The organism is Isoptericola sp. NPDC019693 (genome assembly GCF_044389085.1).
Classification (GTDB): Bacteria; Actinomycetota; Actinomycetes; order Actinomycetales; family Cellulomonadaceae; genus Isoptericola.
The window spans coordinates 680,602-738,272 of record NZ_JBIRXP010000002.1 but is presented as its reverse complement, the minus strand read 5'-3'; the positions used below and the strand labels follow the sequence as shown (position 1 = coordinate 738,272).

The 57,671-nt window shown below is 75.5% G+C and carries 42 protein-coding genes (2 of these 42 only partly in view); 20 read left to right on the top strand and 22 right to left on the bottom strand.

Going from position 1 to position 57,671, the window contains the following annotated elements; all coding sequences use genetic code 11:
- A protein-coding gene (locus ACH436_RS08720; RefSeq protein ID WP_430559797.1) for a glycosyltransferase crosses the window boundary here: on the bottom strand, nucleotides 1-117 show its 5' end (the start). It extends 1,365 nt beyond the left edge of the window; the window shows 117 of its 1,482 coding nt (coding positions 1-117); the start codon lies at nucleotides 115-117; its stop codon lies beyond the left edge, outside the window.
- Between the two features lie 203 nt (nucleotides 118-320).
- On the opposite strand from ACH436_RS08720, the gene ACH436_RS08715 reads away from it, so the two are divergent.
- From ACH436_RS08715 to ACH436_RS08695, 5 genes are all read left to right on the top strand, one after another.
- The gene (locus tag ACH436_RS08715) at nucleotides 321-2,795 is read left to right on the top strand and encodes a hypothetical protein (RefSeq protein WP_430559796.1); all 2,475 of its coding nucleotides are present in this window, start codon (nucleotides 321-323) and stop codon (nucleotides 2,793-2,795) included.
- A gap of 43 nt (nucleotides 2,796-2,838) precedes the next feature.
- Complete coding sequence (locus ACH436_RS08710; RefSeq protein WP_430559795.1) at nucleotides 2,839-3,957, top strand: acyltransferase family protein; 1,119 nt, start codon at nucleotides 2,839-2,841, stop codon at nucleotides 3,955-3,957.
- A 105-nt stretch (nucleotides 3,958-4,062) separates the two neighbouring features.
- Nucleotides 4,063-5,079, top strand: a complete 1,017-nt coding sequence (locus ACH436_RS08705; RefSeq protein WP_430559794.1) for a hypothetical protein — start codon at nucleotides 4,063-4,065, stop codon at nucleotides 5,077-5,079.
- A gap of 130 nt (nucleotides 5,080-5,209) precedes the next feature.
- Nucleotides 5,210-7,321 carry an acyltransferase family protein gene (locus ACH436_RS08700; protein WP_430559793.1) on the top strand — a complete coding sequence of 704 codons (2,112 nt, stop codon included), beginning with the start codon at nucleotides 5,210-5,212 and terminating at the stop codon, nucleotides 7,319-7,321.
- Nucleotides 7,322-7,503: 182 nt separating this feature from the next.
- Complete coding sequence (locus ACH436_RS08695) at nucleotides 7,504-8,574, top strand: hypothetical protein (RefSeq protein ID WP_430559792.1); 1,071 nt, start codon at nucleotides 7,504-7,506, stop codon at nucleotides 8,572-8,574.
- A 68-nt stretch (nucleotides 8,575-8,642) separates the two neighbouring features.
- Here the strand turns inward: ACH436_RS08695 and glf are convergent, their stop codons facing one another.
- From glf to ACH436_RS08670, 5 genes are all read right to left on the bottom strand, one after another.
- Nucleotides 8,643-9,779, bottom strand: a complete 1,137-nt coding sequence (gene glf, locus ACH436_RS08690) for a UDP-galactopyranose mutase (RefSeq protein WP_430559791.1) — start codon at nucleotides 9,777-9,779, stop codon at nucleotides 8,643-8,645.
- 13 nt (nucleotides 9,780-9,792) lie between these two features.
- Nucleotides 9,793-11,658, bottom strand: coding sequence for a glycosyltransferase (locus tag ACH436_RS08685; RefSeq protein WP_430559790.1), 1,866 nt, complete (start codon nucleotides 11,656-11,658; stop codon nucleotides 9,793-9,795).
- Between the two features lie 10 nt (nucleotides 11,659-11,668).
- A complete protein-coding gene (locus ACH436_RS08680; protein WP_430559789.1) occupies nucleotides 11,669-13,543 on the bottom strand; it encodes a glycosyltransferase in 1,875 nt (624 codons plus the stop codon).
- Between the two features lie 10 nt (nucleotides 13,544-13,553).
- Nucleotides 13,554-14,768: a hypothetical protein gene (locus ACH436_RS08675; protein ID WP_430559788.1), complete on the bottom strand. Its 1,215-nt coding sequence runs from the start codon at nucleotides 14,766-14,768 to the stop codon at nucleotides 13,554-13,556.
- Between the two features lie 120 nt (nucleotides 14,769-14,888).
- Nucleotides 14,889-16,865 carry a peptidoglycan recognition protein gene (locus tag ACH436_RS08670; RefSeq protein WP_430559787.1) on the bottom strand — a complete coding sequence of 659 codons (1,977 nt, stop codon included), beginning with the start codon at nucleotides 16,863-16,865 and terminating at the stop codon, nucleotides 14,889-14,891.
- Between the two features lie 215 nt (nucleotides 16,866-17,080).
- On the opposite strand from ACH436_RS08670, the gene ACH436_RS08665 reads away from it, so the two are divergent.
- The gene (locus tag ACH436_RS08665) at nucleotides 17,081-18,436 is read left to right on the top strand and encodes a SpoIID/LytB domain-containing protein (RefSeq protein WP_430559786.1); all 1,356 of its coding nucleotides are present in this window, start codon (nucleotides 17,081-17,083) and stop codon (nucleotides 18,434-18,436) included.
- A gap of 19 nt (nucleotides 18,437-18,455) precedes the next feature.
- On the opposite strand, the gene ACH436_RS08660 is transcribed toward ACH436_RS08665, so the two are convergent.
- Together ACH436_RS08660 and ACH436_RS08655 are read right to left on the bottom strand one after the other, a co-directional pair.
- Entirely contained in the window at nucleotides 18,456-18,659 is a 204-nt protein-coding gene (locus tag ACH436_RS08660) for a Trm112 family protein (RefSeq protein WP_430559785.1), read from the bottom strand.
- Nucleotides 18,656-20,101, bottom strand: coding sequence for a phosphomannomutase/phosphoglucomutase (locus tag ACH436_RS08655; protein WP_430559784.1), 1,446 nt, complete (start codon nucleotides 20,099-20,101; stop codon nucleotides 18,656-18,658). Before ACH436_RS08655 ends, ACH436_RS08660 begins: the two co-directional genes overlap by 4 nt.
- 104 nt (nucleotides 20,102-20,205) lie before the next feature.
- On the opposite strand from ACH436_RS08655, the gene manA reads away from it, so the two are divergent.
- Nucleotides 20,206-21,414, top strand: a complete 1,209-nt coding sequence (gene manA, locus ACH436_RS08650) for a mannose-6-phosphate isomerase, class I (protein WP_430559783.1) — start codon at nucleotides 20,206-20,208, stop codon at nucleotides 21,412-21,414.
- 25 nt (nucleotides 21,415-21,439) lie between these two features.
- On the opposite strand, the gene ACH436_RS08645 is transcribed toward manA, so the two are convergent.
- Entirely contained in the window at nucleotides 21,440-21,796 is a 357-nt protein-coding gene (locus ACH436_RS08645; RefSeq protein ID WP_430559782.1) for a DUF3499 domain-containing protein, read from the bottom strand.
- A 141-nt stretch (nucleotides 21,797-21,937) separates the two neighbouring features.
- On the opposite strand from ACH436_RS08645, the gene ACH436_RS08640 reads away from it, so the two are divergent.
- Complete coding sequence (locus tag ACH436_RS08640) at nucleotides 21,938-22,420, top strand: metallopeptidase family protein (protein WP_430559781.1); 483 nt, start codon at nucleotides 21,938-21,940, stop codon at nucleotides 22,418-22,420.
- A gap of 23 nt (nucleotides 22,421-22,443) precedes the next feature.
- On the opposite strand, the gene ACH436_RS08635 is transcribed toward ACH436_RS08640, so the two are convergent.
- The 3 genes from ACH436_RS08635 to ACH436_RS08625 form a co-directional block, all read right to left on the bottom strand.
- Nucleotides 22,444-24,207, bottom strand: coding sequence for a DUF5719 family protein (locus ACH436_RS08635; RefSeq protein WP_430559780.1), 1,764 nt, complete (start codon nucleotides 24,205-24,207; stop codon nucleotides 22,444-22,446).
- Entirely contained in the window at nucleotides 24,204-27,593 is a 3,390-nt protein-coding gene (locus ACH436_RS08630) for a glycosyltransferase (protein WP_430559779.1), read from the bottom strand. Before ACH436_RS08630 ends, ACH436_RS08635 begins: the two co-directional genes overlap by 4 nt.
- 87 nt (nucleotides 27,594-27,680) lie before the next feature.
- Nucleotides 27,681-28,019, bottom strand: a complete 339-nt coding sequence (locus ACH436_RS08625) for a WhiB family transcriptional regulator (RefSeq protein WP_430559888.1) — start codon at nucleotides 28,017-28,019, stop codon at nucleotides 27,681-27,683.
- A 161-nt stretch (nucleotides 28,020-28,180) separates the two neighbouring features.
- Here ACH436_RS08625 and ACH436_RS08620 point away from each other — a divergent pair, with 161 nt between their 5' ends.
- Nucleotides 28,181-28,945 carry a TIGR03089 family protein gene (locus tag ACH436_RS08620; protein ID WP_430559778.1) on the top strand — a complete coding sequence of 255 codons (765 nt, stop codon included), beginning with the start codon at nucleotides 28,181-28,183 and terminating at the stop codon, nucleotides 28,943-28,945.
- Nucleotides 28,946-28,961: 16 nt separating this feature from the next.
- Here ACH436_RS08620 and ACH436_RS08615 read toward each other — a convergent pair whose 3' ends face one another.
- The 5 genes from ACH436_RS08615 to ACH436_RS08595 all read right to left on the bottom strand — a co-directional run bounded on the left by ACH436_RS08615 (nucleotide 28,962) and on the right by ACH436_RS08595 (nucleotide 34,786).
- Nucleotides 28,962-29,717, bottom strand: coding sequence for a class I SAM-dependent methyltransferase (locus tag ACH436_RS08615; RefSeq protein ID WP_430559777.1), 756 nt, complete (start codon nucleotides 29,715-29,717; stop codon nucleotides 28,962-28,964).
- Between the two features lie 140 nt (nucleotides 29,718-29,857).
- The gene (locus ACH436_RS08610) at nucleotides 29,858-30,874 is read right to left on the bottom strand and encodes a lysylphosphatidylglycerol synthase domain-containing protein (RefSeq protein WP_430559776.1); all 1,017 of its coding nucleotides are present in this window, start codon (nucleotides 30,872-30,874) and stop codon (nucleotides 29,858-29,860) included.
- Complete coding sequence (locus tag ACH436_RS08605) at nucleotides 30,871-32,019, bottom strand: glycosyltransferase (RefSeq protein WP_430559775.1); 1,149 nt, start codon at nucleotides 32,017-32,019, stop codon at nucleotides 30,871-30,873. Before ACH436_RS08605 ends, ACH436_RS08610 begins: the two co-directional genes overlap by 4 nt.
- Nucleotides 32,016-33,098, bottom strand: a complete 1,083-nt coding sequence (locus tag ACH436_RS08600; protein ID WP_430559774.1) for a glycosyltransferase family 2 protein — start codon at nucleotides 33,096-33,098, stop codon at nucleotides 32,016-32,018. The genes ACH436_RS08605 and ACH436_RS08600 overlap by 4 nt, the downstream gene beginning before the upstream one ends.
- On the bottom strand, nucleotides 33,095-34,786 hold the full coding sequence (locus ACH436_RS08595; RefSeq protein ID WP_430559773.1) for a DUF2142 domain-containing protein: 1,692 nt from the start codon (nucleotides 34,784-34,786) through the stop codon (nucleotides 33,095-33,097). The genes ACH436_RS08600 and ACH436_RS08595 overlap by 4 nt, the downstream gene beginning before the upstream one ends.
- A gap of 181 nt (nucleotides 34,787-34,967) precedes the next feature.
- Between ACH436_RS08595 and ACH436_RS08590 the strand changes: the two genes are divergently transcribed.
- Together ACH436_RS08590 and ACH436_RS08585 are read left to right on the top strand one after the other, a co-directional pair.
- Nucleotides 34,968-36,347, top strand: a complete 1,380-nt coding sequence (locus tag ACH436_RS08590; protein ID WP_430559772.1) for an LCP family protein — start codon at nucleotides 34,968-34,970, stop codon at nucleotides 36,345-36,347.
- A gap of 13 nt (nucleotides 36,348-36,360) precedes the next feature.
- The gene (locus tag ACH436_RS08585; RefSeq protein ID WP_430559771.1) at nucleotides 36,361-37,752 is read left to right on the top strand and encodes an LCP family protein; all 1,392 of its coding nucleotides are present in this window, start codon (nucleotides 36,361-36,363) and stop codon (nucleotides 37,750-37,752) included.
- A gap of 172 nt (nucleotides 37,753-37,924) precedes the next feature.
- Here ACH436_RS08585 and purE read toward each other — a convergent pair whose 3' ends face one another.
- Genes purE through ACH436_RS08565 form a run of 4 tightly spaced genes read right to left on the bottom strand, consistent with a single transcriptional unit; the run spans nucleotide 37,925 to nucleotide 41,823 of the window.
- Complete coding sequence (purE, locus tag ACH436_RS08580) at nucleotides 37,925-38,449, bottom strand: 5-(carboxyamino)imidazole ribonucleotide mutase (protein WP_430559770.1); 525 nt, start codon at nucleotides 38,447-38,449, stop codon at nucleotides 37,925-37,927.
- The gene (locus tag ACH436_RS08575) at nucleotides 38,446-39,720 is read right to left on the bottom strand and encodes a 5-(carboxyamino)imidazole ribonucleotide synthase (RefSeq protein WP_430559769.1); all 1,275 of its coding nucleotides are present in this window, start codon (nucleotides 39,718-39,720) and stop codon (nucleotides 38,446-38,448) included. The genes purE and ACH436_RS08575 overlap by 4 nt, the downstream gene beginning before the upstream one ends.
- Nucleotides 39,721-39,771: 51 nt before the next feature.
- On the bottom strand, nucleotides 39,772-41,115 hold the full coding sequence (locus tag ACH436_RS08570; protein ID WP_430559768.1) for an ATP-binding protein: 1,344 nt from the start codon (nucleotides 41,113-41,115) through the stop codon (nucleotides 39,772-39,774).
- A gap of 24 nt (nucleotides 41,116-41,139) precedes the next feature.
- Nucleotides 41,140-41,823: a response regulator transcription factor gene (locus ACH436_RS08565; RefSeq protein WP_346456979.1), complete on the bottom strand. Its 684-nt coding sequence runs from the start codon at nucleotides 41,821-41,823 to the stop codon at nucleotides 41,140-41,142.
- Nucleotides 41,824-42,010: 187 nt separating this feature from the next.
- On the opposite strand from ACH436_RS08565, the gene ACH436_RS08560 reads away from it, so the two are divergent.
- The 6 genes from ACH436_RS08560 (at nucleotide 42,011) to ACH436_RS08535 (ending at nucleotide 53,612) form a co-directional block, all read left to right on the top strand.
- Nucleotides 42,011-43,420: a sensor histidine kinase gene (locus ACH436_RS08560; RefSeq protein ID WP_430559767.1), complete on the top strand. Its 1,410-nt coding sequence runs from the start codon at nucleotides 42,011-42,013 to the stop codon at nucleotides 43,418-43,420.
- Nucleotides 43,417-44,130 carry a response regulator gene (locus ACH436_RS08555; RefSeq protein ID WP_430559766.1) on the top strand — a complete coding sequence of 238 codons (714 nt, stop codon included), beginning with the start codon at nucleotides 43,417-43,419 and terminating at the stop codon, nucleotides 44,128-44,130. Before ACH436_RS08560 ends, ACH436_RS08555 begins: the two co-directional genes overlap by 4 nt.
- A gap of 589 nt (nucleotides 44,131-44,719) precedes the next feature.
- Complete coding sequence (locus ACH436_RS08550) at nucleotides 44,720-45,511, top strand: ABC transporter ATP-binding protein (protein ID WP_430559765.1); 792 nt, start codon at nucleotides 44,720-44,722, stop codon at nucleotides 45,509-45,511.
- On the top strand, nucleotides 45,508-48,141 hold the full coding sequence (locus tag ACH436_RS08545; RefSeq protein ID WP_430559764.1) for an ABC transporter permease: 2,634 nt from the start codon (nucleotides 45,508-45,510) through the stop codon (nucleotides 48,139-48,141). The genes ACH436_RS08550 and ACH436_RS08545 overlap by 4 nt, the downstream gene beginning before the upstream one ends.
- Before the next feature lie 58 nt (nucleotides 48,142-48,199).
- A complete protein-coding gene (locus ACH436_RS08540; protein ID WP_430559763.1) occupies nucleotides 48,200-53,236 on the top strand; it encodes an FtsK/SpoIIIE domain-containing protein in 5,037 nt (1,678 codons plus the stop codon).
- A 127-nt stretch (nucleotides 53,237-53,363) separates the two neighbouring features.
- Nucleotides 53,364-53,612, top strand: coding sequence for a WhiB family transcriptional regulator (locus ACH436_RS08535; RefSeq protein WP_166849954.1), 249 nt, complete (start codon nucleotides 53,364-53,366; stop codon nucleotides 53,610-53,612).
- Between the two features lie 105 nt (nucleotides 53,613-53,717).
- On the opposite strand, the gene ACH436_RS08530 is transcribed toward ACH436_RS08535, so the two are convergent.
- Nucleotides 53,718-55,196 (bottom strand): sensor histidine kinase, encoded by a 1,479-nt coding sequence (locus tag ACH436_RS08530; protein WP_430559887.1) that lies wholly within the window; start codon nucleotides 55,194-55,196, stop codon nucleotides 53,718-53,720.
- Between the two features lie 63 nt (nucleotides 55,197-55,259).
- Between ACH436_RS08530 and ACH436_RS08525 the strand changes: the two genes are divergently transcribed.
- From ACH436_RS08525 to ACH436_RS08515, 3 genes are all read left to right on the top strand, one after another.
- A complete protein-coding gene (locus ACH436_RS08525) occupies nucleotides 55,260-55,781 on the top strand; it encodes a DUF2505 domain-containing protein (protein ID WP_430559762.1) in 522 nt (173 codons plus the stop codon).
- Nucleotides 55,782-55,963: 182 nt separating this feature from the next.
- On the top strand, nucleotides 55,964-57,319 hold the full coding sequence (locus tag ACH436_RS08520) for an ABC transporter substrate-binding protein (protein WP_430559761.1): 1,356 nt from the start codon (nucleotides 55,964-55,966) through the stop codon (nucleotides 57,317-57,319).
- Nucleotides 57,320-57,429: 110 nt separating this feature from the next.
- Nucleotides 57,430-57,671, top strand: the 5' portion of a protein-coding gene (locus ACH436_RS08515) for a carbohydrate ABC transporter permease (protein ID WP_430559760.1). The gene runs 898 nt beyond the window's last position; 242 of the gene's 1,140 nt are visible here — the first part of the coding sequence; the start codon lies at nucleotides 57,430-57,432; the stop codon falls past the right edge of the window.

The window sequence follows — 57,671 nt, the reverse complement described above, 5'->3', positions numbered from 1 at the left end:
GGCTCGCGAGCGCCGCAGCAGCGCCGAGGTCATGCCCCCGTAGTCCGCGGGGATGGTCCAGGTCGCGGCGGCGTGGCTCCCGGCAGGAAACCGGGTCGTCCCGAGGCTGTGAGGCACCGGCCCATCGTAGGGTCTGGGGCGCGTCCCCGGCCCGCTTCCCCAGGTCCGCCGAGGACGTGTCGCGCCCGCGCGCGCCGGGCCGCTCGGCGTCGCCGTTCCCGGTCCTGCCCGACCCCGTGGGAGGGGCGAGCCGGACGACCGTAATCCGACTCCCTCGATGTAGTATCAGCCGGCCTGTCGACCCCGAATCGGGAGATCTGATGCCCCGTCGTCCCCTGCACCCCGCCACCTGGCTGCGCGGAGCCCGCCGCCTCGTGCGCTCCGCGCTCGGCCCCCGCGCCGGCGCGTCGCGGCAGGACGCCCTCGCGCTGAGCCACCCGACCACGCACGCGGCGCTCGCGCTGCTCGCGGACCGGGACGTCAAGGGCGCGCAGTCGCTCGTCGACGAGGCGCTGGCCGCCCCCGCGCCCACCGCCGACGCGCTGCTGGCGGCCGGGGTCGTCGCGCACCGCCGGCACCTGCACGAGCGGGCCCTGCACCTCTTCGACCGGGCCGGCGAGGCGCTCGCCACCACGCCCGTGCCGTTCGTCGAGTCGCTCTTCCGTGTCGACCCGCAGCGCGGGCTGGCCCTCGTCCGCTCCTGGCTGGACGACGACGCGTCCGCACCCGCGCCGCGCACCTGGCACACCGCGCTGCGCTACGTGTTCGCGCACGGGGACGACGCGCTGCGCCACGCCGTCCACGACCGGTTCGTCGCGGCGCACGAGAAGGATCCGGCGCGGTGGCCCGGCGGCGCCGCCGAGGTCGCGTGGCTCGAGCGGTGGCGCGGTGCCGCGCGGCACACCACCGCCCCCGCTCCCGGCGGCCGCGTGCCGTTCGCCGTCATGGACTACGTCCAGCCGGGCAGGGGCAAGTCGTCGCAGAACATCGGTGACCACGTGCAGACGCTGTCGTCGCTCGGGCACCTCGTGCGGCGCCGGAACCTGCGCTTCCACGGGAGCCCCGACCTCGTCGGGTTCGCCCAGGACATGCAGGAGCGGGTGCGCCCCGAGCTGCGGCTCGACGGCGAGCCGACCGACGTCGAGCTCTACCGCGTGGACCGTGACGGGTCGTCGTTCCAGGCCTTCCCGGAGGGCACCTGGCTGCTGGAGTTCGGCTGGCACTCCCACGACCTCGCCGGGACCGGCGTGTGGGACTTCCCGATGCACGAGAACCTGCGGCCGATCTTCGTGTCGTTCCACTGCAACAAGCGCGGCCTGCTCACGCCCGAGGTGCTGGACTACCTGCGCGCCCACGGCCCGGTCGGCTGCCGCGACTGGACCACGGTGGACCTGCTGCTCTCGCTCGACGTGCCGGCGTTCTTCTCCGGCTGCCTCACGACCACCGTCAGCACCGTCTTCCCCGAGCTCGAGGAGCGCCCCGCGCCGGCCACGGTGTACGTCGACGCCGTGCGCGAGCCCGTCCCGGACGGGCACGAGAACGTCAAGCAGAGCTACCGCGAGGTCAAGGACCGCACGTTCGTCGAGAACCTGCGCGAGGCGGTCCGCCTGCTCGAGTGGTACCGCACCTCCTTCACGCACGTCGTGACGAAGCGGCTGCACTGCTACCTCCCGACGACGTCGCTGGGCCTGGACGTCGACTTCCAGCCGGCGAGCTTCGCCGACGTGCGGTTCGCCGGGCTGCACCCGCTGGACCACGACGGCTTCGAGGCCATCCGCACCGGCATGATCGCGCGGCTCGAGCCCGTCCTCACCGCCGTCTTCGAGGGCCGCTCCGCCGACGAGGTGTACGCCCTGTGGCGCGAGACCGTCGCCCCCGAGGTCGAGGCCGCCCGCGAGCGGCACGTGGCCGCGACGCCGCTGCCGAGCCTGCCCGCCGACCCGGCGACGCTCGCCGCCCCCGCGGCCGTCACGGCGCCCGCGCGCGGCGCCGCGGACGCCGTCGACGTCGTCCTCCTCCCGAGGCGGACCGAGCTGCCGTACCTGGGCGAGGCGGTGCGCGCGCTCGACGCGTCCAGCACCACCCCGCTGCGCGTGTGGCTCGTCGGTCCCGGCGTGGCCCGGGTGAGCCTGCCCGAGCTCTCGGCGCGCACGACCGTGCACCGCGTCCCGACCACGGCCCTCAAGCTCGGGTCCCTCGGGCTGACCGCCGGCCAGCGCGCGCACCTCGTGCTGCTGCCGCACCTGCTGCCGGGCGTCGACCGCGCGGTGGTGCTGCCCGTGGACGCCGTCGTCCTGGGCGACGTCGCGGAGCTCGCCGCCGTCGACCTGGGCTCCACGGCGGTGGCGGCGCGGCACACGTCGCACGCCGACCCGAGCGGCTTCGGCCTCCTGTACCGCGCGGCCCGCCGGCTGGACGACGCTTCCGCGACGGCCTACGACTTCTACCGCCGCATCCACGCCCGCCACGTGTTCGACTTCAACGCGTTCGACACGGACGTCATGGTGCTCGACCTGGCGCGCCTGCGGGCCGACGGGTACGCGGCCGAGTCGCTGGTCGCCATGCGGGAGTTCCGCATCGACGCCCGCGAGGCCCTGCACCTGCACGTCGGCCCGCACCGCACCGAGCTCGACGCCGCCTGGGACCACGTGCCGACCCGCGACGTCCCGGACGCCCCGGCCCGGCTCGTGCACTGGGCGGACGCCGTCAAGCCGTGGGACGACGCCTACGTCGCCCGGCAGGACCTGTGGGACGCGCGCGCGGCCGAGCCCGCCGAGGTCCAGCCCGTCGGCTGAGCCGACCCGGACCCGACCACCGCGTTGGGTATCGTCGCCGCCCATGACCTCCCAGCCGAGCGCCGTCGCACCGCCCGCCGCGAGCGTCAGCCGCGACCGCCTCGCGCCCCGGTCCCGGCTGCGCGGGCTCGACGGTCTCCGGTTCGTCGCGGCGGCGGTGGTGCTCGGCTACCACTACACGGGCATCGGCATCCCGCAGTGGGGCGCACCGCCGCACGACGTGTTCCCGGTCCTCAACCACGTGACCCGGTACGGGTTCCTCGGCGTCCAGCTCTTCTTCGTGATCAGCGGCTTCGTCATCCTCATGACGGCCTACGGGCGGCCGATCACCGGCTTCGCGGCGTCCCGCGTGGCTCGCCTCTACCCCGCCTACTGGGCGGCCGTGGCCCTCACGGTGGTGCTCCAGCTCGGGTGGGACGGCGGCCGCGACCCGTCGCTGCTGGACTCGGCGGTCAACCTCACCATGCTCCAGGAGGCGTGGGACGTGCCGAACGTCCAGGGCGCGTTCTGGACGCTCTGGTTCGAGATGAAGTTCTACCTGCTGATCGGCGTCTTCATCCTCGTGGGGATCACCCGGCGGCGGGTGATCGCGTTCGCCGTGCTGTGGCCGCTGGTCGCCGAGCTGGCCCGCGCCACGGACGGCGGCCTCCTGTCGTCGCTGCTCATCCCGTCGTACGCGCCGTACTTCGCGGTCGGGATGCTCCTGTTCCTCGTCTACAAGGACGGCGGCGACGCGGCGGTGTGGCTCGGCATCGGCCTCACCACGATCCTCGCGGTCCGGCAGGCGTACCACTACGCCGGCACCGCGGCCGAGCACGTCGGCGCCCCCGTCTCCCCCCTCGTCTGCGGGCTCGCCGTCGCGGCGATGGTCGGCCTGGTGTGGGCGCTCAGCGCGGGGCCGCTGCGGCACCTCGACTGGCGCGTGCTCTCGACGCTCGGCGCCCTCACGTACCCGCTGTACCTCGTGCACGGGCAGTTCGGGTTCGCGGTGATCGACGTCCTGCACGACGACGTCTCCCGCTGGCTGGTCCTGGCGCTCGCGACGGGGCTCTCCGTGGCCATCGCCCTGATGGTGCACCACCTGGTGGAGAACCGCGTGCACGACCGCCTGCGCGACGGCGTGCGGCACGGGCTCGAGAAGTCCCTCGACACCCGCCGCTGATCCCACCCGGCCGGGCGGGCCCGCCGACGGCGCGGGCACCCAACGTTCATCCGCTGGCCACACCGATGTCCCTCCCCCGTCGCCCGCCGCGGTGACAGTGGAGGGGTGACCGCGCTCGTCGAGTCCCCGCTCCAGCTGCTGTCCGCCGTCGAGGCGCACGCCGCCGGGCACGCCGGCGCCCGCTCCCGGGTGCTGGCGCGCGCCGACGTCCCCGCCCTCGCCTCCGCCGTCGACGACGTGCGCGCCCTCGGCCTGCCCGGGGGCCTGAGCGTGGACCTGGCGCCCGTGCCGCGCCGTCTGCCGCACGACGTCGTGGTGGTCGGCGACCCGTTCTCCGGCGCCTTCCAGTCCGCCCTGGTGCGGTCGCTGCGGCCGCCGACGCGGATCGTCGTGGTGGACGACGGGCTCGCCACCCTCGACCTCGCCCACCGCCTGACCTCGGGCAGCTCGCTCGTGCGGATCGGTGCCCCGCCCGGCTCCCTGCGCTACGGGCTCGGCGCGCTGGCGGCGCTCCGGATGCGGCGCGTGGCCGAGGCCGGCGGGCTGAGCCTGTGCACCGCGCTCCCGCTCGACCCCGACCTGCGCTCCTGGCTGCGCCTGCTGGGCATCGGCGTGCTCGAGCACGGCTTCGAGTGGCTGCGGGGCAGGGCCCCGGCCTCCGCGCCGGCGGAGCCGACGGTGGTGGTCGGGTCGCCGCTCGCGGCGGACGGCCTGGTGCAACCGGACCGGTACGTGGCCTGGGTGCGGGGCGTCGCCGCCGACGGACCCCTGCGGTACGTGCCGCACCGCCGCCACGACCCGCGGGTCTCGGCGCTCCTCGAGCAGGTGCCGGGGGTCGAGGTGGACACGCCCGGCGCGCCGGTGGAGATGCGGCTGCGCGGGCTGCGTCCCGGCCAGCGCGTGGTGACGCTGCCCTCCGCCGCCGCCCTCACGCTCCCCCGGGTGCTCCTGCCGCGAGGCGTGGCCGTCGTCCCGCACGCCGTGCCCGGCTCCTGGTGGACCGACCGCGCGACGCCGGAGCTGCGCCACCGCCTCACCGCGGCGCACGAGCTCGCGACCCGCGTCACGGCCTCCCCCGTCGCCGGTCCGCCCCTGCACGAGGCGCAGGCCGCCGTCTCCTGACGGGCCGGACCGGGCGAGCGCGTCACACCGTGACCTGTCGTCACGCTCGCGGGTCGGTTTGCCCCGGGCATCGGGTTCGTGGTTAGCCTGGCCGGCTCCCTGCCCTCGATCTCCACGGTGACCCCTGCGCATGACGACGCTCGTCCGCGACCGCCCGTCCGGCACACCTGCCGCACCGGGCAGCGACACCCGCCGCCCGCCGCGGGCCTTCCGCCCCGAGATCCAGGCGCTGCGGGCGCTGGCCGTGGCCCTGGTCGTCCTCTACCACTTCTGGCCGGGCCGCCTGCCGGGCGGCTACGTGGGCGTCGACGTCTTCTTCGTCATCTCCGGCTTCCTCATCACGGGCCACCTGCTGCGCGAGGCGGAGGCGACCGGCCGGGTACGGCTGGCGCGGTTCTGGGCACGACGCGCGCGCCGCCTGCTGCCCGCCGCCTACCTCGTCCTCGCCGTGACCGTCGTCGCCACTCTGCTGTTCGCGCCGCAGTCCCTCTGGCAGCAGTGGTTCCGCGAGACGCTCGGCGCCACCCTCTACGTCGAGAACTGGGTGCTCGCCGCCCACGCCGTCGACTACCTGGCGGCCGACGGCGACCCCTCTCCGGTCCAGCACTACTGGTCGCTGTCGACGGAGGAGCAGTTCTACCTCGTCTGGCCGCTGCTCGTCGTGCTCGGCACCCTCGTCGCCTCCCGGCGGGGCGGGAGCACGCGTCGCACGACGGCGCTCCTCCTCGGCGCCGCCACCGTCGCCTCGTTCGCGTACTCGCTGTGGCTGACGTCGACGAACCCCGCCCCGGCCTACTTCGCCACCACGACCCGCGCCTGGCAGTTCGGCGCCGGCGCGCTGCTGGCCCTGTGGCTCACCCGTCCGGACCGGCGGCCCGTCGGGGACGGCGTCCGCACCGCGGTGAGCTGGACGGGCCTCGCGCTGCTCGCCGCGTGCGCCCTCACGTACGCGGACTCGACGCCCTTCCCCGGCACGGCGGCGCTCCTCCCGGTGATCGGCACGGTCGCCGTCATCGCCGCCGGCGCGCCGGGCGGACGGCTCGCCCCGACGCCGCTGTTCGCGTGGCGCCCCGTGCAGCAGACCGGCGAGATCTCGTACGCGCTGTACCTGTGGCACTGGCCCGCGATCGTCCTCGCCCCGTTCGTGCTGGGGCACGATGCCGGCCTGCTCGAGCGGGTGGCGCTGCTGGCCGCCGTCGTGCTGCTCGCGGCGACCACCAAGCGGTGGGTGGAGGACCCGGCACGCTTCACGGAGCGCTGGGGCCTGCACCGCACCCGCCGCACCCTCGCCGTCACCGCGGCCGCGACGGCCGCGCTCGCCCTCGTCGCCGGCGGCGGTGTCGCCACGGCCCAGCACCGCGCGCAGGAGCAGGAGGCCGTCGCCGCCCGGATCGTCGCCGACCCGCCGTCCTGCTTCGGCGCCGCGGAGATGGACCCCGGGAAGCCGTGCGACAACCGCGCCCTCGACGACGTCGTCGTCCCCGCCCCCGTCGCCGTCTCCGACGACATCGCGGGCCCCCGGGACTGCTTCGTCGACGTCGACGAGACCGCGCTGGCGGACTGCTCGTTCGGCCCGGTCGACGACCCCGACGTGCCGCACGTCGTGCTCGTCGGCGACTCGCACGCCCGCGCGCTGCTGCCCGCGTTCCGTGAGCTCGCCGCCGAGGGGCGCGTCAGCGTCACCGCCCAGCTCAAGAACTCGTGCGCCTGGACCACCGGCCCCGTCGACGCCGACGGCGAGCGCGCCCGCACCTGCGAGGACTGGCGCGACCGGCTCGGGTCGTGGCTGGAGCAGCACGCCGGGTCGACGGACGCCGTCGTCACCACGGGATACCTCGACTTCCTCTCGGGCGACCCGGACCGGCAGGCGTCCGACCTCGCCGCCGCGTGGCGCCCCGTCGCCGAGCGGGGCGTCCCCATCGTCGCGCTCTCGGACAACCCGCAGCACGACCAGGAGCCGTCGCAGTGCCTCGACGGCGGCCTGGCCGCCGACGCCACCCGCTGCGACCTGCCCGAGGACCAGGCGTTCCCCGACCCGCAGGTGTACGAGAAGGCCGTCGACGAGGTGCCCGGAGCCTCGTTCGTCGACCTCACGCCGCTCTACTGCCGGGACGGCACCTGCCCCGCCGTCATCGGCGGCGTCAACGTGTACCGCGACACGCACCATCTCACCGCCACGTACACGCGCACCATGACGCCCTACCTCGAGCGCGAGCTCCGCGACGTCGGCCTCCCCGTCTGACCTCGCCGCCCTCCCCCGCTGCCGAACAGGCGGTTGACACCGTTATGGGCGCCATCCGACGCCCATAACGGTGTCAACCGCCTGTTCGGCAGCAGGGCGCGGAGGCTGCCCACAGTGATCGCTCGTCCACAGATCGCGCCCGGCCGCCCCGACGCCTCGCCCCAGCGTGCTGCGGTGGCGGGATGCGCACCCTTTCCGGGATCCCCGCCCTGCTCCAGGACGTCGCCGACGCCCAGGAAGGGCTGCTGGCCTCGTCCCAGTGCGAACGGCACGGCGTCGGCGCGTCCCGCCGTTCGCGGCTCGTCGCCGCCGGCCGATGGCACCCCGTGACGCGCGGCGTGTTCGACGTCGTGCCCGTCCTGCCGCGCGCGCGTACCGCGGCCGACGCGCCCCGACGTGCCGTGCCGCCACTCGCCTCCGCCCGTGTGCCGCTCCTGGCGCCCTGGCCACCGAAGTCATCGGGCGACGTGCTGCACGGCCACCTGCGCCGCCGGACGGCGTGGCTCGGGCTGCTCGCGTACGGGCCCGACGCCATCGCTGTCGGGACGTCCGCGCTCGCGATGCACGGGGTCGAGGGGCTGCCGATCGCGACCTCCCCGCAAGCCGCGCTGCCGTCGGCCTCCCGGCGCGCCCCGCGTCCCGGGGTGCCACTGCGGCAGTTCGACGACGGCCTCTCGACCGTGGAGTTCGGTGACCGCCGCACCGGGTCACGCCGGATCGTGACGGCGGAGTGGGCCCTCGCCCAGGCGGTCCCCGAGCTGCCGCTGGCGCACGCGCTCGCGGTCCTCGACTCGGCGCTGCGGCTCGAGGCCGTCGACCGTCGCGGTCTCGAGCGTTCCCACGACCACGACCACGCCCGCGGGCGCCGCGGCGTCGCGGCCCGCCACGACCTCTGGGACCTGGCCGACCCGCGCGCCGCGTCACCGATCGAGTCGATGGCGCGCTGGCAGTGCCTCGAGGAAGGCGTGCCCCCGGACACTCTCCAGCTTCCCTTGCGCGGCCGTTCGGGCCGCCTCCTCGCCGTCGGAGACCTGGCCTGGCGGATTCCCGGCGGATGGCTCGTCGTCGAGATGGACGGGCGTGCTTGGCACGACGACCTCCCCGGCGGTGACCGCAGGGATCGCGACCGCGACAACACGCTCACCGTGCTCGGCGTCCACCTGCTGCGGTTCGACGCCGGGCACGTCGCTCGCGGGGAGGTCGGCACCGCGGTGCGGCGGGCCCTCGGCGCGGCCCGCCGAACAGGCGGTTGACACCGTTATGGGTGTCCGGTGGCACCCATAACGGTGTCAACCGCCTGTTCGGCGCCGGGGCCGCGGCGTCAGGGAGCGAGCCTGTTGTCCACCATGGACAGCGCGGAGCCGATGGCCATGTGCATGTCGAGGTACTGGTACGTGCCCAGCCGGCCGCCGAAGTGCACGTCGGGCTCGTCGGCCATGAGCTCGCGGTAGCGCTTGAGCCGTTCACGGTCGTCGGGGGTGTTGACCGGGTAGTACGGCTCGTCGCCGCGCTCGGCGAAGCGCGAGTACTCCCGCACGATGACGGTCTTGTCGCTCGTGTACTCCCGCTCGGGGTGGAAGTGCCGGAACTCGAGGATGCGGGTGTACGGCACCTCGGTGTCGGCGTAGTTCATCACCGGCGTGCCCTGGAAGTCGCCCACCGGCAGCACCTCGCGCTCGAAGTCGAGGGTGCGCCACGACAGCGAGCCCTCGGCGTCGTCGAAGTACCGGTCCACCGGCCCCGTGTACACCACCGGCACCTGCCCGACCACGGCCTTCTTGCTCACCGGCTGCGCGTCGTCGAAGAAGTCCGTCGACAGGCGCACCTCGATGTTCGGGTGGTCCGCCATCCGCTCCAGCCACGCCGTGTACCCGCCGACCGGCAGGCCCTCGTGCGTGTCGTTGAAGTACCGGTTGTCGTACGTGTACCGCACCGGCAGGCGCGAGATGATCGACGCCGGCAGCTCGCGCGGGTCCGTCTGCCACTGCTTGGCCGTGTACCCCTGGATGAACGCCTCGTACAGCGGCCGGCCGATCAGCGACACGCCCTGCTCGTCGAGGTTCTCCGGTCGCTTGCCGTCCAGCTCCGCCGCCTGCTCGCGCACCAGCGCCCGCGCCGCGTCCGGCCCGTGCGCCGACCGGAAGAACTGGTTGATCGTGCCCAGGTTGATCGGCATCGGGAACACCTCGCCCCGGTGCGTGGTGTACACGCGGTGCACGTAGGACGTGAACGCCGTGAACCGGTTGACGTACTCCCACACGCGCTCGTTCGACGTGTGGAACAGGTGCGCCCCGTACCGGTGCACCTCGATCCCCGTGTCCGGGTCGGTCTCGCTGTACGCGTTGCCGCCGAGGTGGTCACGACGGTCGATCATGAGCACCTTGCGGCCCTGGGCGGCCATCCGCTCGGCGACGGTCAGGCCGAAGAGCCCGGTACCGACGACGACGAGGTCGGTCATGCGTTCCTCCTGGTCAGCGGGTCGGTCGGTCGGGCTGGTAGCCGCCGCGCAGGCGGGTGTACGCGCGGTACCCGGCCTTGCGCACCGGCTCGGGCACCACGCGGTAGCCGGCGCGCACCACGACGTTGCGGACCAGCTGCGGCCCGGTGACGAAGCCCTCGGCGTGCAGGGTGCGCTGCAGCGCGAGCTCGGAGGCCAGCAGGCGGCGCCCGCCGCGCCGCGCGTACGCCCCGGCGCCGACCCGGTACAGCACGAGCGGCTCGACGACGTTCTGCGCGTCCGCGCCCCCGGCGATCATGCGGGCGAAGAGCAGGTAGTCCTCCATGAGGTCCAGGTGCTCGTACCCGCCCGCGGCCGCGACGGCGGAGCGCCGGTACACGACCGACGGGTGGTTGAACGGGTCGCGGAACCGCGCGGTGGTCGCGATGTCGTCGCCGGTGGGCGGGACGCGCACCATGCCGGGCGCGTGCTCGTCGTCGTCGAACTCCTGGATCGCCGAACCGACGATGTCGCACCCGGCGGCCACGAGCGGCACCTGCACGGCGAAGCGCTCGGGGCGGGAGATGTCGTCGGCGTCGGCGCGCGCCACGATCTCGTGCTTGCACGCCTCGAGGCCGGCCTCCAGCGCGCTGGCGAGACCCACGTTCTTCTCCAGCGGCACCAGCGTGACGGGCACGGGGGTGAGCTCGTGCAGGCGGGCGAGCACCGCGGCGGCGTCGTCACCCACGGGCCCGTCGCGCACGACGACGACCTCGTCCGGCCGCAGCGTCTGGTCGCGCGTGACGGACAGGAAGCTGCGCTCCAGGTGCGCGGCGTCGTCGCCCGCGTACACGGGCAGCAGCACGGAGAACCGGCGGTCGTCGAGCGCTCCGCGGGCGACGGCCGGCACGTCGGTCGCGGCCGTGCCCTCGGCCGCGACCGCGGCGACGCCGTCCTGCCCCCGCTCGACGCGCGCGACGCTCAGACCGGCGGGCCCGACGCCGGCCAGCACCTCGGTGTCGGCACGCGGCCGCCGCACGACGCCGTGCCACAGCCCTCGGCCGCCGGCCTTGAGCAGGGTGCCGCGGTCGGACGAGCGCGCGATCGTGCGGGCCCAGCGCCGCAGCGTCGAGCCGCCGTAGAGCAGCCGCTCGGAGGGCGCGAGCGCCGCGGAGCGCGTGAACGTCCACACCTTGTTGCGGACCTCGTAGTAGAAGCGCGGGCCCGGGTCGTGGTCGGTGCCGACCAGGCGGGCCGTGCGGTGCTCGACGACGCTGCCGGGCACGTACAGCCCGGTGCCGCGGCGCAGCAGGCGGGTCGAGAACTCGAAGTCGTCGTTCCAGATGAAGAAGTCGCTGACGGGCAGACCGTGCTCGCGCACCGCCCGCGCGTCGACCAGCATCGACACGAACGACATGGACCGCACCGGCATCGCGCCCGCGGCGCGCGCCCGCGCCAGCTCGGCGGGCGATGCCCCCGGGCGGCTGCGCGGCGTGTTCATGGGGTGGTCGCTGCCGTCGGTCCACACCACGCGGCTCGCCATCGCGGTGACGTCGCCGGCGTAGGCCTCCCGGGCGCCGAGCAGCGCCTCGAGGGCGGTCTCGGTGGGCACGGTGTCGTCGTCCATGAGCCACACGAGGTCGGCGTCGAGGTCGGCGACGGCGGTCGCGAGGCCGACGGCGAACCCGCCCGCACCGCCGGTGTTGCGCTGGAGCGCTACGACCTCGGGGGTGCTCGGGTGGGACCGCGCGACCTGCAGGGCGTCGTCGGTCGACGCGTTGTCGACCACGACCGTACGGTCGACCGGCCGGCTCTGGGCGGCCAGCGCGTCGAGGGCTGCCCCGAGCAACGCGGCCCTGTTGTACGACACGACGACCGCGACGACGGTGGGAGTGGACATCCCGCACATCCTAGTGGTGCTCCGTGGGGGGACGGTGCCCGCCCGGCGCTCCTGGCACGCCACCCGCGCCGCGGGAGAAGGTCGCGCGCCACGTCGCCGGCGCGACCAGGCCCGGCGCCGCGGCTCCCCAGCTCCGGGACACCGCACCCCAGCGGGCCGCCAGGCGCAGGTGGGCCACGACCGTGGCTCCGGCGAGACGCCAGAACCGGCGCGGGTCGCGCCGCAGCCAGGTGCCCGTGGCGCCGTCTCCCGCCAGCACGAGCACGGAGTCGTGCTCGGGGACCTCCCACCAGGTGGCCTGGTCGCGGGTGAGCGCACCGCGCGGCCGGCCGACGGGGGCGGGTCGGAGGTTGCGCACCAGGCCGCGCAGGGCGAACCGGACCAGCGCGCCCGCGGACGTCGGCTTCGGGCGGGCCGGAGCCGCCCAGCGCCGCCCGGCCGCGTCGTCGAACGTCCCGTCCCCGGGCCGGTACGTCGCCGTCTCGGGGTGGCCCGCGCCGACCGCGCGGGAGGCGGGCACGACGTCGGCCAGGCCCGCGTGCAGGTCACCCGGGCCGGCGATGAGGTCGCGCAGCGCCCGGACGTGCAGGTCGACGGGGTAGTACCGCATCCCCAGCAGCAGCTTGAGGTCGGTGGCGAGCAGGCTCGCCAGGAGCAGGCCGCCCCGCGGGCGCCGGGCGTGCAGGAGCGCCGCGATGATGCGGTTGCGCACGTGCACGTACGCCTGCCACTCGACCGTGTCGTCCTTCTCGGTCCAGGCCACGTGCCACAGCGCCGCCCCCGGGAAGGACACGGTGGCGTGGCCGGCGTCACGCGCGCGCAGCCCGAACTCGGCGTCGTCCCACTTGAGGAACAGGGGCAGCGACAGCCCCACGTCGCGCAGCACGGCCGTGGGGATGAGGCACATCCACCACCCGTTGAAGTCGCTCTCGCCGCGGGCGTGCAGCCAGGGGGTGTCGCGCAGCGGCGCGGCGGCCAGGTCGTGCCACTGCTGGTCGAACCGCGGCGGCCCCCACATGAAGTCGCGCTCGTGCACCACCTCGCTGAACGAGTTGAGCACCGTGGGGCGCAGGAGGTCGAGCATGTGCCCGCCCACGACGACGGGCTCGCGCGCCGCACGGTGGAGGCGGACCGCCCGCAGCAGCGCCTCCGGCTCCACCTCGACGTCGTCGTCGAGGATCAGCACGGCGTCGGCCCCGTCCCGGTCCAGCGTCTCGAGCATGCCGCGCGAGAACCCCCCGGAGCCGCCGAGGTTGGGCTGCTCGATCACCGTGAGCTGGCTCCCGAGGGCCGCGGCGACCTCTGGGTAGTCGGGGTGGTCGACCAGGCGCTGCCTGCCCTGGTCCACCACGAACACCGTGCCGACCACGTCGCGGAGCGCCTCCGACGCGGCGATCCGGCGCAGCGTCGCGACGCAGTACTCCGGCTTGTCCATCGTCGTGATCGAGAGGCACACGTCGCCCGTCCGCCGCGGTGCCGCGTCCACGAGCCAGCGCGCGTCGGTGAGGACGACGTCGGCGTCGCCGGCGTCCACCTCGAACCACAGCCAGCCGCCGTCGTCGGAGCCCGCGACGTCCACGTCGAGCACCACCGTGCCGCCGTCGACCGGCGCCGACGCCACGACGGACGCCTCGCCCTGCGCGTCGGAGCGGACGAGTCGGAGCGTGCCGTCACCGCCGGCCGCGACCTCCAGCCGTACGGTCCGCACGCCGGCCCACCGCACCCAGTAGGAGGCCGGGAACGCGGAGAAGTAGGTGGCGAACCCCTGGCTCGTGCCGACGGGCACACGGACGGCGCCGTCGCGGACGACGGCGGGCCCGTCCTCCACGGCCAGGTCGCGGCGGTCGGGCGGGAGCGTCAGGATCAGCTGCTGCGCGAGATGCACGCGGGCGAGCCTAGCCGCGCCGCAGACGGCGCTTGACCCGCGAGCCGAGCGCACGGACGAGCTCGCGGCCGCTGGCGTCGGACAGCGCGGGCCCGGCCCGGCGCCTGTCCTTGGCGGTCGCCTCGAGCTGGGCGATCTCCTCCCGGGCGGTCGCCAGGCGGTCCTCCTCGCGGCGGCCCTGCCGGATCACGCCGAGGATCGCCTCGACCGCGGCGTCGATCGGCACCACGTCGCTGCGCAGGGGCGGGTCCTCCGCCGAGCGGACCGGGGCGCGCAGCGGCGCCAGGTCGCCGACCACCCGCACCCCCGACGCCACGATCTGCTCCACGTGGCTCGAGGCGCGGGCCTCCGCGATCTCGGCCGCCCACGTGGGCAGCACGAGCCTGGTGTCGTGGTCACCGGTGCGGCGCCACCGGAGCACGGCGGTGGACGCCGAGTCGCGGAGCCACTTGCAGTACTCGAGCCAGGTGAGCTGCTTGCGGAGCTTGAGGTTGAGGCGCCGCAGGAGCTCGGCCTCCTCGAGCGACATCCCCCGGTTCGAGGCCTTGCCGTCGAGCTTCGCGGTCCGCAGCAGCCCCGGCTCGAGCGCGAGCATCGACTCGAAGGCGTCGAACAGCAGCTCCGGGGTCGACTTGTCCACCACGACCACCGTGACGTGCTCCGGGCCGAAGGCCTCGGCCCAGCGGGTCACGACGCGCCCCTGGTCGATCCGGTCCCGGAACGACCGCAGCTCGTGGTCGGGGTCGTCGGAGAGCACGCCCCGCAGCCAGGGCTCGAACTCGAGCCGCTCGCCCTCCTTCGTCATCTGCTGCCAGAGGGAGGGCAGGATCGAGCCGTAGTTGCGCAGCGTCACGACGGCGTGCGCACGCTCCCCCAGCTCCTGGCGCCACCGTGCGGCCGTCGCGTCGTCGGCGTTGGCGGCGAACTCGTGCCCGATCCACACCCGGTGGTCCGTGTCGGCGTCGATCTCGGCCCGCAGGCGTCGCCACGCGCCCTCGACCGGCGTGGTGTCCCAGCCCCACGAGTGGCCCATGAAGTCGTTCACCGCGCTGCGGTGGTTGACCTTGGTCCCCGGGTACCGCACCCCCTGCGCGAGGAGCTGCGGGCGCAGCGCCGCGGCCGCGTTCTGCAGGCTCGTCGTGCCGGTCTTCATCAGCCCGATGTGCAGGAGCAGCGCCCGCTCGGGCAGCTGCAGGGACTCGGTCGGGGCGGTGCTGGTGGACATCCCATCTCCTCCGGGACCCGGCGTCGGGTCCCTCGACGCCGGGGCTCGTGGCCAGCAGGCTACCTGTCCCTGCCGGGAGCCCGCTGGGAGCGCTTCACGACCCCGACGCCAGGTCGTCCGTCACCAGCGGGCGAGGGAGATCTGCGCGATGCGCACCTTCCGGCCGTCGTTCACCTTCCGCAGGGTCACCGTGCCGTCGTTGTGCCCGGAGAGGGTGACGCTCATGACCCGGTCCCAGGAGGACGCCCGGTTGAAGTCGAGGGTGCCGCGCACCTTGCCGCCCACGAGGACCTGCACCTTGCCGTCCCCCGGCGACGTGGCCCCGCGGACCACGACCCGGTGCACCTGGTTGGCGCTCTTGAGGCTGATCGTCTTCCCACCGGTGGCCGTCTGGTAGGCGTTGTCGCCGTACAGCTTCGTGTGGTGGATCTTCTTCCACCCGCTGGAGACGGACCACGACTTGGGCATGATCGTGGTGCTGGTGCGCACCAGAGTCGTCATGGGCCCGCGGTGGTACTTCGAGCTGATCGCGCGCACGGCGATCTCGCGCGACTTGCCCCGGTCGAGGTTCACCGTGACGGACGTCGCCGTGGTCGACGACCTGAGCACCCGCCAGTAGTTCGTGCTGGGCATGTCGGAGTTCCAGTGCGCCTCGCGGTAGAGCACCTGGTAGTAGCGCGCGCCCGGCACCTTCTTCCACCGGTACGTGGCCTTGGTGGACCACTGCACCGGCGACTGCGCGGCCGTCGGCGCGTACCGCGCGGGGGCGTTCACGGCCCACCGGATCGCGCCGTACTTCTTGATGGCCGCGGCCTTGCGCGACGCCGCACCGCTGCGCAACGTCCCCATCTTCGCGGCGAGGTAGCGGCCCGGGCAGGCGGTCTCGTTGGTCGTGCGGTGCATCAGCACCGTCGGCACCCGCACCTTCGTCCCGGGCTTGGCCCGCGTCCCGGAGCCGGTCGAGCCGCCCGTGACCAGCGTGGTCGTGCCCTTCGGGTCGATCTTGTACTGGTACGCCTTCCAGGCGATCACCTTCGCCATCCCGGTGAGGAGGGCGCTGGTGGGCTTCGCGGTGTCGAAGTTGCCCATCGCGGACACCCCGATCGTGCCCGTGTTGTACCCGCCGGCCTGGGCGCCGATCGGGTTGTCGACGCGAGCGTCCTTGCGCCCCTGGAAGATGTTCCCGTACTTGTCGACGAGGAACTGGTAGCCGATGTCGGGCCAGCCGCGCGACTTCGTGTGATAGGCGTAGATGCCCCGCACCAGGGCCGCCGACTGGCTCTCCTTGTAGCCGTTGGTCCCGGCCGTGTGGTGCACGTAGATGGCCTTGAGGGACTTCGAGGTCTCGGGCCAGCTCCCCGCGAGCGACTCGTCCGCGCCCCACCCGGAGCGCGTGACGACCGACGGGCGGATCTCGAAGCCCGTGCCCGCGCTGGCGGAGGACGCCGGCGCGGCGTCGTCACCCACGAACGCGTCCGCCCGCGACGTGCCCGGGTCGACGACGTCCACCTGGAGCCCGCTCGGCGGGGTCCCGTCCGCGGTGCGCACGCGCGCCTGCACGCCGTCGGCGCCGGTCGAGACGATCGGTTCCGTCCCGGCGCGGCCGCCGTCGACGGTGACGCCGTCCAGCCCGAGGGACTGCCAGTCGGTCCACCGGCCGTCCTCGCGCAGCCGCACCGCCACCTCGGTGACCTCGCTGCCCGTCGCCTCGTCCCACGTGACCCCGGCGACGAGGAAGTCCTGCGTCGTGGTGCGCTCGCTCAGCGCCGCCAGATCGCCCTCGTCCGGGGCCTCCTGAGCCAGCGGGGTGGCGGCGCCGTCGGGCGCGACCTTCTTCGCCACCTCGGAGGTCGGCAGCTCCGCCTCCGCACCGTCGTGCTCGTGCCCCACGGCGTCGGCGAGAGCCCCCTTCTCGTGCCGGGCGTCGGCGTCGACGCCCCGCACCGGCACGTGCTCCACGTCCGGGGAGACGGCGTGCGCCTCCGGGACCGGGAGGGAGACCGTGGGCAGCACGACCCCCGCGAGGGCCAGCGCCACGACGGTCGACGTCGTGACGGCGGTCCGGGCCGCCCTTCGAGCCGTGCGTGTCGTCGTCATGCTCGTCTCCGCTCGTCCAGCACTGGTCGATCGCCGATCGGTCCGACGGTCAGAGGGGTCTCGGTCGACCCGCACGGCGCTTCGTCGCGCCGGGCACCTGACCCGCACGACGATAAGGACGGATCCGTGTGTCAGCACCTCGAAGCGCGGCCCGGCCCCTCCGCGTCTCCAGATGCTGGTGCGCTCCGGCTGGGGCACAGTGCATACGGGGGTGCATGACCATGACGCACGAAGACACGACCTCGCGGGCCCGGGTCCGCCGACCGCGCCGGCTGCGGGCCGCCGTGGCCTCGGTCCTCGCCGGCATGATGCTGGCGGCGAGCGGCACGGTGGTGGCCGCGACGTCCGCGCAGGCCGCGGTGCCGTCGTCGTTCACGCTGACGGGCTCGGGATTCGGGCACGGCGTGGGGATGCCGCAGTACGGCGCCTACGCGATGGCGCGGCAGGGCTCGGCCAGCTGGAGCATCCTGCAGCACTACTACGCCGGCGGGAAGGTCGCCTGGAAGGACACGACCGGGAACAACATCCTCGTCCAGGTCTACGGCAAGGACCCGCTCGGGCGGTCGGGCTACGGCGACACGAGGACGACGACCACGGTCACGGTGAGCGGAGGCGACTGGCGCCTGCGCGACGAGGACGGGAAGACCCTGACCTCCGGGTCCGGCACGGAGACGTTCGCCGTCACCGTCACGGCCGGCGGGCGGTCCCGGATCACGGTGAACGGCACCAAGTACTACGACCAGGTGCTGCGGCTGCACTGGTCGGGCACCCGCTACTACAAGCCCACCGGCAAGCGCGCGGTCGCGACGGTCTCCGGGGCGCACGGCTCGTACAAGCACGGCCGCCTCACCGCGACGGCACGCGGCGGCGTCCCGAACATCACGAACGACGTGCTGCTCAACACCGAGTACCTGTACGGCATCGCGGAGATGCCGTCGTCGTGGGGCCTCAACGGCGGCCTGTCCGCCCTGGCCGCCCAGGCGATCACCGCGCGCTCGTACGTGATGACCAAGCCGCTCCTCGCCGCGTGCCGGTGCAACGTCGTCGACGACGTGCGCGACCAGTACTACTCCGGCTGGAAGAAGGAGAGCGAGGGCACGGACGCCAAGTACGGCAAGGTCTGGAAGAAGGGCGTCGACGCCACCACCTCCAGCCGCACCCGGGCCAGGGTGCTGACGTACGGCGGCAAGGCCGTCGCCGCGCACTACTTCTCGTCCAGCGGCGGACGCACCGCGAACTCCGAGGACGTCTGGTCGTCGAAGATCGCCTACGAGCGCTCGGTGTCCGACCCGTACAGCAAGGCCGCGCCGGGCAACTCGTACGCGTCCTGGACGCGCAAGCTCACGCAGTCGCAGGCGCGCTCGCTGTTCGGGCTGGGCGACGTCAAGACGATCAGCGTCTCGGCGAAGTGGTCGAGCGGTCAGGCCCGCACCCTCACGGCGACGTCGTCGACGGGGAAGAAGGCGACGGTCACGGGCAAGGCCGACTGGATCCGGTCGACGGTGGGCAAGCGCACGACGGCGGGGTCGATGCCCGCCGCGTGGATCACCAAGATCACTCCGGTGACCTAGGCGACCTGGCGGGGCTGCCTCACAGGGGGCGGGCGTCGCTCTCCAGCAGCACGGGCACGCCGTCGCGCACGGGGTAGGCGAGCGGACGCTCCGGGTCGGTGGAGCGCAGCTCGGGCTCGCCGTCCGGCCCGACGGCGTCGACGAGCTCCGCGCCCGTCACGGGGCAGCGCAGGATCGAGCGCACCCACGGGTCGATCGGGCTCTCGGCCTGGTGGTCGGTCATGCGTCCTCCTCCTGCCGCACGAGCGACAGGACGTCGTCGCGCACCTTGACCATGATGTCCTCGTCGGCGGCCTCGACGTTGAGCCGCAGCAGCGGCTCCGTGTTGGAGGCGCGCAGGTTGAACCACCACTGCGGGTGGCCGTCCCAGTGCGCCACCGTGAGGCCGTCCAGCTCGTCGACGGCCGCCTGCGGGTAGGCGGACGCGTAGGCCTCGCGCACCCGCGCCGTCGCCGCCGCGGCGTCCGCCACGGTCGAGTTGATCTCCCCCGACGCCACGTACGGCGAGTACATCTCCGCCAGCGCCGACAGCGGGTGCGGCTGCTCACCGAGCGCGGCCAGCACGTGCAGCGCGGCGAGCATCCCGGTGTCGGCGAAGAAGAAGTCGCGGAAGTAGTAGTGGGCGCTGTGCTCCCCGCCGAAGACGGCGTCGTGCTGAGCCATCTGCGCCTTGATGAACGAGTGCCCCACGCGGGTGCGCACGGTCGTCGCGCCCGCGGCCTGCAGCAGGTCGGGCACGGCGCGGGACGTGATGAGGTTGTGGATCACCGTGGGCGTGCGGCCCGCCTCGAGCTCCTTGGCGACCTCGCGCAGCCCGACGAGCGCCGTGACCGCCGACGGCGAGACCGGGTCGCCGTGCTCGTCGACCACGAAGCAGCGGTCGGCGTCGCCGTCGAACGCGAGGCCGAGGTCGGCGTCGTGCTCGACGACGGCGGCCCGCAGGTCCTCGAGGTTCTTCGGGTCCAGCGGGTTGGCCTCGTGGTTCGGGAAGCTGCCGTCCAGCTCGAAGTACAGGGGCACGACGTCGAGCGGCAGGGCCGGCAGCCCGGCGGCCGTGCCCAGCACCGCCGGCACCGTGTGCCCGGCCATGCCGTTGCCGGCGTCCACCACGACCTTGAGCGGCCTGATCCCCGACACGTCGACGAGGCCGCGCAGGAAAGCCGCGTAGTCGGCGAGGGTGTCGACGTCGGAGACCGTGCCGGGCGTCGCCTCCGCCTCGTCCACGGAGGGGGCGGCCGACGGGTCGTCGAGCATGCGCTGCGCGAGCTCGCGGACGTCGGCCAGGCCGGTGTCCTGCCCCACGGGCCGCGCGCCGGCGCGGCACAGCTTGATGCCGTTGTAGACGGCCGGGTTGTGCGAGGCGGTGAACATCGCGCCCGGCGCGTCCAGCGCACCGGACGCGTGGTACAGCCCGTCCGTGGAGCACAGGCCGATCCGCACGACGTCGACGCCGGCCGCGGTGACACCGTCGGTGAACGCGTCGACCAGCTCCGGGCCGGACTCGCGCATGTCGTGACCGACGACCACCCGCGTCGCGCCCTCCGGCGCCGCCACGACCCGGGCGAACGCGGCGCCGATCGCGCGGGCCACGGCCGGCGAGAGCTGGTCGGGCACGGTGCCGCGCACGTCGTACGCCTTGATGATGTGGGCCAGGTCGATCGTCACGTCCCACAGCGTACGTGCCTCCCCCGGTCGTGAGCGGGTGGTTCTGCGGGCGGACTTGCGGCCGGGGCGGCGCCGCGCGGGCGCGCGTGTGCAAGGGTGGTGCCGTGCCCGAGCTCTACCCGCTGGAGAACACCGTCCAGCACGCCGACTGGGGCTCCCGCACGCGGATCCAGGCCCTGCTGGGCACCGAGCCGGACGGCACGCCCGCCGCCGAGCTGTGGCTGGGCGCCCACCCCAGCGCCCCGTCACGGGTGGACCGCGACGGGTCCCTGCTGGAGCTCGTGCGCTCGGCGCCCGACGCGATGCTGGGCCGCCGGGTCGCCGACGAGTACGGGCCCCGGCTCCCCTACCTCCTCAAGGTCCTCGCCGCGGACCGCGCCCTGTCGCTCCAGGTGCACCCCAAGCCGCACGCGGCGCGCGCCGGGTTCAACCGCGAGAACCGGCGGGGGCTGCCGCCGGGCGACCCCGGACGCTCGTTCCACGACGACCAGCACAAGCCCGAGATGGTCGTCGCGCTCACCGAGTTCGAGGGGCTCGCGGGCTTCCGGGCGCCGCGCGCGGTCCTCGACCTCCTGGACGGGCTCGACGGCGGGCTCGTGGCGGCCGTGCGCGACGTCCTGCGCACCGACCGGTCCCCCGCCGGCGTCAAGGCCGCGTTCTCCCGCATCGTCGCGGCACGCCGCGACCCGGGCGCCGCGGCCGACGTCGCGACCACCGTCGGGTCGGTCGCCGCGCGGCTGGCCGGGGGCTCGCCGTCGTCGCGCGCCGACGCGACCGTGCTGCAGCTGGCGGAGCAGCACCCCGGGGACGCGGCGGCCCTCGCGTCGCTCCTGCTGAACCGCGTCACGCTCGACCCCGGTCAGGGCCTCTTCCTCCCGGCGGGCGAGGTGCACGCGTACCTCACCGGGCTCGGGGTCGAGATCATGGCGTCGTCGGACAACGTGCTGCGGGCGGGCCTCACCACGAAGCTCGTCGACGAGGCCGCCCTCGTCGAGTGCGCGTCGTTCGTGCCGCGCCCGCCGCAGCCGCCCCGCACGCGGGTCGCGGGCGGGCGGGGCCAGGTGACGACCTACCGCGCCCCGGTGCGCGAGTTCGCGCTCACGGCGGCCGACGTCGACCCGGCCGAGGACGTCGAGCTCCCCGCCGAGGGGCCTCGCATCGTGCTGTGCCTGTCCGGAGACCTCAAGCTCACCGCCGAGGCCTGCCCCGCTCCCGCGACGCTGCACCGCGGCGCGTCGGTCTTCGTCCCGCACGCCGCCGGGGAGCTGCGGCTGTCCGGGTCGGGGCACGCGGTGTGCGCGTGGGTCCCCTGACCGGACGGCGGAGGACCGGGACGCGTCAGTCGGCCTCGCGCAGCACGCGCAGGTGCCCGCGACGGGCGGTCTCGGTGACCGACGACGGCTCGCCCGCCGGCTCCTGACGCACCCGCCCGGCCTCGCGGACGGCCTCCGCCAGCGCGGACAGGTCGTCGGCCGACGGCGCCGGCTCCTCGAACGCGGGGGTGAGGCGCACGACCTCCCACCCGCGGGGTGCGGTCAACCCTTCCGCGTGCTGGGCGCACAGGTCGTAGCTGTGCGGCTCGGCGTGCTGCGCGAGCGGACCCAGCACGGCCGTGGAGTCCGCGTACACGTACGTGAGCGTCGCGACGGCGGCATGCGTGCATGCCGTGCGCGAGCACTGCCTCACCGATCTCACGCGGGGAGAATACGCCGCCCGCGCCGACCCGTGCGCGGGGCTCGCCGGGCCGCGGCCGTCGTGACCGCCCCGTGACCGCACCACGATCGCGCCGGGGTACCCGCCTCCGCGCCACGCCCGGCCCCGGCATAGGCTCGACGGGTGCACCACGCCGCGAGCCCCGAGCACCGTCCCGAGCACCGTCCCGGGGCCGGACCCGACCCCGCCGCCGTCCCGCCGGTCCGCCGCCGCGACCGCCGCGGCCGCGGGGTGCGCGGGCCGCTCCTGCCGCCGGGGACGCCGGCCTACCGCACCCGGGCGGAGCAGTTCGACGACCTGGTGCTCGACGTCGTCGAGCTGCTGCAGCGCCGCTGGGGCCCGCAGCTCGCCGGCACGGAGTTCGCCGTGGAGGACGTCCCGCCGTCCGATCCTGCGCCGTGGGAGTCCGACGGCGTCCCCCTCGGGCGCTGCTTCCCCGCCGAGTCCGGGCGGCCCGCACGCGTCGTGGTGTACCGCCGCCCGGTGGACTTCCGCGCCGCCGACGACACCGACCGCGCCGACCTGGTGCGCGACGTCGTGGTCGAGCAGGTCGCGCACCTCCTGGCCCGCACCCCCGAGGAGATCGACCCCGGCTACGACTCCTGACCCCGGAGCTGTCAGGCCCGGGGTCAGCCGGCGTCGACGGTGCGCACCTCGACGGCGCCGGGGGTGGTGACCGTCGCGGTGGGGGCGACCGCGGCCAGCAGCGTCCCGGGGGCCGCGGTGCCGTCGTCGGCGCGCAGCACGGCCGACCACGTGACGGCCAGGCCGCCGCCGTCGGCGCGGTCGACGCTCACCCCGGCGGGCACGGTGCCCTCCGACACCAGGTCGCCGAGCGCGACGGCCGCGGTCTCCCCCGCGGTGAGCTCGACGTCGTCGCTGCCGATCTCGGCACCCGACGCGTCGTACGCCCGCACGGTCACGGCCGTCGAGCCCTCGGGATCGGTGTCGGGGTCGCGGTCCTCGGGCACGGCGGCGAGGGTGAGCCCCGTGCGCACCCCGCCCGGGACGCCCACCTGACCCGCCGGCCCCGCCCCGCCCGGGGCGCCGACCGGCTGGGCCGCCGACCACGCCACGTCGTACGGGGTGCCGCCGACCACGGAGTCCTCCGGCTGCTGGCCGGGCTGGTCGCTGCGCGCCGCGCCCACGACCGGCACGTCCGCGTCGACGACCAGCGTGTACGCGCCCTCCGGCAGCCCGCCGAGCGGCACGTCGGTCACCACGCCGGGCTCGAGCTCGACCTCGTCGGCCCCCCGCAGCACCACCGGCCCGGACGGGCCGTACACGGTGACCCGCGCCGTCCCGCCCTGCTCGCCGGGCGCCAGGAGCCGCAGCCGCGGGGCGTGCGGGTCGTCGACCGCCTCGCCCCGGCTCAGCACGCCACCCACCGCGAGCGACCCGCGCGGCGACGCACCCGCGGTCAGCAGGTCCACCCCGGCCGGCAGCAGGCCATCGATGGCCTGGGTCTGCAGGCTCGCGTTGACCCGCGCCCCCGCCGCGCGCACGTTGACCGCGAGGCGGTCCTGCTCCGGGGCCACGGACTCCAGGCGCGTCGTGACCTGCTCGTGGGGCGCGACGGTGAACGTCCCCTGGCCGCCGAGCGCCACCGGACCCCCCGGTCCGTACACGTCGAGGGCGACCGTCGCGGGCTGCTCCGACGGGTTCTGCACCGTGAGCGTGGCGGTCGAGCCCACCTCCGTGCTGCCGCCCACCAGCCACTGCGACGTCGACGGCGCGGTGCAGGCGCCGACACCCAGCCCGCGCAGGTCGCCCTGCGTCGTGACCGAGGCCATCGCGCCGGCCGCGCGGAACGGCTCGTCGGCCACCGGGGTGGCCTGCAGCACGCGGGTGGAGCTCACGTCGCCCTGCCAGGCGGCCACGTCGTCGCCCGCGTCGAGCGCCAGCGGGTCCTTGCCCCCGAGAGCGGTCGTCCGTGCGCCGTCCCGGGCCTCCCCCAGCACGAGAGCGCCCAGCCCGCTCGTGGTGGGCACCGGCGTGGCGTCGAACTGCTGGTCCCCGACGTCGGCCCCCTCGGGCAGCGCGACCGGCGCCGGGCAGACGAGCGTCGCGTCCGCCGGCTGGACCCCGACGCTCCGTGTCCCCGCCGCCACGGCCTGCTGCTCGGCGCCCGTCCACGACTGTGCCCACTGGTCGCCCAGCACGGCCACGGCCGCCAGCGCGCCGACGGCCGCCACCCCGGTGACCGCCGCCGCCGTCGCGCGCACGCCGCGGCGCACCCGGGTCTTCCGCACGTCCTGGCCCGTCCCTCCGGTGGTCTGCGTTCTCGCCCGCTCCGTCCCGCGCTTCGACCCGCGCCCCGTCGTGCGCTCCGCGCCGCCCTCCTGCGCGGTGGTCGGGGCGTCGTGTGCCGGCCGCTCCTCGCGCGCCGTCATCGCCCTCGCCGCCGTCCGACCGGCAGCGCCAGCAGCGCGTGCACCAGCAGCACCAGGCCTGCCGCGGCGAGCCACGCGGTGCGGTGCGGCGTCTCGAACGACACCCGCAGGTGACCCTCCGCCGGGCCGACCGCGAACGCCTGCGTCCCCCCGGCGTCCACGGCCGCCAGGCGCCGGCCGTCGACCGTCGCGCGCCAGCCGGGGTCGGCCGTCTCCGCGAGCCGCAGCGTGCGGTCCTCGCCGCCCGGGGCGAGCCGGGTCGCGGCGCTCGAGCCGTCCGACGGCACCGTCCGCACGGCGTCGGCCGGTGCGAAGTACGGGCTCGGCGCGCCGTCCTCGTCGGTGCCGTCGTTCTTCAGCACGGTCGCCCAGCCCGGCGCGGGCCCGTCGGTCGTGACGCGCCAGACGAGCGCGCCCTCCTCGGTCACGCGGGCGAGCCCCGGCACGAGGTCGAGCGTGGTGGCGAGCTCTGCGTCACCGCCCGCGGGGACCTGCACGGCACCGATGCCGAGCGCCGCGAGCCGGTCCGCGACGTCGGTCGACCGCCCGGTCGCCACCTCCGCCACCACCTGGTCCAGCACCGCGGTGTCGCTCCGCGCGCCGCCGCCGACCAGGCCGGCGGAACGCGCCCGCACCACGGTGGAGGAGTCCTCGAGCCGGGTGCCGTCCGCGTGCAGCAGGGCGTAGTCGACCACCGCCGCGCCCGACGGTTCCGCCTCCCCGCCCGGCTGCACCCGGTCGAGCTGCAGCACCCGCGCCGAGCGGGGCGGCTCCTGCATCTGCGTGCCGACGGCGGGCACCACGCCCGGCTCGGCCGCCCGCAGGTCGCCCACCGCGCCGCCGCCGGTGGAGCCGAGCGCCCAGGACGCGAGCTGCGCCACGGGGAGCGCGAGCGCCACCACGGCGACGGCGACGACGCCCGCGGACGCGACCCGCCGCGCGCGTCGTGGCTCCTCGTCCCCGTGGTCGCGGGGGGCCGCCGTCGGCAGCCGGCCGAACGACGGCAGCGCGCAGATCGCCGCCGCGCCCAGCGCGAGCAGCAGCACGGAGAGCCCGACGCCGGGCCAGCCGGTCACGCTCGCGGCCGTACCGTCGGCCGCGGACCCGCTGGCCACGGCCGTCGCGACGGCCACGACCGCCGTCGTCAGCCCCGCCGCCCCGGCCAGCCACGCCAGCCGCACCCCCCGCACCGCCCGGGGGCGCACCAGGGCGACGGCCGCCAGCACCAGGACGGCGCCGCCGAGCAGCGCAGGGGCGACCACGGCGGCGCGGCCGAGCGCACCGTCGGTCCCCAGCCACGGCTCGAACCAGGCGGTCTCCCCCGGCAGGCCCAGCAGCAGCTGGACCGCCGTGGGCGTGCCGGACGCGACCAGGGGGGCTCCCGGCTCGGCCACGAGCAGGCGCCACCCGCCGTCCGACCACGCTCCGAGCACCTCGCCCCAGAACGGCAGCGGCACCACCACGGCCGGCAGCAGCACGAGCAGCAGCGCGCGCCACGACCGGCGCACCAGCAGCGCGGCGACGCCGATCAGCACCACCGCCACCGGGAGCAGCACCGGGGCGGCGCACACCGCGACGGCCAGCAGGAGGCCGGCAGCCCCGGCGGCACCCAGGGACCCGCGGCGACGTCCCGGCGCGAGCGCGACGTCGCGCGCCTGCACGCCCACGGTGCGCAGCACGGCGACGAGCAGCCACGGCAGCGTGAGGTGCACGACGACCGCGCCCAGCCGCCCGGAGCCGAGGGAGGCGAGGAAGCCGGGAGCGGCAGCCCAGGCGAGGGCGGCCACCGCCCGCACCACGACCGACCGCGTCAGGCCGCCCGCCGCGAACCAGCCGCCGAGGGCGGCCAGCGGCAGCGCGACCAGGACCAGGGCGTTCACCGCCGTCTGCAGTCCGCCGCCCGCCAGCACGGCGAACGCGGTGAGGGACAGCAGCAGCGGGTCGGCCGGCGCGCGGACCCCGAGACCGTCGCGCACCCAGCCCGACGTCGCCGCCTCCCACACGTCGCCCACGGTGCCGGGCGCCGGCAGCAGCCCGCCGCCCACGACGCGACCGCCGTCCGCCAGCACACCCTGCCAGGGGCCGAAGAGGGCGACGTCGAGCGCCACCACGCTCACCAGCACGACGGCCAGCACCGCGCGGCGGGTCCTGCCGAGCCGGCGCAGGTCGGCCCGCTCCAGCTCGCTCGGCGCCCACCGGGCACGCTGCGCCTCGGCGCGGGCCAGGCGCGCGTCGCGGCGCTCGCCGGCCACCTGCCGCCAGGTGCCGAGCAACGGTGCCAGGACACGGCGCGGGAGGCGCCGGGTGCGGGCCGCGCGCCGTCGGGCACGGTAGAGCGGCACCAGGCGCAGCGCCGTGACCACGGCCGCCACGAGCTCGTCCCGGGCGTGCGCCGGCCGCTTGAGAGCCAGCCGGTACATGGCCGCGAACGGCGCCCACACCAGGGTGGCGAGCCAGACCACGGGCAGCAGGGGCAGGGGCGCCTCGACGAGGCGCAGGTAGAGCTGGCTGCGCCGGCGGGCGTACCGCGACGCCTCGAGGTCGGGCACCGGGACGTCACGGCCGCGCAGCCCCAGCAGCGAGGCCTGCGCGTGCTTGACCACGGCGTCGGGCACCACCACCACGCGGTGCCCGGCCAGCCGGGCCCGCCGGCACAGGTCGAGGCCGTCGCCGAACGGCCCCAGCTCGGGGTCGGTCCCGCCCAGCTCGGCCCACACGTGCGCCCGCACCAGCGCCCCGGCGAGCCCGACGGCGAGCACGTCCTCGCGCGCGTCGTGCTGCCCCTGGTCGATCTCGGTGTCGTCGATGCCGGTCATCCGCCGCCCGAGCGGCGAGACCGTGCTGCCCACCTCGACGAGCATGCTGGCGTCGGCGGCAGGGGTGCCGTCGGCGTCGACCGGCCAGCGACGCTGCTTGCAGCCCGCGACCGCCACGGCGCTCGAGTGCTCGACGGCGCGCAGCAGGCGCGACAGGGCGCCGGGCTCGGGCGCGGAGTCGTCGTGCAGGATCCACAGCCAGCCGGTCTCCGGGACGCCCACGACCTCCTGGGCGCGGTCCACGGCCTCGCCGAGGCTGCGCGCCCCCGCCGCCGCGACGAAGCGGGCACCGCCGAGGCGGAGGTCAGGGTGGGCGGTGGACTCCGCGGCGCCGACGTCCACCACGACGACCTCGTCGGCCGCGCGCTCCTGGCGCGCGAGCGCGTCGAGCGTGGCGTCGAGGAAGCGGGTGCGCCCGCGGGTGACGACCACGGCCGTCACGGTGACCACCAGGGGGACGGCACCGGTGCCGTCGAGCGTGCGGTCGCCGGCGGGCGCGACGGCGACGGTCGCGCCCGTGGGGGCGACCTCGCCGCCGGGGCGGGCTGGGATCGGGTGCGGAGCAGTCATCCTGCCCGCCATGATGCGTCGGGCCCCGATCCGGTCGTGGGATATCCGTCCCGAGCGTGTCGGGCCGGACGTCCCGCGGACCTCAGGTCAGACGGCGCGGCGCTTCAGCTTGCGCCGCTCGCGCTCGGAGAGCCCGCCCCAGATGCCGAACCGTTCGTCGTTCGCGAGCGCGTAGTCCAGGCACTCGGCCCGGACCTCGCAGGACGTGCAGACCTTCTTGGCCTCACGCGTGGACCCGCCCTTCTCCGGGAAGAAGGCCTCAGGGTCGGTCTGAGCGCACAGTGCTCGTTCCTGCCATCCCAGGAGCGTCTCGTCGTCGGTCGTCGTTGCGTCGCCGAACAGCGGGAGCACCGGCGCTACGCGCTCGGGCTCACGGCCGACATCTGACGGGAAGACCCCCCGGTCCCCATCGAGCAAGTTCCACATGGCGTGCCCCTCCATGCCGTTCTCTAGGGAAACTGCATACCTGGAATTACACGCGTGTCCTTCGGAGGCGTCAAGTCGAAATGTGCTAGTGATTGCGATCTCCACTGGCCATTCACATGCCCGTCCTCCCGGGCCGGCCGCGCGCTCGTAGGCTGACCTGCGTGAATCTCCCTCCGACGTCCGGCCGCACCCCCACGACGATCTCCCAGGTGCTCGCGCGCGTCCTGTCGGACCCGGGGCGTCCCCGCCTCACGTGGTACGGCGACGGCGGCGAGCGCGTCGAGCTCTCCGGCGCCGTCCTGCAGAACTGGGTGAGCAAGACCGTGAACCTCCTCGTGGAGGAGTTCGACGCCGCGCCGGGGACGGTCGTGACTCTCGACCTGCCGGCCCACTGGCGCAGCGTGCTGTGGTCGCTGGCCGCCTGGCGCTGCGGCGCGACCGTGGAGCTCGCGGGCGCCTCCCCCGAGACGGCCGGCGACGTCGTCGTCACCTCCCGGCCCGCCGCGTGGGCTCCCGTGCTGACGGGTCCGGGCGCCGCCGACCTCGTCGCCGTCGCCCTGCCCGCCCTGGCACGGTCGTTCGACGGCGACCTGCCGCCCGGCGCCGTCGACGCCGCGGGCGCCGTCATGACCTACGGCGACGTCATCGGGTGGGCCCCCGAGACGGACGCGGCCGCCGTGGCGCTCGACGCCGGCGCGACTGCCGGTCAGGTCGCGTTCGCCGACCTGGTGCCCGACGGCGGCACGCCCGGCGCCCGCGTGCTCGTCGACGGCGCCCGCCCGCTCGGCCCCCTGCTGCGCGAGCTCCTCGCCGTCTGGGCCGCCGACGGCTCGGTGGTGCTCGCGTCCGCGGCCACCGCGGCCGAGCTCGCCGCCGACCCGGCCCGCCTGGAGCGCCTGCGCGAGACCGAGCGCATCACGGCCTGACCGTCACGACGCCGGCTCAGGAGGCGGCGCGGCCCCAGGCGACCAGGCCGGGGCCGGTGCGGGGGAACGCGCGCTGCGCGACGCGGAACGGCCAGGTCGCCGCGGCCACGAGCGCACCCTGCGCCGCCGTCGACGGCTGGAACAACCGGCCGCTGCGGGCGGTGCGGTCGGCGGTGCTGCCCTCCTCGCGCAGGCCGGGACGGCGGCGCGCGAGCTGGTTGCGCGCCCCCTCCAGGGCGTACCCGAGCGGGACGCCGTACAGGCGCAGCCCGACGTCGGCCAGTCCGGCGTCGCGCAGCAGCGCGACGAGGTCGGCGGGGTCGTAGCGCCGGAAGTGGCCGACGGCCTCGTCCATGGGGCCGAAGCGGCGCTGCCACGCCGGGGTGGACAGCAGGAGCGTGCCCCCGGGGCGCAGCCGCGCGGCCCACTCCCGCAGCGCGGCGGCGTCGTCCTCGATGTGCTCGATCACCTCGAACGCGCACACCAGGTCGAAGCGCTCGGCGGCGGGCAGGGAGTCGAGCGGCCCGTGCACGACGGTGCCCCTCACCCCCGCGTCGACGAGGCGCTGCTCGGCGGTGCGGGCGCTGTCCGCGTCGAGCTCGACGCCCGTGTACGCCGCGGCGCGGGCGGCGAGCCGCACCCCGACGGCGCCCTGGCCGCAGCCCACCTCGAGCACGCGGCCGGTGGCGCCCGGCAGCAGCGGTTCCACGACGTCCCACCGCAGGCTGCCGTACAGCGTGAGCGGGGGCAGGGCGGGGGCGCGGTTCGGCACGGGCGTTCCTTCGTCCTCGAGGCTCGGGCAGCGGCGTCCAGCGTGGTCACCGCTCGGCGGCGGCCGTGTCCAGCCTGCCAGGACCACGGCCGCAGCGGCACCCGCCGCGCGGACGGTGCCCGCCTCGGCGCCGCCGCGAGCTACCGCGGGCGGGCGAGCGCGCCGAGCCCCGCGAGCGCGAGGTCGGCGAGCGTCACCAGGACACGGCTGACCAGCACCAGCAGCAGGACGGCGGCGTGCGGCAGGGCCCCCGCAAGCACGGCGAGCAGCACCAGCTCGCGCGCACCCGCACCGGCGGGCACGACCACCACGAGGAAGCCGACCACCCAGGCCAGCGCGTAGCCGCCGACGGCGAGGGCGACACCACGTGCGTCGGCCGGCATGCCGAGACCGACGGCGAGCACCCACACCTGCGCACCGGCGAGCAGCCACCCGGCGACGGACCACAGCGTCGCGGCGCCGAGCCCGCGCCACCCGAGGGGACGGTCGAGCGGCGGCCGGCGTGCGACCCGCAGCGCCCACGCGACCAGGCGGTTGAGCACGGGCGGCAGCAGGACCACGGCGACCGCGGGCAGCGCCCACAGCACCGGCCCCGCGGCGCCGAGCGCACCCGTCGCGACGAACGGCAGCGCGACCAGCCCGACGACCGCCCCGGAGACGACGCCGACGAGCGTCGCGACCGCCGTCGTCGTCACGGAGGTGCGGCGCGCGATGCCGTGGTCGACGCCGAGCTCTGCGGCCGCGACGACGTTCCACACCCCGCCCGGCACGTACTTGCCGAGCTGGCTCAGGCCGAAAACCCGCAGCGCGACCCGCAGGCCGGTCGGGGCGCCGAGGTCGGCGAGCACGACGCGCCACGCGACGAACGTGCACAGCACGAACGCGACGGACAGGACGAGCGCGACGGCGAGCCGCTGCCAGGAGAGCTCGGCGGCCGCGCGGGCGAGGTCGTCCCCCGCCGCCACGACGGCGTAGACCGCCAGCCCGAGCGCCACGAGGAGGAAGCCCCAGCGCACCCACGGCGACCGCAGCACCGCGAGCACCCGGGCGAGGCGCCCGGACGACGCGCCGGCGTCACCCGTCGCACCACCCGCCGGGCCGCCGGTCGCATCGCCGGTCGCGTCGCCCGTCGCGTCCCCCGTCGACTCCCGCGTCACGGCCGCACCCCGCGCTCCCGGAGCAGCCGGACCAGCGGACGGACGACGGCGGCGGGCCGGGCGAGGTCGCGCCCGGCGGCCGCGCGGGCGCGGGCCGCGGCGAGGGCGGCCGGGTCGCGCAGGGCGAGCAGCCGGTCAGCGAGCGCCGCCGGGTCGCCGGGCGGGACGAGCTCCAGGTGGTCGCCCAGCAGCCGCCGCTGCGGCTCCGTGCCGGAGGTGACCACCACGCAGCCGGCCGCCAGCCCCTGGAAGACCTTGTTCGGCACGACGCGCAGCCCCTTCGGAGTGGTGGAGAAGATCCCGAGGCAGACGTCGTGGGCCGCGACGAGGGCGGGCAGGTCGGCGGGCTCCACCCAGTCGCGCCACGTGATCCCGGGCAGGCCGCGCAGCCGCTCCCGGACGGCCGGCAGGTCCTGGCCGGACCCGACGAGCGTGGCCTCCAGCCCGTGCCCGCCGCGCGCCTGCTCCGCGGCCGCCCGGGGCAGGGCGTTGGCGAGGGCCTCGGCCAGCACGTCGGTGCCCTGCAGCGGGGTGAACAGGCCGAAGAACACGACGCGCAGCGTGCGGGCGTCGTCCGGCGCGGCCTCGTCGACGGGGGCGGCGTCGAACCAGGCCTGCGGCGCGCCGACGGGCACGACCAGCCCCCGGGCGCCCCGGGATCCCGCGAGCTCGCCGAGCATCCGCAGGTGCTCGGGGGTGTCGAGCAGCACGACGTCCGCGCACGACGTGGCGAGGCGGTCGAGCCCGCGCAGCAGCGCCACGCGGGCCCCGCGCGCGCCGCGGTCCGTGGCGGTGTCGGCCGCGAAGACGAGGTGGTCCAGCAGCACCGGCGTGCGGCCGAAGAGCAGGCGCGCGAGCACGACGTCGAAGTGGCCGAGGTACCCGACGAGCACCGCGTCGGGGCGGCCGTGCGCCCGCCGGTGGCGCACGACGTCGCCCAGCAGCAACGCCCAGCAGCGCAGCAGCCGCACCAGCAGGCCGGGCAGGCGCCACGGCTGGCGAAGCATCCGCACCCGCGCGGCCGTGCTGAGGCCGAGCGGCCGGTCGAGCTCGCGGACGGTGTACCCGTGGGCGCGCAGACCGTCGACGAGCACGCCGACGCGCGGGTGCCGGTCGGCGTCGTACGTGCCGAACGCGACGATCACGCGTGCGCGTCCTCGTCGTCCCGCGCGTCGTGCTGCGCGTCGTGCCGCGCGCCGTCCCGCACCGCGTCCCGGGCGACGGCCGCGGCGGCGCCGTCCTGGGCAGCATCGTGGGAACCGTCGTCAGCGCCGTCGCAGGGCCGCGGGCCGTACTGGAGTTCCTTGACCCGCTCGAGGGTCTCCTCCATCAGGGTGCGGTTGGTGCGCAGCAGGTCGGCGATGACGAGCAGCGCGAGGCACAGGAGCGCGCCGACGAGCATCGCGCCGGCAAAGACGAGCGACTGCACGTGGCCGCCGGCGTCCCCCTGGGCGAGGAAGACGAGGAACCGGACGGCGGGCACCGCCGCCGCGACGAAGAACACGGCGAAGAGCGTGAGGAACACCAGGTGCGGGCGGAACATGATCGCCGAGCGCACGATGGCCCGCCCGGACCTGCTCATGTGCTGCCAGATGTTGCTGAACAGCCGCGACTCGCGCGTCTTCGGGTTGGTGGTGATCGGCAGGCTCGCGATCCGCAGGCGCTTGTTCCCCGCCTGGATGATCGTCTCCATGGTGTAGCTGAACTGGGTCACCACGTTGAGCCGCAGCAGCGCGGCGCGCGAGTAGGCGCGGAAGCCGCTCGCGGCGTCGGGCAACGACGTCCCGGCCGCGGCGCTGACCACCCGGCTGCCGAAGCGCTGCATGCGCTTCTTGAACGGGGAGAAGTGCTCGATGGTCGCGGTCTGCCGGTCGGCGACGACGATGTCCGCCTCCCCCGCGACGATCGGCGCGACGAGGTCGCCGATGCGCTCCGACGGGTACTGGTTGTCGCCGTCGGTGTTGACCACGACGTCGGCCCCGTGGGCGAGCGCGTAGTCGACGCCGTCGCGGAACGACCGGGCCAGCCCCCTCGTGCTGGTGTGCCGCACGACGTGCCGCACGCCCAGGCGGCGCGCGACCTCCGCGGTGCCGTCCGTCGACCCGTCGTCGATCACGAGGACCTCGACGCTGTCGAACCCCTCGACCTCGCGCGGGATCGTCGCGAGCACGAGCGGGAGCGTCCCGGCCTCGTCGAGGCACGGGATCTGGACGAAGAGCTTCATCGCGCATCCTTCGGGGCGCCGGGAACCGCCGGCGACAGGGTGCCGGGGGCCGGGTCGATCGACGACGCGGCGAGTCTACGGGGCCACAGGAGCCCCGTGAGCAGGCCCCCCAGCATGATGAGGGCCGCCACCGCGAGCAGGGCGACGAGGGCGGGCTCCGGGAGCGGGCTCCAGGCCAGCCACCGGTCCACGGCGTCCCCGAAGGCCTCGCCGGGGCCGCGGTAGAACGCCCCGAACGCCCACACCAGGCCCCCGACGGCCGCGGCGAGGGAGAGCGTCACCGCGACCGGGACGCCGCGCGCGAGGCGCCGGTCGGACCTGCGCGCGAGCTGCCAGCAGGCGATCGCCACCGCCGTCGCGAGCGCCGCGACCCCGCCGAACACGTACCGGCCCTGGATCGCGACCAGGCGCCCGGTCTCGGCGTGGAAGTCCCATGCGTTGTACGCGACCCCGGCCGCGAGCGCCGCGGGGGTGAGCAGCACGACGACGGCGGTGCGGCGCGCCCCCGGCAGGACGATCGCCACGAGGGACGCGGCCGCCAGGGCCACCGTGCCCCAGACGACCCACGCGCCGGCGACGTGCACCTCGAGCCACGACAGGTTGCCGAAGAACGACTGGGCGAGCCGGCCCGCGATGATCGACGGGACGTCGGCGTCGGGCACGGTCGCGAGGATGCTCAGCTCGCGGGGGCGGCCGACGGGCTGCACGGCGCCGAGGGTGAGCACGTTGCGCACCCACCACCACCCGCCGACGGCGAGGGTCACCGCGCCGGCGACGGCGAGGCGGCCGAGCCGTCCGGGCCAGCGGCGGCCCCGCGCCAGCGCGTAGGCCGCGACGACCATGGGCACGGCGAACGCCAGCATCACCTTGGTGAGCAGCCCCAGGCCGAGGACGACGCCGATCGCCACGGCCACGCGCGAGCGCAGGTCGCCCGTGACCACCCGCACGGCGAGGTAGGTCGCGGCGGCGCACGCGAGGACGACGAGCGCGTCGTTGTTCACGGCCCCCATGACGTGGCCGAGCTGCGGCAGCAGGAGGGGGAACGCCCCGGCGACGAGACCTGCGGACGGCGAGCCCGTGGCGCGGCGCGCGGACCCGGCCGCGAGCGGCACGACGAGCGCGAGCAGCACGGCGTCCAGCAGCCGGAGCGCCAGGGTGATCTGGTCCCAGCGTGCGTCCGTGAGGCCCGTGACGTGCAGCAGGCCGGCGCCCAGCGCGTAGTACGCGGGCGGGTGCTGCGTCATCTGGTCCACCTCGGTGCCCGACGTCGCGTCCCCGAGGGCGTTGCCCGCGTCGAGGCGCGTGCGGTCCTCGCGCGGCACGGGCACGACGTCGACGAACTGGCGCGCGTCCTCGCGGTGCTGCCACCGTCCCGGCAGGTCGGCGGGGTAGGCGGCCTCGTCCACGGCGGCGGTGATCGCCGGGGAGAAGTAGGCGTCCCCCGGGGGCGGCCAGCCGCCGCCGTACGCGATCCGCAGCACGCTGTTGACGTGGTTCTGCTCGTCGGGCGAGCGGAACATCGGCGTGACCACGGCCCACACGACCGTCCACGCCGCGACGACGAGCGTCAGCACGGCGACGGCGCGCCGGTAGCGCCGTCCGGCGGGGGGTCGCGCGGTGCCCGTGCGGGGGTCAGGGGTGCCGGTCGCCGCGGGAGCCGGGCGCGCGTGCGGCGTCGTGTCCGTCACGACCCCAGTGTCTCCCACGGGGTGCGCACCGGCGCGGTGCCGTCGCGGCGACGGGCGAGGGTTCGCCCGCTCGTCATCCGCCGTCCGCCCGCCGGACGACCTGCGACCCACACATTTCCTCTACCGTCCCGGTCCTCGGGCACCGCAGCGGCGTAACACCGACCCTCTATGCTCGCTTCCCGTGACCCGCTCCACCCCTCGCCACGTCGCCTCGCGCCCCGGCACGACCACGGGGCCCTCGCACGCGCGCACGCTGCGTCGGCACACGGTCGCGCGCGTCCTCGGGATGGGGTTGACCGCGGTCCTGGCGTTCGTCGCCGTCGGCGGCGCGACCGCGGCGGTGAAGCTCACGGGGAACATCACCGCCGTCGACTCCGACAAGCTGCTCGGTGCGGACCGGCCGGAGAAGGTCGTGCCGGAGGACCCCAACGCGGACATGCCGCTGAACATCGTGCTCATGGGTTCCGACAGCCGCGGCGGCGACAACGCCGACATCGTGGGCGACGGCACCGAGGGCGCCCGCTCGGACACGACGATGATCATGCACATCTCGTCCGACCGGACCCGCGTGGAGATGCTGTCCATCCCCCGCGACACGACCATCGACATCCCGTCCTGCCCCACCTCGTCCGGTGGCGAGACCTCGCCCGTGTCCGGCTCGAAGTTCAACGGGGCCTTCGCCCAGGGCGTGCTCACGGGCGGCGACGTCGAGTCGGGCGCGCTGTGCGCCCAGAAGACGATCGAGACGATCACCGACGTCCAGATGGACGGCTTCGTCGTCGTCGACTTCGCGGGCTTCGAGAAGATGGTGGACGCGCTCGGCGGTGTGGAGCTGTGCATCCCGAACGACATCGACGCCCCCAAGGCCGACCACCTCGTCCTGTCCGCCGGCGTGCAGGAGCTGGACGGCGACACCGCGCTCAAGTACGCCCGGGCGCGCACCGGCAAGGGGCTGGGCGACGGCTCTGACCTCGGCCGCATCGGGCGCCAGCAGGAGCTGCTCGCGGCCGTCGCGCGCCAGGTGCTCAGCGCAGGCACCCTCGCCGACCCGACCAAGTCGCTGAAGTTCCTCGGCGCCGTGACCGGTTCCATGACCATGAGCAGCAACTTCGCCTCCATCCAGGGACTCGCCGGGCTCGCGTACAGCGCGCGCAACGTCCGCCCTGACACCATCGCGTTCATGACCGCGCCGTACGAGTACGACCCGAACAACGCGGCGAACGTCGTGCTCACGGACGAGGCGGGCGAGGTGTGGGACAACCTCAAGCACGACCGGCCGCTGAGCGACGCGATCGAGACCGAGTCGTCCGACGACGCCGAGGGCGGCGCGAAGGACGGTTCCGGGGACGGCGCGACGGACGAGGGCGGCACGAGCACCCAGGAGGCCGAGGGGTCCGACGACGTCGACGCCACCCCGGTGGCCGACGACGACCCCGGCACGACCGGTGACGACGCGGCGAGCGCGGAGGGCGAGGGTGAGAAGGACCCCGACCCGAAGCGGACCCGCGACGCCGGCGAGGAGGCGTTCACGGGCGCCGACGTCACGTCGGTGTGCGGATGAGCGCGGGAGACCGATGAGCAACGACGACCAGCGCATCCCGCCGAGCTTCACGCCGTCCGGCGGCCGGTCCGACCGGCCGACCGGCGGCGCCGACGCCATCCCCGTCGGCGGGGGCTCCCGTCCGCCCGCCCCGCCGGCCGGCGGTCGCGTGGGCCGGCGCGACGACGCCGCCCCGGTCGAGCCGCGCGTGCGGCGCCAGTCGTCGCGCGAGATCCCGACGACGCCGCCCGAGCGGCGTGGTGGCGGCCAGCAGAAGCCCCGGTCGTACGCGCCCCGCGGCAGCTCCCCGTCGGGGCCGGCCTCCCGCGCGCCCCAGTCGCGCGCCCCGCAGGCGCGCCAGGGCTCGGGCACGCGCGTCATGCCGGCGGCGAGCCAGGCACAGCCCCGCCGCACTCCCCCGCCGCCCGGCGAGGGCGGGGGCGCTGCCGCGGCCACCGCCGGGGGCGGCGGGTTCCACGTGCGCAAGGGCCGGGTCGCGGCCCTCGTGCTCGTGCTGCTCCTGGTGCTGCTGCTGGCATGGCCGATCGGCCTCGTCGTCTGGGCGAACGGCAAGATCCAGCACGTCGACGCGCTGTCGGACGCCCAGGGCACCCCCGGGACGACCTACCTGCTCGCCGGGTCGGACGCCCGCGGCACGGGCAGCGTCGCCGACGACGGCACCGAGGGCGCCCGCACCGACACGATCATGGTGCTGCAGAAGCCCCGGAGCGGGCCCGCCTCCCTCATCTCGATCCCCCGGGACACCTACACGGAGATCCCGGGCCACGACCCGAACAAGATCAACGCCGCGTACTCGTTCGGCGGCGCCCCGCTGCTCGTCCAGACCGTCGAGGGCCTCACGGGCCTCACGATCGACCACTACGTCGAGGTCGGGTTCGGCAGCGTCGAGGAGATCGTCGACGCCGTCGGCGGCGTCGAGCTCTGCTACGACCGCGACGTCGACGACCCGAAGAGCGAGCTGACGTGGGAGGCCGGCTGCCACCTCGCCGACGGCGAGACCGCGCTCGCGTTCTCCCGCATGCGCTACTCCGACCCGAAGGGCGACATCGGCCGGGCCGAGCGGCAGCAGCAGGTCATCGCCGCCGTCGCCGCGAAGGTCGTCAAGCCGAGCGTGCTGCTCAACCCGGTCAACCAGGTGCAGCTGGTCAACGCCGGCACCGACGCCCTCACCGTGGACGAGAAGACCGGCATCGTCGACCTCGGGCGGCTCGGGCTGGCCTTCAAGGCGGCGACCGGACCCGAGGGCGTCACCGGCACCCCGCCGATCGCGAACCCAGGCTACGACCCCGGCACGGGCGTCGGCTCCACGGTGTTGCTCGACGAGGACAAGGTCGACCAGTTCTGGGCCGACGTCCGCGACGGCGAGCTCAAGCCCGGCAGCACCGTCGGGGGCATGCCCGGCTGACGCCGAGGTAGTCCCAGCCCCCGCGAGGTAGTTCCAGACCCCGCGAGGTAGTTCCAGACCCCGCGAGGTAGTTCCAGACCCCGCGAGGTAGTTCAAGCCTCCACGAGGTAGTTCGAGATCCCGCGAGGTCGTGGTCGGCCACGCCTCGCGGGATCTCTCGTGGTGCTCGCGCTCAGAAGCCGGGACGCTGCGCGCGCGAGGCGCGCAGCTTCTCCCCCTTGGCGCGCGCGACGTCGCCGAGCTCGGCCTGGAACGCGACCATCCGCTCGCGCAGCGCGAGCGACTCGGGGTCCGTGCCCGAGGCGAGGATGCGGGCGGCGAGCAGGCCCGCGTTGCGCGCGCCGCCGATCGAGACCGTCGCGACGGGCACCCCGGCGGGCATCTGCACGATCGACAGGAGCGAGTCCATGCCGTCCAGGTAGCGCAGCGGCACGGGCACCCCGATCACCGGCAGCGGCGTCACGGCCGCGAGCATGCCCGGCAGGTGCGCGGCGCCACCGGCGCCCGCGACGATCGCGCGCAGGCCGCGCTCCGACGCGGTGCGGCCGTAGTCGATCATCTCGGTCGGCATGCGGTGCGCCGAGACGACGTCGACCTCGACGTCGACGCCCAGCTCGGCGAGCGCGTCGGCGGCGGCCTCCATCACCGGCCAGTCCGAGTCCGACCCCATGACGATGCCGACGGCGGGCGTGCTCATGCGTGCTCCTTGCTCGTGGTGGTGGCCGTGGTGCTCTCGCTCGAGAGGGCCTCGCCGCGCAACAGCGCGGCGGCGTCCAGGGCCCGACGCCGCACGTCGTCCAGGTCGGTGCCGCTGACGTTGACGTGCCCGAGCTTGCGCCCCGGGCGGATCCCCTTGCCGTACAGGTTGACGCGCGCCTCGGGGAACCGCGCGAGCACCTCGGGCAGCGCGTCGGTGAGCGCGTCCAGGCTCGAGCCGAGCACGTTCGCCATCACCGTCCAGGGCGCCCGGGCGGCGGTGTCCCCGAGCGGCAGGTCGAGCACCGCGCGCAGGTGCTGCTCGAACTGGCTCGTCACCGCGCCGTCGATCGTCCAGTGGCCCGAGTTGTGCGGGCGCATCGCGAGCTCGTTCACCCACACCGCGGCGGTCCCGTCGGCCTCCCGCGTCTCGAACAGCTCGACGGCGAGCACGCCCGTCACGCCGAGCCCCTCCGCCACCGCGACCGCGATCCGGCGGGCCTCGGCGTCCACCGCCGGGTCGAGGTGCGGCGCCGGTGCGACGACCTCCGCGCAGACGCCGTCACGCTGGATGGACTCGACGACCGGCCAGGTGCGCACCTCACCGGAAGGACGGCGGGCGACCAGGGCCGCGAGCTCGCGCACGAACGGCACCTTCCGCTCGACCAGCAGCGGCGGGGCGCCGTCGGCGGCGGCCTGCAGCCAGTCGGCGACGTCGTCGGGCGACGACACGACCCGCACGCCCTTGCCGTCGTAACCACCGCGGGAGGTCTTCACGACGGCCTCGTGGCCGGGCTCCTCGGCGAGGAAGGCGGCGAGCGCGGCGCGCGCCTCGGCCGGGTCGGTCGGCAGCGCCGCCCAGCGCGGGCACGGCAGGCCCAGCGCGGTGAGCCGGCGCCGCATCACGATCTTGTCCTGCGCCTGGACCAGCGCGTCGGGGCCGGGGCGCACGGGGGTGCCGTGGTCGATGAGGTCCTGCAGCAGCGCGTTGGGCACGTGCTCGTGCTCGAAGGTCAGCACGGCCGCCGGGGCGCGTCCGTCCGCCGGCGCGATGAGGTCACGGATCGCGGCGTCGTCGCTCGCCACACCCACCGGGGCGTCGCTGACCACCTGCGCCGCGGACGACGCGGGGTCCTCCACCAGGACCCGCAGGCCCACCCCCAGCTCGGCGGCGGCGGGCGCCATCATGCGGGCGAGCTGGCCGCCTCCCACGACGGCGACGACAGGGGCTGCACTGGCAGGGCTGGCTGAGGCTGAGGTGGGGACGGTCACGGGCACCGAGGATACCGGCCGCCGGTCACGCTCCGGTCGGGAGCCCGCGGGTCAGTCGCCGTGGTGGTGCAGCCAGCCCCGCCGGCGGCCGCGCGAGGAGATCGTCGTGCCCGGGGGCAGCACCACGTGCGGGTCGAGCGTGCGGGGCACGCCCGCCAGGAAGAGCGCGAAGACCGGGGGGCGGCGCTGCACCAGGTCCAGGCGCCCGCCGTCGGCGGCGGCCAGGTCACGAGCCAGGGCCAGGCCGAGACCGGTGCTGCCACCCGTCGTCGTGCCGCGCTCGAAGATGCGCGTCGCGACGTCGTCCGCCACGCCCTCGCCCTGGTCGGCGACCTCGATCGCCACGGCGCCGGTGGTGCCCGACGGGCGCGAGCGCACCGTCGTCGTGCCGTCGCCGTACTTGAGCGAGTTCTCCAGCAGGGTGGCGATGATCTGTGCCAGGGCGCCCGGCGTCGCGAGCACCTGCATCCCGTCCGGGACCTCGATGACGAGCCGGCGCCCCGCCCGCTCGAACGTCGGCGCCCACTCCTCCTCCTGCTGGTGCACGACGTCGGCCAGCACGACGGCCTCCGTCGTCCCGCCCTGCGACCGGCGCGACGCGGCGAGCAGGTCGTCGACGACGGTGACCAGGCGCTCCACCTGCTCCAGCGAGATGCGCGCCTCCTCCACGACCTCGGGGTCGTCGGAGGCCAGCGTGATCTCCTCCAGCCGCATCGTGAGCGCCGTCAGCGGCGTGCGCAGCTGGTGCGACGCGTCCTGCGTGAACTGCCGTTCGGCCGCGAGCCGGCCGGCGAGGCGGTCGGACGACCGGGCCAGCTCCGCGGCGACGAGGTCGATCTCCTCGACCCCCGACGGCTCCAGACGCGGGCGCACCTGCCCCGACCCGAGCTGTTCCGCGGACGCGGCGAGGTAGACCAGCGGCGCCGACAGCCGGTTCGCCTGCCACACGGCGACGGCGATGCCCGCCGCGATCGCGACGATGCCGGCGATGATCACGAGCACGACGGTCTGCGCGGACTTCACGTACGCGCTGATGGCCGACACCGTCATCGAGACGGCGACGCTGCCGTCGGTGAGCTTGGCCTTCTCGATCGTGGGCGGCGACACCGGCTCGCCCGCCGTGAGCTGGGTGCCGTCGGGCAGGCTCACGACGACGTACGCCGGCAGGTCCCCCTCGCTGCCCTCCGCGGCGCGCTCCACCGTCGCCTCGCTGACGACGTCACCCCGCTCCAGGGTGTTGTCGATGCTCCGCGCGAGCATGTCGACGCGGCTGGTGACGCGCTGCTCCTCGTTGGCCAGGACGTACCGGGCCCCGAAGATGCCGAGGGGGACGCCGAGCAGGAGGACGGCGACGGCGACCGCGGAGATGGTCGCCAGCAGGACGCGGCGACGCACGAGGTCAGCCCTGGCCCGTCGGCGTCAGCTCGCGCCGAGCTCGAAGCGGAACCCGAGCCCTCGCACGGTGGAGACGTAGCGCGGGGCGTTGGCGTCGTCGCCGAGCTTGCGGCGCAGCCACGACACGTGCATGTCGAGCGTCTTGGTGGAGCCGACCGGGTCGGAGCCCCAGACGTCGCGCATCAGCGTGTCGCGCACCACCACCGACCCGGCGTTCGCGACCAGCACCTTGAGCAGGTCGAACTCCTTGGTGGTGAGGTGCAGCTCGCGCTCGCCCTGGAAGGCGCGGTGCGCGGAGACGTCCACCCGCACGTCCTGTGCGCGCAGCTCCTCGTCCTCGCCCGTCTCGCCGTGCGTGCGCCGCAGCAGCGCCCGGACACGCGCGAGCAGCTCCGCGAGCCGGAACGGCTTCGTCACGTAGTCGTCGGCGCCGGCGTCGAGCCCGACGACCAGGTCCACCTCGTCGGCGCGAGCCGTGAGCACCAGCACCGGCACGGTCAGCCCGGAGCCGCGGATCTCCCGCGCCACGTCCAGGCCGTCCATGTCCGGAAGGCCCAGGTCGAGGACGACGATGTCCGCGTTCCCGGCGTTGTCGACGGCTCCTTGACCAGTTCCTTGCACGATGACGTCGTAACCCTCACGCGTGAGAGCCCGCGCCAAAGGCTCGGCAATAGCCGGGTCGTCCTCGGCCAGCAGTACGTGGGTCATTCCCTCATGCTAGCGGCAACACCGCTGGTCCTGGACCCCTCCACACGCCGCGTCGGGGCCGCTCGGGTGTGACATTGGAGATGACGCGCGGGGCGACCACGGTCCCCCTGCGGGACGACGGTCCGCGCGATCCCGTCCGCCCCCGGGCGGACGCGCCCGGCCCCGGCACCCGCCTACCCTGGCGGTCATGAGCTGGATCGAGAGGGTGGGGCGCTGGTTCGAGGCGCACCGCTTCGGCGTCGACCTGACGACGACCGTGCTGGTCGCCGGGTTCGTGCTGGTGCCCGCCACCGACCTGTACTCCAGCTCGCCGTACCTCAACCGCACCGAGTCCATCATCTGGAGCCTGGCCCTCGTCGCCCCGCTCCCCTGGCGTCGCACGCGGCCCGTGCCGTCGGCGGTGACGCTCTACGCCGTCGCGCTCGCGCACATGCTCGCCGGCTACCCCATGATCATGCCCGGCGACCTGCTGGTGCTGGTCGCCCTCTACTCCGTGACCGTCTACGGCCCCACCTGGGCCCACGTCACCGCGATCTGCTCGACCGCGGTCGGCACCCTCGTCGTCCTGCCCGTCACCGTCGCCGTCGTCGGCGGCCTGGACTCCTCCGGCCTCGCCGACATGTTCTCCGTCGGCCTGTTCTGCTTCGTCACGGCCCTCGCGGTCTGGGCGTTCGCCCTCGTACGACGCTCCCGCCGCGTCACGATGGACGCCCTGCGCGACCGCGCGCACCGGCTCGAGGTCGAGCGCGACCAGCAGGCGCGGATCAGCGCCGCCGCGGAGCGCGCCCGCATCGCCCGCGAGATGCACGACATCGTGGCGCACTCGCTGTCCATCGTCGTCGCGCAGGCCGACGGCGGCCGGTACGCCGCGGCGTCCGACCCCGGGGCCGCCGTCCGCGCCCTCGGGACCATCAGCGAGACCGGGCGCACCGCGCTCACCGACATGCGTCGCCTGCTCGGCGTCCTGCGCTCGCAGGACGACGAGGACGTCGCGCGCGACGCCGCCCCGCCGGCAGGCCCGCCCGCGCCCCCGCCGGCGGCGGGCGGGGGACGCCCTCCGTCGGCGCCGGCCCACGAGGAGACGCGCTCCGCACGCCCCGCCCCGCAGCCGGGCGTCGAGGAGATCGAGGACCTCGTCTCCCAGGCGCGGTCCGGGGGTCAGCGTGTGTCGTTGGTCCGGGTCGGCGAGCCGCACACCCTGCCCGCGGGCATGGGCCTCACGCTGTACCGCGTGTGCCAGGAGTCGCTGACCAACGTGCGCAAGCACGCCGGCCCGGACCCCGCCGTGACCGTCGCCGTGCGCTGGACGGCGACCACCGTCGAGCTCGAGGTGCTGGACGACGGCCGCGGCGCCGCCGCTGCGGGCGACGACCCCGGGTTCGGGCTGCGCGGGATGCGCGAGCGGGCCAACCTGTACGGCGGCACGCTCGAGACCGGGCCCCGCGCCGGCGGGGGCTTCCGGGTGCACCTCGAGCTGCCGCTGCCGGGCGCGCCGGTGGCCGCGCCGGCCCCACCGACGACGCCACCGACGACGGCCTCGACCTCGCCGACGACGCCGACGCCGACGCCGACGACCACCAGCCAGGAGGACGCATGACCCCGCCCGACGACGCCGCACCGCACGCCCCCGCCCCCGGGGCGGGCGTCGTGCGCGTCGCGCTGGTCGACGACCAGCAGCTCGTGCGTGCCGGCTTCCGGATGGTCATCGACTCCCAGCCCGACCTGGAGGTCGCGCTGGAGGCGGGGGACGGCGCCCAGGCGTTGCGGCTGCTCGCCGACCACCGGGTGGACGTCGTGCTCATGGACGTGCGCATGCCGCACCTCGACGGGCTCACCGCCACCGCCCGCCTCACCGCCGCACCCGACGCCCCACGCGTCATCGTGCTCACGACGTTCGACCTGGACGAGTACGTGCTCGAGGCCATCCGCAGCGGCGCCTCGGGCTTCCTCCTCAAGGACGCGCCCCCGGAGGAGATGCTGGCGGCCATCCGCACCGTGCACGCCGGCGACGCCGTCATCGCGCCGTCGTCCACCCGTCGTCTGCTGGAGCACCTGGTCACCGCGCTGCCGGCCGACCAGGCCGCGCCGCAGCACGACGCGCTCGCCGCCCTCACCGACCGCGAGCGCGAGGTGCTGGTGCTCATGGCCCGCGGCCGGTCCAACACGGAGATCGCCGCCGACCTGTTCGTCGCCGAGGCCACCGTCAAGACGCACGTCGGGCGCATCCTCGCCAAGCTCGACGCCCGCGACCGCGTGCAGGCCGTCGTGACCGCCTACGAGACCGGTCTGGTCCGCCCCGGCTCCTGACGCCCGACCTGTCAGGACGAGCGCCAGGTACACGGAGCGCGCGTCCTGACAGGTCACCAGGCGAGGTGGCGCCGGACGACCCACGATGTCCGCGAGCGCCAGCCGCATCGCCCTGCGGTGCAGGACCCTGCCGACCATGTTGAGCATGGCGAGCATGGCGAACAGGTCGTCGGTCGTCGTCAGGCGTTGCTGCACGACGGCGGCGGCCCGAGATGTGCGACCAGGACCCTCGGACCGATCGCACGCCAGCGCAGCGCACCCCTGTGGTGCGCGACGTGGCCGCGCGTCACTCTCAACCTTCGCAGCCGGGCGCGCGTCACCACCCCGTGCCGGCGTCGTTGCAGCCCGGTGAGGTCGGGCAGGTCCTGGAACACACGCGTCGTCCCGGTCATGACGTGGGGGTGCAGGTCAGGGGCGGTTCAGGGTGTCCCTCAGGGTGGGTGTCATACCTGGGGATGACCTGGGAACGGGGCAGGACCCACCCTCGGACCGATGTCGGCGACGTCCGCGCTCCGTAGCGTCGGTGGTGTCCTGGCCGGCGGGCTCCGCGAAGCCCCCGTCCACCACCCCGAGACACCGGAGAGCATCCGTGGACACGACCGTGTACGTCCCGATCCCCGAGGGCACCGCCGCCCGCCCCGCCGTCACCCCCGCCGTGCGGGCCCGCGCCCTGACCAAGACCTACGGGCGCGGCGAGGCGCAGGTGCGCGCCCTGGACGGCGTCGACGTCGACTTCGCGGCCGGTCGCTTCACGGCGATCATGGGCCCCTCGGGCTCCGGCAAGTCGACGCTCATGCACCTGCTCGCCGGCCTGGACTCGGCCACGAGCGGGCAGTCGTTCATCGGCTCCACCGAGGTGACCGGCCTCAACGACAAGGCCCTCACCGCGCTGCGCCGCACCCGCGTCGGCTTCGTGTTCCAGCAGTTCAACCTGCTGCCCATGTTCACGGCGGAGCAGAACATCACGCTGCCGGTCGAGCTGGCGGGCGGCACCGTCGACAGGGAGTGGCTCGGCACCCTCGTCGACACGCTCGGCCTGAGCAAGCGGCTCACCCACCGCCCGAGCGAGCTGTCCGGCGGTCAGCAGCAGCGCGTCGCCATCGCGCGCGCCCTCATCGCCCAGCCCGACGTCGTGTTCGCGGACGAGCCGACCGGCAACCTCGACTCCCGCTCCGGCGCGGAGGTGCTGAGCTTCCTGCGCCGGTCGGTGCGCGAGCTGGGCCGCACGATCATCATGGTCACCCACGACCCGGCGGCCGCCGCGTACGCGGACCGCGTCGTCCTCATCGCCGACGGCAAGATCGCCGGCGACATCACGGACCCGACGCCGGAGTCCGCCCTGGCCGGCCTCGACGCGCTGCGGACGGTGGCCTCGCGATGATCCGCCTCACCCTGTCGCAGATGCGGCGCAGCGCCGGCCGGCTCGCCGCCGCAGGCGTCGCGATCGTCATCGGCACCGCGTTCGTCGCGATCACCCTGCTCGCGGGCAACGTCATCACCCGCACCACCTATGACTCCATCGCGGCCCAGTTCACGGGCGCCGACCTCGTCGTGCGCGGCGTCCCCGCGGACGACGCCGCCCTCGACGCGGTGCGCGGCGCCGACGGCGTGGCCACGGCCGACCCGCAGCTCATGTCGTACCAGCAGCTCGAGTCCGGAAACCGCACCATCTTCCAGGGCGTGCTGGCCGAGCCCACGGACACGAGCGTGCTGCCGCTCGAGGTCGCCGACGGCGCCCTGCCCGACGCCTCGGGCGAGATCGCGCTGCCCGTGGACGTCGCGGAGCGCCTGGACGCCGCCCCGGGCGACTCGATCACCCTGGTGCGCACCGTCCTCGAGGGCGACCCGGAGTCCGAGGACGCCTGGACCGAGGTCCGCGAGCAGCTCACCGTGAGCGGGACGCTCACCGACCCGTACGGCGCGTACTCCATGCAGGGCGGCGCGGCCGTCGCGAGCGCGGCGGACATCGCCGGCTGGGACGCGGGTCTGCTCGCGCCCGGCGAGGAGCCCGTCCTTCCCACCACCGTGCTCGTCACCCTCGACGACCCCTCCGACGTCGAGTCGGCCCGCACGGCGATCACCGGCGCGCTCACCAACGCGGCGGCCTCGTCGGGCACCGACACCGCCGGCCTCGACGTCGTGACGCCCAAGGAGCACGCAGAGGCCGTCGCCAGCGAGATGACGGGCGGCGAGAACGTCATGTTCACGCTGTTCGTGCTGGTCTTCGCGGCCGTGGCCCTGCTCGTCGCGGCCCTGGTCATCGCGAACACCTTCCAGGTGCTCATCGCCCAGCGCACCCGCACGCTCGCCCTGCTGCGCTGCGTCGGCGCGGACAAGGGCCAGCTGCGCCGGTCCGTCCTGTTCGAGGCGGCGTTCCTGGGCCTGCTCTCCTCGGTGGCCGGCCTGCTCGCGGGCGTCGGCCTGGGGCAGGCGGCGCTCACGATCGGCCGCGGCATGGACCTGGGGGTCCCCCTGCCCGCGACGGTCACGATCACCCCCGCCGTCGTGCTCATCCCGCTGGCGGTGGGCACCCTGGTGACGCTGGTCGCGGCGCTCTCCCCCGCCCGGGCCGCGACGCGCGTCGCGCCGCTCGAGGCGCTCCGCCCCGCTGACGCGCCGTCCGCGGCCCGCGGTGCCGGCCGGGTGCGCCTGGTGCTCTCGATCGTCGTCTCCGTGATCGGCTTCGCCCTGCTGGGCGGCGGCGTCGCGCTGAGCACGGTGGCCGGCGAGCCGACGAACGGGCTCCTGGTCGCCGTCGCGGGCGGCGTCCTGTCGTTCGTCGGCGTCCTCGTGGGTGCGGTGTTCTGGCTGCCCCGCGTGGTGGCCCTGGCCGGTCGCCTGGTGGGGATGTCCGGCCCGACGGCGCGGCTCGCGGCCGCGAACACGCTGCGCAACCCGCGCCGCACCGCGGCGACGTCGACGGCGCTGCTCATCGGCGTCACGCTCGTCGGGATGATGTCGACCGGCGCCGCCAGCGCCCGGGTCACGATGGACTCCGAGCTGGACGCGCGGTACCCCGTGGACGTCACGGTCTCGACGGACCTGTCGAGCGACCCCACGAGCGTCGCCGCCGGCGACAGCACCGTGGCGCCCGTCCCGTCGGCGCTCGTCGGCACGGTCGGCGACGTCGCGGGGGTCTCCCACGTCGTCGAGGCCCCCGCCACGGCCGCGACGGTGGCCGGCGACGGCGTGGACGAGGGGCTCGCGCTCACGGTCCGCGGCGTGGCGCGGGAGGACCTGGCGTCGGTGATGCGCAGCACGGAGACGGTCGAGCCGCTCGCGAAGGGCACGGCCGTGGTCTCCCAGGACATGGCCGAGGCCTGGGGCCTGGAGGACGGGCAGCGGCTCACGCTCACCGGCCCGGACGGCACCCTCCAGGTGACCGCGGCGGTCACCGCCCTCGCGGACAGCGCGCTCCTGGTGGTGCCGGCCGACCTCGCCGCCCTCGATCCCGACGCCCCGGTGACCAGCCTGTGGGTGGGCCTCGACGACCCCTCCGACGCCACCTCCGTGGTGCCGTCGATCCAGGACGCGGTCGCCGACACCGAGGCGCCCGCGGACGTCATGGGCGCGGCGGTGGAGCGCGCCGGCTTCCAGCAGGTGATCGACACCGCGCTGGGGATCGTCGTGGGGCTGCTCGCCGCCGCGGTCGTGATCGCGCTGATCGGCGTGGCGAACACGCTGTCCCTGTCGGTCATCGAACGGCGCCGGGAGTCCGCCACGCTGCGGGCGATCGGCCTGTCGAAGGGGCAGCTGCGCGGCATGCTCGCCGTCGAGGGGCTGCTCATCGCGGTGGTCGGTGCCGTGCTCGGCGTGCTGCTCGGGCTGGTCTACGGCTGGGCCGGCGCCGCCGCGGCGCTCGGGTGGGCCGGCTCCCCCGTCGTCGTGGTCCCGTGGCGCGACGTGCTCCTCATGCTCGCCGTGGCCGCCGTCGCCGGGCTGGTGGCGTCCGTCGCCCCCGCCCGCACCGCGGCGAAGACCTCCCCCGTGGAGGCGCTCGCCAGCGAGTAAGCGCACGTTGTCCACAGGCCGTCCCCGACGGCCGTCCCGGGCGGGCACCCTGGAGGTCATGTCGACCCCCACGGTGCCCGCCCTCGTCGTCGCCGACCCCCGCCCCGCCGGGGCGCAGGACGGCGGCGTGCGGGTGACCGTGCAGCCCGGGGAGGACGTGCTGCTGCCCGCGGGCCTGCGGTTCGCGGAGGTTCGGGCGGGCCTCGCCGACCTGCTGCGCCGGCCCGAGCTGCGCCACGCCCCGCTGCGCGCCGACGGCATACCGGTGTCCGACGACGACGTCGTCGGGCGCCGTCCTCTCCTGCCCGGGGCCGTCCTCTGCCTCCTGGACGACTCTCGGCACGACGCCGGCCCGAGCGCACGCCCGGGTCCCGGGACCGGTGTGGGCACCGCGGCCCACCCGGAGGCCGCGGTCCTGGGCGGGCCGTGGCTCGCCGCCCGCGCCGACGGACCCCGGGCCGGGGTGACCGCCGTCCTCTCCCCCGGCGTCCTGACGGCTCTGCCCGACGACGCGGGTGCGCCGTCCGGGACCGGCGTCGTGGTGCGCGTGGACCCGCGGCGGGCGGACCGGGTCACCGTACGGCTCGCGGCCCGGCGCCTCGCCGCGACAGCGCCCCGGGCCACGCCCGGCGCCACGCCCCATGCCACGCCCACTGCCACGCCGTCGCGGACCGCCGGGAGGACCCGCGCGACGCGCCCGACCGTGCGGCTCGTCCGCCCCTCGCCCTCCGCCCGACGGCGCCCACGGGCGGTGCGACGGCTGCCGCGCCGCTGGCGGGCGGACTCCACGCTCGAGGTGACGGGGCCGAGCGGCACGCGCTCGTGGACGCTGCACCGCTCGGGATCGGTGGCGACGTGGCTCGACGCCGACCCCCGTCGCACCGACCCCGTCGAGGCGCCGTCGCCGGGGACCGGCGCGGGGATGCTCGCCACCGCCGCGCTGCCCGTGGTGGGGTCGCTGGTGCTCGCCGCGGTGCTGCGGCAGCCCGCCTACGCGCTGTTCTCCCTGCTCGGCCTCGCGACCCTCGTGCCCCAGCTCCTCGCCGCCCGGCGCCGGCGGCGCGTCGGGAGCGGCGCGCCTCCGGCGGGCGGGGGCGCGGCTGCGCAGGGGGGCACGGCGTCGGGCGACGCCGTGCCGCGCGTCGTCGGCACGGCGCCCGGACCCCTGCACGCGCGGCTGGTCGCGGCGCTCCAGGCGTCCGGCGGCGCCTGGGACGCCGCGTGCGCGCGGGCTGCGTCCCGCACTCACGGCGCGGGCACGACCCGCCCGGGCGCCGGGGCGGCGGTGCCCGGTCGCGGGGCCGGTCATGGGGCCGGTCATGGGGCCGTGGTCGACGGGGACCCGGGGCGAACGGGGGCCGCCGGGGTGGTGGCCGAGCTGGTCCCCGACGGCGCGATCGCCGTGACCGGGCCGCGTGCGGACGTGCTCGCCGCCGCGCGGTCGGTGGTCGCCGACCTCGCGGCGGCGGGCGCGTCGGTGGAGGTCGTCGGGGCGGTCGAGGCCTGGTCGTGGTGCCGCTGGCTCCCGCCCGCCGGGCCGCCGCTGCTCGTCGTCGACGCACCCGCCGGCCCCGATCTCGCCGACCTCGCCGCGCGTCGTGACCACGTCCTCGCGCGCGGCGGAGCCCTGCTGCTGTGCCTGCCCGACGGAGCGGCCGTGCCGTCGTGGTGCCGCACGACGTGGCGCGTGCGCGGCGGCAGGGTCCACCGCGCGGCTCCGGACGGCTCTGCCACCAGCGGGCCGCTCGTGGGCGTGGGCACCGCCTGGGCGGAGCAGCTCGCGCGGTGCGTCGCCGGCCTCGCAGGGCTGCGGCGGTCGATGGGGGCGCTGGACGCGGCCGGGGGCCCGGGCGAGGGGTCCACGCTCGGCGACGACGGCGACCCGACGGACCCGCGGCTCCCCACGGCCGTCGCGCTGGCCGACCTGCTCGACGAGCGGTCGGACCCCGGCGCCGCCTGGGACGCCCCCGGCGGCTGGGCGACGCCGCTCGGCCGCGACGCCGCCGGCCGCACCGTGACCTTCGACCTGGTCGCGGACGGGCCGCACCTGCTCGTGGCCGGGACGACGGGCGCGGGCAAGTCCGAGCTGCTGCAGTCCCTCGTGCTGGGGCTCGCGGCCCGTCGGTCGCCCCGCGACCTCGCGCTCGCGCTCGTCGACTTCAAGGGCGGGGCGTCCTTCGGCGCGTGCGGGCGCCTGCCGCACGTCGTCGGCCAGGTCACCGACCTGGACCCCGGCCTGGCGGGGCGCGCCCTGGCCGGCCTCCGGGCCGAGCTGCGCCGGCGCGAGCACGTCCTCGCCCGGCACAGCACGGCGGACCTCGCCGCCCTCCCTCCGGGCCTGCCCGACGCGCCGCCACGGCTGGTCGTGGTCGTGGACGAGTTCCGCGCCCTCGCCGACGACCTCCCCGACTTCCTGCCCGGCCTGCTGCGCGTGGCGGCGCAGGGACGCTCGCTGGGCGTGCACCTCGTGCTCGCGACGCAGCGGCCCGCGGGCGCCGTGAGCGCCGACGTGCGGGCCAACGTCTCCGCGCGGCTCGCCCTGCGGGTCGTGGACGCGGCCGACTCGCTCGACGTGGTCGAGACGCCCGCGGCGGCCCGGATCGTGCCGGGCGTGCCGGGACGTGCCGTCCTGCGCCGCGGAGCCGCGCCGCCGGTGGCGCTCCAGTGCGCCCACGCCGCGGGGCTCCCCACGCCGGCCGAGGGCCGGGTGTGTCGTGCGCCCGCCTGGGGGACGCCTCCTCCGGCCTCGGCGCCGGTGCCCGAGCCGTCCGAGCCGCCTCAGCCCTCCGAGCCGTCCGAGCACCAGCCGGGAGGGACCGCGTCCGCGCCCGCCGTCGACGCGGTCGTGGATGCCTGCGTGGACGCCGCCGCCGTGCGCGGTCTGCGCCCCGGAGCCGCGCCGTGGCTGCCCCCGCTGCCCGAGCAGGTCCGGCGGCGCGACGCCCCCGAGGCCGACGACGCCGGCTCCGGGGGCCTTCCCCTCGCGCTCGGCGACGACCCCGACCGCCAGCGCCGCACCCTCGTGCGCTGGGACCCCGACGCCGGGCACCTGGGCGTCGTGGGCCGCGCCCGCTCCGGGCGCACGACGGCGCTGCTGACGCTGGCGGGGGCGGCGCTGGAGGCGGGGTGGCACGTGCACGTGCTGGCGCCGGACGCCGCGCTGCCCCGGTTCGTCCCGCTCGAACGCCACCCCGGGCTCGGCACGCTCGCCGGCCCGGCGGCGCCGCGGCGGGCGGCCCGCCTGCTGCGGCTGCTGGCCGCCCGGGCACCGTCGCCGGGCCGGGTACCGGTGCCCACCTTGGTCGTGGTCGACGGCGTCGACGAGCTGCGCGCCGCGCTCAGCGGGCCGGACCCGTGGGACCCGCTGGTGCGGGCGCTGGCGGCCCCCGGCGTGGCCTTCGCGCTGGCGTCCGACGGCGCGACGCTCGGGGGCCTGGCCGCGCGCGTCGGTCCACGGCTGGTGCTGCTCGGCAGCGAGTCGCACGGCGACGTCGTCCTGGGCGCGCCGTCCGACCTGGCGGGCCGCGGCGGGCCCGCGGGACGCGGCGCGTGGCTCGCGCGCGAGCAGGTCCTGTGCCAGGTCCTCCGGCCGGACGAGCCTCCCCTCCCGGACGCCACGCCCGGTGGCCGCGCGGCGGGGCGGGAGGGCTCCGGGCCGGTGCGGGTCCTACCGCTGCCCGTGACCGTCGACGAGGCGGACCTGGCGCCGGCACCGGGGCTCCGGGCCCGGCACCTCGCGGCCGACCGTTCCGACGGTGCCTCCCTGCTCGTCCCGCTCGGGGTCGGGGGCGACGGCGCCGTCCCGGTCGCGCTCGACGTCGGCGAGGGCGCCCTGGTCACCGGTCCGCGCGGCAGCGGCCGCACCACGACGTTGCGCGTCGTCGTCCGGCGGCTGGTGCGGGCGGGACGGCTGGCCGGGGTGGTCTCCCGCGACCCCGCGCTGCGCCGGGACGCCGGCGACACCGCGGCGACCGCGCCGACGCCGACCGGGCTGGCGGCCTTGCTGGACGGGCTCCCCAACGGGGCTCCGGACAAGCCGTCGCACGGGCCGGCCGCCCCGCCAGGACGCACGGTCGACGATCGCGCGGACGGCTACGACTGGCTGGCCACGGGCGACCCGGGGGCCACGGCCGGCTCGCGGGGCACGGACGGCACCGACGGCATCGAGGGAACTGACGGCGGCACTGCCGGCAGCGTCGACACCGCGCGCACCGCCGCCGTCGGCCGGCGTCGCCGGGTGCTGGTGGTGGACGACCTGGACACCCTCGCCCAGCAGCACCCGCTCGAGGCCGAGCGGATCGCGGAGCTGGCCGAGGGCGGCGAGCTCGTGCTCGTGGCGTCGTCCAGCACGACGGGGACGGTGCTGGCGCAGCGGGGCGCGCTGGGCGAGCTCCGGGCCCGGCGCACGGGGGTGGTGCTGCACCCGGGTGAGCGCGGGGCCGACGACCTGCTGGGCGTGCCGCTCGCGGACGCCGCCGACCCGGGACCGCCGCGTGCGGGCCGTGGCGCGCTCGTGCAGGCGGGGCAGGTGCTGGCCGTGCAGGTGGCACGGCCGGGCGACGCCGCCCCGCGCGCCGCGGACTCAGCCCGACGTCGCCTCGACGACGCGGCGCGTCATGACGGCGACGAGGACGCCCGCGGCGACGACGAGCAACCCGAGGCCGGCGAGCACCACCCAGGCGACCCCCGAGGTCAGCAGGCTGACGCCGACGAGCCCCTGCATGATCTGCCACACCACGATCGGCGCACGGCCGCCGTGACGCCCCTCCCACAGCGCGCGGCACGACCCGACCAGCAGCCAGGCGAGCCCCAGGAAGAAGAGCACGAGGAAGACGCTCACGGCTACGCTGTTGGAGGCGCCACGGACCAGCTCGACCCCGACCATCCCGGCGGCGCCCACGAGGAGCACGGCCTCGATCACGACTCCCACCGCGACGACCTTGAGGCCCGGCGGGCGGGAGCCCTCCGGAACGCCGTCGGCGCCGGACGAGGGGGTGACAGGAGCGCGCATGACACGTCAGAATACGTGCGACCTGCAGTTTCACAACAGTGTGATGAAGCACTCACGCTTCATGCAGGAGAAACTTTCACGTAACCCCTTGTGCGGCGCTTCACGAGGTGTGACGCTGGACGGCAGATCAACCCCCCACCCACCGGACCCGGTTTGGCGCGCCCGCAGGCGCCCTCTGACGAACCAGGTCCCCCTGCACCGAGGAGATGACATGGACTGGCGCCACAAGGCCGCCTGCCTCGACGAGGACCCTGAGCTCTTCTTCCCCATCGGCAACACCGGCCCCGCGCTCCTGCAGATCGAGGAGGCCAAGGCCGTCTGCCGTCGCTGCGACGTCGTGGACACGTGCCTGAAGTGGGCCATCGAGTCCGGCCAGGACGCCGGCGTCTGGGGCGGCATGAGCGAGGACGAGCGCCGCGCGCTCAAGCGCCGCACCGCGCGCGCCCGTCGCGCCGGCTGACGACCCGGCCGAGACGACGAGGGGACGGACCGCACCTGGTGCGGTCCGTCCCCTCTTTGTCTCCGAGGACCGTGCCCCTCGACGCGACCTCCGGCCGCGGCGTGCCTACCGCGGCGACTGACCGTCGCGCAGCTCCAGCTTCAGCACCACCTGGGTGCCGCCGCCCTCGCGCGCCTCCCAGTCGATGGTGCCGCCCAGCTCATTCGTCACGAGCGTCTGCACGATCTGCGAGCCCAGCCCGCTGCGCGACGCACGCCCCAGCGTGGCGATGCCCTCGGGCATCCCCACGCCGTCGTCGGCGACGACCACGCGCATCGACGCGCCGTCACGCTGCACGTCGATCTCGACGTTGCCCGACTCGCGGCCGGGGAACCCGTGCTCGACGGCGTTCGTCACCAGCTCGGTCAGCACCAGCGCGAGCGGCGTGGCGTCCTGCGCGGGCACCATGCCGAACGACCCGCTCTGCCGGGTGCGCACCTGCGTGCGCGTCGACGCGACGTCGGCCGCCAGGCGCAGGGCACGGCTCAGCATGTCGTCGAGCTCGACGTGCTCGTCGAGCGTCTGCGACAGCGACTCGTGCACCATCGAGATGGTCGCGACCCGGCGCATCGCCTCCTCCAGCGCGGCCCGGGCCTCGGGCACGTCCATCCGGCGGGCCTGCAGCCGCAGCAGCGCGGCCACGGTGGCGAGGTTGTTCTTCACCCGGTGGTGGATCTCGCGGATCGTCGCGTCCTTGGTCATGAGCTCGCGCTCACGACGGCGCAGCTCGGACACGTCGCGGCACAGGAGCACCGCGCCGATGCGCTGCCCGTGGTCCGTGAGCGGCAGCGCCCGCAGCGACAGCGCCACCCCCTTGGCCTCGATGTCGGTGCGCCACGGCGCACGGCCCATGACGACCAGCGGCAGCGACTCGTCCACCGTGTCCTGGTGCTGCACGATGTCGGCGGTCACCTCGACCAGCGACTGCCCGACGAGCGGCCCGATGACCCCGAGCCGGTGGAAGCAGGACAGCGCGTTCGGGCTGGCGTAGAGCACCTCGCCCTCGGAGTTGAGCCGGATCAGCCCGTCGCCGACCCGCGGCGCGCCGCGGCGGGGACCGGTGGCGGCGTTCGTGGCGGGGTACTCGCCGCGCGCGATCATCGCGAGGATGTCGTCGGCCGACTCCACGTAGTTGAGCTCGAGCCGGCTGGGCGTGCGCCCGGAGCCGAGGTTGGTCTGCCGCGCGACGACGGCGATCGCCCGGCCCTCGTGCACCACCGGCACCGCCTCCTCGCGGACGGCGTAGGCGCCGAACCACCGCGGCTCCCGGGAGCGCTGCGCGCGCACCTCGGTCATGGCGGCCGCGAGCTGCGGGCGCTGCCCGTCGGGCGCGAACGACCCCACGATGTCGTCGTAGTGCACGGTGGCCCCGGTGGACGGGCGGCACTGGGCGAGGGCGACGAACCCGTCGTCGGACGTGGGGAGCCACAGCACCAGGTCGGCGAAGGCGAGGTCTGACACGAGCTGCCAGTCGCCCACGAGAAGGTGCAGCCACTCGGCGTCCGACTCGGAGAGGTCGGCGTTCTGGGCGATGAGGTCACTCATGGCGGACACGCCCACCAGCCTACGGGCGCCCCGGCGCCGCTCCTGCGTCGGTAGGGTGACCTCGTGCACCTGACCGTGGAGCTGACGTACGCGGCGGACGCGGACGCCGTCGTCGCGATGCTCGCCGACGAGTCGTTCATCCGCTGGCGGGCCCTGCGCGGCCCGGGCGGCCGCGTCGAGCAGGCGGAGGTGACCGGCAGCCCGTCCGAGGGCTTCACCATCGCCGTGCGGCGCACCCTGCCGACCGACCTCATCCCCGCGCAGGCGCGGCCGTTCGTCGGCGACCAGCTGGAGGTGCGGCAGGCAGAGGTGTGGGAGGCACCTTCCGGCGACCTGCGCACCGGGACCATCGCCGTCGAGATCGCAGGCGCCCCCGTGCGGGTCACCGGGACGGTACGCCTCGAGGCGACGGCGGACGGCGGCACGCGCCAGGTGTACGACGGCGAGGTACGCGCCACCGTGCCGCTGTTCGGCGCCGCGGTGGCCGAGGCCGCCGCCCGGGCGGTCCGGTCGACGCTCGAGGCCGAGGGCGCGGCCGGCCAGGAGTGGCTCGCGGCACCGCCCGCAGCGGGTGAAGACCGGTAACGATCCGGACACGCCCCCGCGTCGCACCGCTCTGACCTGCGACGACGCGGAGCCTTGCGTCACAGAACGGCATCGACGCCCCCGGCGGGCTTGACTTTCCTCATCGCGGACGGCGAGCATCATCCTGGCTGTGGGAGCGCTACCACCATGGAGGTGGGAGCGCTACCAATCTTCCATCTCGTATGCCCGACCCAGACAAGGGAGTCACCGTGCTCAGCAGCACCCGACCCACCCGCCGAAACCGCCGCGTCGCTGCGGCGACCGCCGGCGTCGCGACCCTCGCTCTCGCCCTGACCGCCTGCGGCGGTTCGGACGAGGGCGGCGACGACACCGCCTCCGGTGACGAGAAGATCACCCTCACCGTCGCCACCTTCAACCAGTTCGGCTACACCGACGAGCTCCTCGCCTCCTACACCGAGGAGCACCCGAACGTCACGGTGAAGCAGGTCACCGCCGCGACGTCCGAGGACGCGCGCAACAACCTCACGACCAAGCTCGCCGCCGGCGGCGAGGGCCTCGCCGACATCGAGGGCATCGAGGTCGACTGGCTGCCCGAGCTCATGCAGTACCCCGACCTGTTCGAGGACCTGGGCGACCCGGCCCTCGACGGCCGCTGGGTGGACTGGAAGGTCCAGCAGGCCACCACGCCCGACGGCAAGCTCATCGGCTACGGCACCGACATCGGCCCGGAGGCCATCTGCTACCGCGCCGACCTCTTCGAGAAGGCCGGCCTGCCGACCGACCGCGAGAAGGTCGCCGAGGCCCTCGGTGGCGACGACGCGACGTGGCAGGACTACTTCGACCTCGGCAAGAAGTTCGTCGCCAAGTCGGACTCGGCCTGGTTCGACGGCGCCGTGCCGACCTACCAGGGCATGGTGAACCAGCTCGAGGGCGCCTACGAGGACCCCGCGACCGGTGAGCCCAAGGACCTGGCGACCAACCAGGAGATCAAGGACCTGTACGACCAGGTCCTCGCCGCCTCGGTCGACGACGAGCTGTCCGCCGGCCTCGAGCAGTGGGGCGACGACTGGACCGCCGGCTTCCAGAACAACGCCTGGGCCACCATGCTCTGCCCGCCGTGGATGACCGCGTCCATCGAGCAGAACGCCGGCGGCGTCGAGGGCTGGGACGTCGCGGACGTCTTCCCCGGCGGTGGCGGTAACTGGGGCGGCTCGTTCCTCACGGTGCCCTCCTCGGGCGACAACGCGGCGGCGGCCAAGGAGCTCGCAGCGTGGCTGACCTCGCCGGAGGTCCAGACGCAGGCGTACGAGAACGCCAACACGTTCCCGTCGCAGCTCGACGCCCAGGCGTCCGACGCGGTGCAGAACTCGACGAACGACTTCTTCAACGACGCCCCGGTCGGCCCGATCTTCTCGGCCCGCGCCCAGGCGATCGAGGGTGCGCCGTTCAAGGGCAAGAACTACTTCGCGATCCACACGGCCGTGCAGAACGCGCTGAACCGCGTGGACCTCAACGGTGACGACCCGGAGAAGAGCTGGCAGGGCGCCCTCGACGAGTACGCCTCGCTCGGTCTCTGACCCTCTGACCAGTCCCTGACCCCCGCCGTACCGCCGGTCGGGCCCGCCGAGACAGGATCTCGGCGGGCCCGACCGGCGGGCGGCGGACCGGCGAGCACAGGAAGCAGCAGATGGCCGTCCTCTCCCCCACCCAGCCCACCCACCGACGCGGTGCGGCCGGGCCACGCCCTCCCCGACGTGTCGGGTTCTCCCAGCGCCTCGGCCGCTGGGACGTGAAGGTCTCCCCGTACCTCTACATCTCGCCGTTCTTCCTGCTCTTCGCGCTCACCGGCCTGTTCCCGCTGGGGTACACGGCGTTCGTGTCCCTGCACGAGTGGAACCTGCTCGGCGGCCAGGGCGACTTCACGGGGTT

What these genes read in the sequence shown, in the direction of transcription:
- ACH436_RS08715 (WP_430559796.1), top strand. Translation starts at nt 321, where the DNA reads ATGCCCCGTCGTCCCCTGCACCCCGCCACCTGGCTGCGCGGAGCCCGC.
- ACH436_RS08710 (WP_430559795.1), top strand. Translation starts at nt 2,839, where the DNA reads ATGACCTCCCAGCCGAGCGCCGTCGCACCGCCCGCCGCGAGCGTCAGC.
- ACH436_RS08700 (WP_430559793.1), top strand. Translation starts at nt 5,210, where the DNA reads ATGACGACGCTCGTCCGCGACCGCCCGTCCGGCACACCTGCCGCACCG.
- ACH436_RS08695 (WP_430559792.1), top strand. Translation starts at nt 7,504, where the DNA reads ATGCGCACCCTTTCCGGGATCCCCGCCCTGCTCCAGGACGTCGCCGAC.
- glf (WP_430559791.1), bottom strand. Translation starts at nt 9,779, where the DNA reads ATGACCGACCTCGTCGTCGTCGGTACCGGGCTCTTCGGCCTGACCGTC.
- ACH436_RS08685 (WP_430559790.1), bottom strand. Translation starts at nt 11,658, where the DNA reads ATGTCCACTCCCACCGTCGTCGCGGTCGTCGTGTCGTACAACAGGGCC.
- ACH436_RS08675 (WP_430559788.1), bottom strand. Translation starts at nt 14,768, where the DNA reads ATGTCCACCAGCACCGCCCCGACCGAGTCCCTGCAGCTGCCCGAGCGG.
- ACH436_RS08670 (WP_430559787.1), bottom strand. Translation starts at nt 16,865, where the DNA reads ATGACGACGACACGCACGGCTCGAAGGGCGGCCCGGACCGCCGTCACG.
- ACH436_RS08665 (WP_430559786.1), top strand. Translation starts at nt 17,081, where the DNA reads ATGACCATGACGCACGAAGACACGACCTCGCGGGCCCGGGTCCGCCGA.
- ACH436_RS08660 (WP_430559785.1), bottom strand. Translation starts at nt 18,659, where the DNA reads ATGACCGACCACCAGGCCGAGAGCCCGATCGACCCGTGGGTGCGCTCG.
- ACH436_RS08635 (WP_430559780.1), bottom strand. Translation starts at nt 24,207, where the DNA reads ATGACGGCGCGCGAGGAGCGGCCGGCACACGACGCCCCGACCACCGCG.
- ACH436_RS08630 (WP_430559779.1), bottom strand. Translation starts at nt 27,593, where the DNA reads ATGACTGCTCCGCACCCGATCCCAGCCCGCCCCGGCGGCGAGGTCGCC.
- ACH436_RS08625 (WP_430559888.1), bottom strand. Translation starts at nt 28,019, where the DNA reads ATGTGGAACTTGCTCGATGGGGACCGGGGGGTCTTCCCGTCAGATGTC.
- ACH436_RS08600 (WP_430559774.1), bottom strand. Translation starts at nt 33,098, where the DNA reads ATGAAGCTCTTCGTCCAGATCCCGTGCCTCGACGAGGCCGGGACGCTC.
- ACH436_RS08585 (WP_430559771.1), top strand. Translation starts at nt 36,361, where the DNA reads ATGAGCAACGACGACCAGCGCATCCCGCCGAGCTTCACGCCGTCCGGC.
- purE (WP_430559770.1), bottom strand. Translation starts at nt 38,449, where the DNA reads ATGAGCACGCCCGCCGTCGGCATCGTCATGGGGTCGGACTCGGACTGG.
- ACH436_RS08565 (WP_346456979.1), bottom strand. Translation starts at nt 41,823, where the DNA reads ATGACCCACGTACTGCTGGCCGAGGACGACCCGGCTATTGCCGAGCCT.
- ACH436_RS08560 (WP_430559767.1), top strand. Translation starts at nt 42,011, where the DNA reads ATGAGCTGGATCGAGAGGGTGGGGCGCTGGTTCGAGGCGCACCGCTTC.
- ACH436_RS08555 (WP_430559766.1), top strand. Translation starts at nt 43,417, where the DNA reads ATGACCCCGCCCGACGACGCCGCACCGCACGCCCCCGCCCCCGGGGCG.
- ACH436_RS08545 (WP_430559764.1), top strand. Translation starts at nt 45,508, where the DNA reads ATGATCCGCCTCACCCTGTCGCAGATGCGGCGCAGCGCCGGCCGGCTC.
- ACH436_RS08540 (WP_430559763.1), top strand. Translation starts at nt 48,200, where the DNA reads ATGTCGACCCCCACGGTGCCCGCCCTCGTCGTCGCCGACCCCCGCCCC.
- ACH436_RS08535 (WP_166849954.1), top strand. Translation starts at nt 53,364, where the DNA reads ATGGACTGGCGCCACAAGGCCGCCTGCCTCGACGAGGACCCTGAGCTC.
- ACH436_RS08530 (WP_430559887.1), bottom strand. Translation starts at nt 55,196, where the DNA reads ATGAGTGACCTCATCGCCCAGAACGCCGACCTCTCCGAGTCGGACGCC.
- ACH436_RS08520 (WP_430559761.1), top strand. Translation starts at nt 55,964, where the DNA reads ATGCCCGACCCAGACAAGGGAGTCACCGTGCTCAGCAGCACCCGACCC.